The following is a 57,671-nucleotide window of genomic DNA, read 5'->3' as shown; positions in this document are numbered from 1 at the left end:
TTCAGGACACCGGTCCACAGCATCAGCACCACCACCAGAAGTGCCGCCATTGCAGGCTCAATCCACGAGGTGGCGAAAATCCACATCAGCAAGGCACAGACCACAAACACCAGCAGCAGAATTTCGTTACGGGTCAGGCGGCCCAGTTTCTCCAGCTCAGCGATAGCCCATTTCGGCACTTCATCATTAATTTTAACTTCAGGTGGATAGAGCCAGTAAGCCAGCAGCGGCATAGTCAGAATCAGCAGCACGCCCAGCGGCAGGAAGGCCAGGAACCACATACCCCATGAGATATCGAAACCGATAATGCTTTTCACCAGCGCCAGTGCCAGCAGGTTAGGTGCCAGCGCTGACAGGAACATTGAGCTGGTAATACAGGCTGCGGTGATGGCAACCCACATCAGATACGAACCGATCTTACGGGCGCTCGGGTCGTTTGGTTTAGAGCCGTAAAGCGGAGGCAGGTTAGCGATAATCGGATAGATAGTGCCGCCACTGCGCGCGGTATTTGAGGGAGTAAACGGAGCCAGAAGCAGGTCAGCGAAGGTAATGGCATAACCCAGCGTCAGGCTGCGGCGACCCAGATACTTCACCAGAATCAGGGCCAGACGACGACCAAACTGCGTCTTGTCATATCCGGCGGCGAACATAAAGGCACCGAAGATGAGCCAGACCGTTGAGTTACCGAAACCGCTGACCGCCCACTTGAAGGACTCACTGGCGACTTTGAATTTCGGGTCAGCCAGTTCCGCCGGGCTGAAGAGGACAAACTGGCTGAACAGGGCGATGGCCACGACGCCGGTCAGGCCGATAACGGCACCAGGCAGCGGTTCAAAGATCAATCCAACAATCACGCCGACAAAGATGGCGAAGAAGTGCCAGGCATAGGGTTCAAGACCGGCCGGCGTCGGCACCAGCAACAGCAACACGGCAACGATGACTGGCAGCGCCAGCATGATAGCTTTCTTTTTACCCGCCGCCGCAGGTGCGGCTTTAGGGGGTTCAGTTACAGCTGAGAGTGGTTTCATAGTATTTTATCTGCAAGTTGAGAAGAATGCGATTTGCGCCCCGGACCTTCACTGATGACTTTCTTATTAATTCTTAGTAGCGTGAATAAACCGCGATGCACTGATTTTTTTAATCTGCTGCTGGACTATAGAGCAGCATATTTAAATCCATGTAAATATGATGCGATTTTTGCAAATATAGATTTTGATCCAGATCAAAGAAATTTATCCATTATTCCCCATTTTTAACAATTATTTTTTATTTATATTTCTGGCATCGACCTTCTGACAGATTTGTGAAGCTTATCGACAAATCTCCGGAAGGTCTGAAACGAAGCGTCCATATTAACATCCTGATCATGAAGGGTAAATTATTTATGTAAATGAATGGTTGATTTTTAGTTACCCATGGTTAACAATTAATATAACTTCACTTCCCGAGTTCATCAAATAAAAACCCTGAATTCTTTAAAAGTTAAAAAAGTAAATTTATCGCTTATGAAAGCAAAGAAGAGGGTATATTAGGCGCATGACATCGGACCACTTAATTATGCGATAATTTGCGTCCGCTAAAAAATTTCCAGACTTTTAAATCTTGGAGTTTATCGCAATGAAATCTCTCACCCCCATCCTTAATCCCCTTACCCTGCCTGGCGGCGCTGTGTTGAAAAACCGACTGGTGATGGCCCCCATGACCACCTGTACCGGTTTTTATGACGGAACAGTCACCAGCGAACTGGTCGAGTATTACCGCGTACGAGCAGGCAGCATCGGAACTGTGATCGTCGAGTGCTGCTTCATTGATAACCGCGGCCCGGCGTTCCCGGGTGCCATTGCTATCGACAGCGACAACAAAATCCCCGGTCTTAAACGCATCGCAGACGCGATTAAATCGGAAGGCTCTACGGCCATTCTGCAGATCTATCACGGTGGCCGCATGGTCGAGCCGGAACTGATCGGCGGGAAAACACCGGTTGCGCCGAGCGCCATTGCCGCACCGCGCGAAGGGGCAACTAAACCCCTGGCGCTGAGCGCTGAAGAAGTCGAAACCATGATCACCAAATTTGGTGATGCGGTGAACCGTGCTATCAAAGCAGGTTTTGACGGCGTCGAAATTCATGGTGCTAACACCTATCTGATTCAGCAGTTCTATTCTCCAAATTCTAACCAGCGTGATGACAAGTGGGGCGGCAGCCGCGATAACCGCGCACGCTTCCCGCTGGAAGTGCTGGAAATCACCCACAAGATGGCGGAGCGCTTCGCCCATAACTCGTTCATCATCGGCTATCGCTTCTCGCCGGAAGAGATCGAAGTCCCTGGCATCCGCTTTGATGACACTCTCTATCTGCTGGAAAAACTGGCTGCGCGTGGACTTGACTATGTTCACTTCTCTGTCGGCCAGTTGTTGCGCCCGTCCATTGTTGATACACAGGATCCGACGCCGCTGATCGAGAAATTCGTTGCGATGCGTTCGCCTGTGCTGGCAAAAGTGCCGGTGATTGGTGTGGGCGGCGTGGTGAATAAAGCCGATGCCGAGCTGGCGCTGGAAAAAGGCTACGATCTGGTAGCGATTGGTAAAGCGTGTATCGCCTATCCTGACTGGGCTGACCGCATCATCAATAACGAACATCTCGAACTCTACATCGACAGCAACAAACGCGAAGAGCTTCAGATCCCGGAACCGCTGTGGCGCTTCTCACTGGTTGACGCGATGATCCGCGACATGAGCGAATCGGGCCGTAAATATAAAGCGGGTGTTTACCAGGAGAAAGTGGAAGCCGAAGCGCTGAAGCTGAAAATCAACGTCACACTGGATACCGACCGTATTACCGACATCTCGCTGGTGCCTGACGACACGCTGGATGTGGACTTCACCACCACCTTTGAAAGCCTGCGTAACCGCATTCTGGTGGCTAACAGTCCCCACGTTGATGCGATTACCGGCGCCACCACCCAGAGTGAAGCGCTGAAAAAAGCGGTTTCCCGTGCGCTGACTACCTCCAGCAAAGAGCATGTGATTGAAGAGGGTGGTAACCCTAATGCACCGCAGAACTACGATGTGGTGATTGTGGGCAGCGGCGGTGCCGGTCTGGCGGCCGCGATTCAGGCGCATGATGAAGGCGCACGCGTGGTTATCATCGAGAAGATGCCGACCATCGGCGGCAACACCATCAAAGCGTCTGTGGGCATGAACGCCGCTGAAACCCGTTTCCAGAAACTCAAAGGCATCGACGACAGCAAAGAGCTGTTCTATGAAGAGACGCTGAAGGGCGGTCAGTTCAAAAACAACCCGGTGCTGCTGCGCGAGTTTGTTGACCTGGCACCTGAGGCGATTGAGTGGCTGGCGATTATAGGCATTGAGCTCAACGACATCACCATTACCGGCGGGATGAGCATCGATCGAACTCACCGTCCGGCTGACCGCTCAGCAGTGGGTGGCTTCCTGATCAGCGGCCTGGTAAAAAATATCAACAGCCGCAACATCGAAGTCCTGCTGGAAACCTCGGTTGCTGAGATACTCTATGAGAATGGCGCAGTCGCGGGCGTGAAAGTAGTCGATGAATACAACGACAGCCGTATCCTGAACGCTAAAAGCGTGATTGTGGCAACCGGTGGCTTCAGTGCGAACCGTGAGCTGGTGGTGAAATACCGCCCTGAACTCGATGGCTTTGTCACCACCAACCACAAAGGTGCGACCGGTAGCGGTATTGCGATGCTGGAGAAAATTGGCGCCGGAACTGTGGATATGGGTGAAATCCAGATTCACCCGACGGTTGAACAGACGACGTCGTATCTGGTTTCTGAATCGATTCGTGGCGGCGGCGCTATACTGGTCAGTCAGGCCGGTAATCGTTTCTACAACGAAATGGAAACCCGCGACAAAGTCTCGGCGCAGATTATTGCCCTGCCAGAGAAGAGTGCCTGGATTGTGTTTGACGAACAGGTGCGTATGAGTAACAAAGCGGCTGATGAATATATCGCCAAAGGCTTTGTGGTCAGCGCGCCAACCGTGGCGGAACTGGCGGTGAAACTCAACATGAGTGAGCATCACACGCTGGAAGCGACGCTGGCACGTTACAACAACTTCGTCATCATGCAGAAAGACGAAGACTTTGGTCGCCAGACCGCGCTGCGTCATCCGCTGAGCGAAGCGCCGTTCTACGCAATTCGTGTCGCACCAGGCGTGCACCACACCATGGGCGGCGTCACCATCGACACCACCACCGCGGTGCTGGATAGTCAGAAACAGGTCATTAATGGTGCCTGGGCGTGTGGCGAGGTGGTTGGCGGCATTCATGGCGCGAACCGTATCGGCGGTAACGCCGTTGCAGATATCATCATCTTCGGTATCCTGGCCGGTGGTAACGCTGCCGCCTACGCCCGACGTTAACGGCAGTCTCCGGCATCCGCATCCTGCGGGTGCCGGTTTTTCCCTATAAAGCAGAGTCGCCTATGTTAACTGATGCGCGTGTCTATGCTTACTCGGCTGTATTAATGGGTTCGCCCATCCTGCTCAAACTCTTCGAAGACAGCCAGACGCTGGCCGGACAGGTTTTCCGCCTGATCAGACAACAGGAGAATCTCTTTACGGTAAATCGCCCGGCCTCGGAAGTCATGGCGATTAACAATGCGGCAGGAGAGCATGCGGTGGTCGTCAGTCAGCCCGTGTTTGATTTGATCGCCTGTGCGCATGCGGTGAGCTTGTTGCCTGACAGCCTGTTTAATCTGGCTATCGGTCCGCTGGTGAAGTGCTGGAAGATCGGTTTCCAGGGCCACAGCGTTCCGTCAGAAGCCGATCTTCAGGCGCGCATGACGCTGATCAATCCGCAGGACGTTATCCTTGATGTTGCCACCCGCAGCGTGATGCTGGCACGGCCGGGAATGGAGATTGACCTGGGTGCCATCGCTAAAGGCTATATCGCCGACGTAGTCCAGACCTTTTTGCGTCAGCAGCAGGTCAGTAGTGCGCTGATCAATCTGGGCGGCAACGTTCATACGGTGGGCGTGCCGCCTGAAGAGGCGGGCTGGGCAATCGGTCTGAAAAAGCCGTTTGGTGAGGCCGATGCGCTGATCGGTGTCATCGGTGTGAACAACCGCTCGGTCGTGACGTCCGGTATCTATGAACGCTATTTCGAGCTGGATGCGGTCTGTTATCACCACATCCTGGATCCAAAGACCGGGTATCCGCTGGATAACGAGCTACTGAGCGTGACCGTGATTTCCGATCGCTCGCTGGATGGCGACATCTATACGACGCTGCTGTACGGACTGGGCGTTGAAAAGGGCATTGCCTGTCTGGCCGATAAACCGGGCATCGAAGCTATCTTTGTGACTCGTGACAGGCAGATCATCTGCTCGTCACAACGTCACTTTTCGTTTCAGTTACTCGACACGGACTACAGTCTGGTTCACTGACAGTATTGTTTGAGTAAGGTGTGATACTCCGGTTGCAGGCGATAGCGGTATACCGGACGGCCCGTGACCCCATAATGAATGCTGGTGAACAGAATATTAATCTGCGCCAGCCAGATCAGGTATTTACGGCACGAAACGCGCGAGATATTCACCTCGGTCGCCAGTTCGTCGGTAGAGAACTCGGTGCCGGGATGGGCGTCAATCCACAGGCACAGAGTACGCAGCGTCTGTGGCGTTAATCCTTTCGGCAGGCGTTTCTGTTCGCTGGCACCAGGTGGGTTACCATGCAACAGCTGATCAACGTCCGACTGCTGATAGAACTGATGATTATCCATCAGCGATTTTTTCTGACGCCAGCCGGTCAGCGCTTCTTCAAAGCGGGCAAACTGGAAAGGCTTGATCAGATAATCCACGACGCCATAGTTGAGCGAAGTCTTGATCGTGGCGGCATCGGCCGCTGATGAGATAATAATCACGTCAACCGGGCGTCCGGCGCTGCGCAGCGCCGGCAGCAGGTCAAGACCGTTTTCCTGCTGCATATAGATATCCAGCAGGATCAGATCAACCTGTGGTTCAGCCTCGGCCAGCCGCTCTTTGGCCTGTTGTAAGGTTGAGGCCGTGCCGCAGCAGGTAAAGCCTGGGATCTGCCCGATATAACAGCGATTCAGCTCGGCTACCATAGCGTCATCATCGACAACTAACACATTGATCATTGGGTAATCATTCCTCTCTCCCACGGAAGTTGCACAAAAAATTGGGTGAATACACCGGGTTCCGACTCAACACTGACATTACCGCCCAGGCTTTCGGTTTGCTGCTTAACCAGAAACAGTCCGACACCGCGATCGTCACCTTTTGACGAAACGCCGCGCTCAAAAATGGCGCTGAGCTGAGAGGTGTCGATACCCGGCCCGTCATCGCTCACTTCGCAGACTAACCAGCCATTCTGATAATGCAGCATGAGGTGAATTTCCCCTTCGGTTTCCGGGTCCAGCGCCTCAAGGGCATTTTCAATTAAATTGCCCAGCACGGTAATCAGAACCGCGCTCTGCTCCTCGCTGCCGCAGTCGGGCAGAAAACTCGCCTCATCGATAATCAGCTGATGACCTTCATCGGTTACCCGGTTGATTTTGCTAAGCAGGAATCCGGCAATGATCGGCGATTTGATCTTTTGCAACAGCGAACCGATCTCCTTCTGATAGGCGTTAGCAGTTTTCAGGATGTACTCTTCCATCTGTGCATAATTTTTCATGTGCAGCAGGCCCAGAATCACATGCAGCTTATTCATAAACTCATGGGACCGCTCACGTAATGCATCGACATAGTTTACCATGCCGTCCAGACGCTGCATCAGCTGGCTGATTTCGGTCTTATCCCTGAATGTCGTTACCGCGCCGATAATGCGGTCACGACTGCGCACCGGAACGGTGTTGCTGATCAGGATGCGATTACCCAGCGTCAGCTCCTGATCGTGCCAGGCTTTGCCCGCATGCAGCGCGTCCTGCTGATGGCGATGCATGACGCTCTCCTCAGCAATCAGGTCACCGCTTAGCGGCATTCTGCGGGTGGTCTCATGCAGCAGCTGCTGAGCCGCGTGGTTGATCAGGCTGACGCGTGACTGATCATCGACCGCAATCACCCCTTCTTTAATGGAATTCAGGATCGCCTGGCGCTGTTCAAACAGGCTGGAGATTTCGTGCGGCTCCAGCCCCAGCAATATTTTCTTGAGTCGCCTGACCAGAATCAGAATACCCAGCAGCCCGACCACACCGCCAAACAGGACGGTCCAGACGATATTCCAGCGACTCTTCGCAATCTGGGCCGCCACATCATTCAGCGCAATGCCGATTGCCACCACGCCAATCTGCTGATGCTGTGCGTTATAGACCGGCGTAAACACCCGCAGTGCCTCCACCAGCACGCCATGATTGACCGCCACATTTTCCCGACCGCCGAGCGTGGGATAGATGTCATTGCCGACAAAATGTTTGCCGATCACCGCGGCATTCGGATGTGAAAAGCGAATACCGCGCATATCCGTCACCACCACAAACAGCAGGCCGTTGCGTTTGCGCGCGGCTTCAGCCACGGGCTGAATCTGACTGCTGCCGTCTGGCAACAGTAACCCGCGCTGCACTTCCGGGCTGTCTGCCAGCGTTCGCGCCACCGCCATCGCTTTATCTTTAAGATGCGACTGGGCAAAGTTGTCAATCTGAACGAAATAGAGCAGATGGACAGCGAGCAACACGGTAACGATCACCGCCGTCATCATGAGGGTGGTCAGGGTACTGAGTTTCATGGGTCGTTTCGTCACGGCATGTCGGTTCTGTGGTTGGCTTGTCATCGATGTTCAGCACGGGTGGGGGATCGGCTGGAAACATACGCTAACTCACCGCATCAGTACAGTTTTAGCAGTCTGCGCGCGGGCGACAGAGCAATAACAATATTTGGGTTAGGGGATTGTATAATTCAAAAGACACCCTTAATGTGTGGTTAAAATATGTGAGCAATTCGGTAAGCCTTTTGTAATTAAATTAAGGCTAAATTGCTATTTTTAATTTTATAACTATTTTCACATTAACTCATAAATAACATTATTTTAAACTTTAAGGACTTTTTTTAACCAGTACCGTCTGAGCTGTAGATTAAAATGATGAATTCAAAGAAAGTTATTCCCACCCTTTCCCTCGCGGCCTTGTTAGTTTCTTCAGCCCTCCACGCTGAAACTTCACCAGAGAAAACCGATGTCCTGTTAATTGGCGGCGGCATTATGAGCGCCTCAATGGGCACCATGCTGGAAGAGCTGCAGCCTGGCTGGAAACAGATCATGGTCGAAAAGCTGGATGGCGTGGCGCTGGAATCCTCTAACGGCTGGAATAACGCCGGTACTGGTCACTCTGCTAACATGGAGCTGAACTATACGCCTGAGCGTAAAGATGGCTCGATCGACGTGTCCAAAGCGCTGGAAATCAACGAAGCCTTTATGGTCTCTCGCCAGTTCTGGAGTTCACAGATCAAAGAGGGCGTGATGCACGACCCGCGTTCTTTCATCAACTCAACGCCACACATGAGCTTTGTCTGGGGCGATAATGTCGACTTCCTGACCAAACGCTATGCGGCGCTGCAGAAAACGGCGCTGTTCCAGGGGATGAAGTTCTCAACCGATCACAAACAGATCGCGCAGTGGGCACCACTGGTAATGGAAGGTCGCGATCCCCAGCAGAAAGTGGCCGCTACCTGGACGCCAGTCGGCACCGACGTTAACTATGGTGAAATTACCCGTCAGCTGATCGGCAGCCTGAAAAAGAATGATAACTTCCGTCTGGAAACCTCATCGGAAGTGACCGACTTCAAACGCAACGGCGACAATTCCTGGCACGTCACGATTAAAGATGCCAAAAACGGCAACGAACGTGCGGTTGACGCGAAATATGTCTTCATCGGTGCAGGCGGCGGCGCACTGAAGTTACTGCAGAAGACCGGCATCCCGGAAGCCGATAATTATGCAGGCTTCCCGGTCGGTGGTTCATTCCTGGTCACCGAAAACAGTGCCATCGCCGATCGTCATCTGGCGAAAGTCTACGGTCAGGCTTCAACCGGTGCACCGCCGATGTCCGTTCCGCATCTGGATACCCGTTATCTGGATGGCAAACGCGTCGTGCTGTTTGGACCGTTTGCGACTTTCTCAACCAAGTTCCTGAAAAACGGCTCGCTGTTTGATCTGCTGAGCACCACCACTACTCATAACATCGTGCCAATGACCGATGTGGGTATGGATAACTTCGATCTGGTGAAATACCTGATTGGACAGGTAATGCTGAGTGATGAAGATCGCTTCGAATCGTTGAAAGAGTACTATCCGAACGCGAAGAAAGAGGACTGGAAACTGATTCAGGCCGGTCAGCGTGTGCAGATTATCAAGAAAGATGCTGATAAAGGTGGCGTGCTGAAACTGGGCACAGAAATTGTGACCGATCAGCAGAAAACCGTGGCGGCGCTGCTGGGTGCTTCTCCTGGTGCATCAACCGCAGCGCCGATCTCTCTGAGCGTGATGCAGAAACTGTTCCCGGAAGAGTTTAAGTCACCGGAATGGCAGGCGAAGATCCACAAAATGATCCCAGGCTACGGTCAGAAACTGAATGACAACGTGCCGTTACTGCAGCAGGTCTGGAATGAGACCGCAGCGACCCTGCAGCTGACCACGCCGCCCGTGATCAACATGGAAGGCAAAACCGCAGACGCGCCAGCTGCACAGCCTCAGCAGGCTGCGCCTTCAGCGAAACACGACATGGCGCTGTAAAACAGCAGCCTGACGTAAAAAAAGCCCGCCCAGGTTTACCTGCGCGGGCTTTTTTATTGCTTCGTTTTCAGACTTACTCCGGCGTGTTACCGCGCCAGTTTCCCCACGGATTCTCCGCTGGTGTCTTATCTGCGTTGCTAGCCGCTTCTTCACGCGCTGCCGGTTGCACGTTTAACGAGGCCAGATAAAGCGCTTCGACTTCAGCCCGCGCCCACGGTGTACGGCGTAAAAACTTCAGACTCGATTTAACGCTGGGATCGCTTTTAAAGCAGTTAATGTTGATCCGTTTTGCCAGCTCTGCCCAGCCATACTGCGCGACTAAACTGTTTATCTGCATCTCCAGCGTGATGCCATGCAGAGGATCGTTTGAGGTGTGTGCGTTCATCATCTATCCGCCTGATTCATTCAATGCCGCGTATCCTGACAATCGCAAAGCGGTTGTGCAAGGACTGAAGGTGAAAAAGAGCGTGTGGAGGTGTGCAACCGCAGATTTATGTGCCTGAAGTAACGCGACGGGCAGAAGTTTGCGCAGATGAGCAGCGATTATGCTAATCATAAGCGACTGATGAGGCTTTAAAAGGATCGCCTGCCATGCCTGCTCTTGCTGATAATCTGCTCTCATCCGCCAGCCGAAAGCGTGCTCTGCTTGCCGGTTCGGTCGGTAATTTCATTGAATGGTATGAGTTCGCGGTCTATGGCTTTCTGGCTACCGTGATTGCGCAGAACTTTTTCCGGCTGGAAGGCGAGTCCGCGCTGACCGGGTTGCTGCTGACCTATGCGTCGTTCGCTATCGCCTTTTTCTTCCGTCCACTGGGTGCCATTGTTTTTGGCCGGATGGGCGATCACATCGGGCGAAAACCCACACTGATTTTTGTATTGATAATGATGACGCTGGCGACAGCCGCCATCGGTCTGGTTCCGACCTATGCCCAACTGGGTATTCTGGCGCCGCTGATCGTTACCGGTCTGCGCATTCTGCAGGGCCTGTTTGCCGGAGGCGAGTATGGCGGGGCGGTGTCGCTGATGACCGAATTTGCACCTCGCGGAAAGCGCGGTCTGTATGGCGCGTGGCAATCCTTTACCGTGGCGCTGGGATTACTGGCAGGCGCGGGCACAGTGGCATTGCTCTCAGTGCTGCTGACGCCAGAGCAGATGCTGAGCTGGGGCTGGCGCATCCCGTTCTTTATCGCACTGCCGCTGGGCGTGCTGGCACTCTGGCTGCGGGTGCAGATGGAAGAGACGCCCGCGTTTGTTCAGCAGCAGGCAGAGCCCCATGCAAAAGTAAACGCCAGCCTGGGTGACACGCTGAAAACGATTCTGCTGGGGATCTGCCGGCTGATGGTGTGGTCGGCGGCAGGTTACACCTGGCTGGTGATCATGCCGACTTATCTTCAGGCATCGCTGCACACCGGATTTAACCAGGCACTGCTGATTGCGGTGATATCGAATCTCGGCTTTGCCGCCACCATTATCCCGGCCGGGATGCTGAGCGACAGAATTGGCCGCCGCGCCGTAATGGTCTCCGCGGCGATACTGTTGCTGGTGCTCTCTCTGCCGCTGTTAAACGTTTTGCAGGCAGAGAGTACCGGACTGCTGCCCAAAGCGCTGGTGGTATTTATTGCAGGTGGCGTGGTCGGGTTGCTGGCGGGGCCAGGGCCCGCGATGCTGGCCGAGATGTTTCCGACACGCGTGCGTTACACCGGGTTGGGCCTGGCCTATTCGCTCTCCAACGCGGTCTTTTCCGGCTGCGCCGGATTGATCATTACCAGCCTGATCAAAGAGACCGGTAATCCTGATATTCCCGCCTGGTATGTGATGGCGACGGCGCTGGTCAGTATTGTTGCGTTGATGACGCTGAATAAAAATGATCATCTGCGACTGCTGGATGAGCCGCCGTCGCACTGAGTTCTGGATGGTGAATTGAGCGGTAAAAGATAATCAGGCAGCCTGTTAGCGTTAACGCCCGCGAGGGGCAGGCGTTGGTTATTCAGAACAGATTAGCGATCCTGCGATGACGATAAACTGAAAACCTGATCGCGCGAGCGGACTTTATCCGCATGGTTATCGGCAATGATAATCACAGCCGCCATAATCAGGCCCATAACAATGATGATTAATTTACGCAGCAGCATAAGCCATTACTCCTGTTGAATGAACTAACCCAGGTGAGTAGCCGTTATTGTGGCTTAATCAACGAGTTAATTTGAATATTGGTCTATTATGGCTAAAAGATAAACGTTATTTTTTGATCGTGATGCGGTTTATCCATATCAGATGAAATAAAGAAGCTGTGCGGGTTATGTATTAAACGCGCACTAAACAAAATCATTAAATTTTTCGGTTTTTGTTCCGGACACCTTCGGCGCGTGAGGCCAGCACTGCCTGTATACTCCGAACGTCACCCATGCCACAGGCTGCCTGCACCGGAATCTTCACATTGTCGGCCATCATGGGGAGAATGATAAAAATAACGATAATGCGGCGGGTATAATGCCGCCCTCATCCAATCCGTTAGTGATAATAATACCGGCGCCAGGTTTTTCGACCTGCTGTGAATGAGTAACATAGGGCGTCAGCGCACAACGAATAATTTAAATGCGGTGCTGTCTTAAGACGCTGAGTATTTAGAGATCACGCAGCTTATTAATTACCACCACCTCAACGTTCTTTTCAATAAAAATTTCAGCCGTTGGCCATCAGAAATTCATAACTGGTCCATTGATTAGCGTTGCACCAAAAGGTTGTTGGTCAGCGGCTTCGTTTCTCGAAACTGCTCACATATGCGGTCCACTGCATTGTAGTGTGACTCGACAGGGTATCCTGTCAGGCACTCAGGCCATTACTCTCGCGTACCTCGATTTTTGCACCGAATGGATCAGCCAGTAAAGGATCTGATATGGAGAGGCAGGTAACGGAACGGAGGGCAGGGATAAACAGGTCATCATGATATTGAAAGCAAAGAGAGCAGCAGAAAAAAATAAAAGGCGCCCGAAGGCGCCTCTGTGGTGTGAACTGATGTGATGAATTACACCAGCTGCTGGGCCGTCGTTTCCACCAGCGTCAGCAACACTTTGATATCTTCCAGCGTTACTGTTGGGTTAAGCAGGGTCATCTTCAGACAGGTGACGCCATCGTGCTCGGTCACGCCAACGTTGGCGCGGCCTGACTCCAGCAGGGCATCCCCGATGCGCTGGTTCAGCAGGGCGATATCCACACTGCTGAGATGCGCCAGATGCGCCGGGCGATAGCGGAACAGCACACTGGCAAGCTGTGGTTTCATCACCAGCTCCAGAGCAGGCTGCTCTTCAACGTACTGTGCCACCTGCTGCGCCAGCGTCACACCGTGGTCGATGATTTCGGCATACTGCTTCTGACCCAGCGCTTCCAGACCCATCCACAGTTTCAGTGCATCAAAACGACGGGTGGTCTGCAGCGATTTTGAGACCAGATTCGGCACGCCCTGTGCTTCATCAAACTCCGAGTTCAGGTAGGCTGCCTGATAGCGCATCAGCTCGTAGTGACGTGCTTCTTTCAGCAGAAAGGCCCCACAGCTGATGGTCTGGAAGAACTGCTTGTGGAAGTCCAGCGTAATGGAGTCGACCAGCTCAATGCCATCCAGATAGTTACGATACTTCTCTGAAAGCAGCAGCGCGCCGCCCCAGGCCGCATCGACGTGCACCCAGATGTTCTCTTGCGCCGCCAGCGCCGCGATTTCACGCAGCGGATCGATTGCACCGGCATCGGTAGTCCCCGCCGTGGCAACGATCGCCAGAATGTTTTCGCCGTTAGCTTTGGATGTGGCCAGCTTCTGACGCAGGTCATCCATGTCCATGCGGGCAAAACGATCACATTTCACCTGCGTGACGGACTGATAGCCCAGACCCAGCAGCGCCATGTTTTTCTGTACGGAGAAGTGCGCATTCTCTGAACAGAAGACTTTAATCTTCTTCAGATCGCCGGTTAAACCATCCTGCTGAACAGAATGACCCTGACGCGCAAACCAGGCGTCACGCGCCAGCATCAGACCCATCAGGTTGCTCTGGGTGCCGCCGCTGGTGAAGACGCCCGCGTCGCCAGGCTGATAACCGACCTGGGTGCGCAGCCACTCAATCAGCTTCATCTCAATCAGGGTGGCAGACGGTGCCTGATCCCATGAGTCCATGCTCTGATTGGTGGCATTGATCAGCACTTCCGCCGCCTGGCTGATGACCAGGCTCGGACAGTGCAGGTGCGCCACACACTGCGGGTGATGCACCGACAGGCTGTCTTTGAGGAAGTACTCAATGGCGCGTTCAATCGCGGCCTGGTTACCCAGGCCCTGAGGATTGAAGTCCAGCGTGATGCGCTCGCGCAGCTCTGCGACGGTTTTTCCCTGATACATCTCAGGTTGTTCCAGCCACTTAACGACGGCCGCGCTACTCTGGGCAATCGCCTGCTGGTAGGCCTCGGTACTCTGTGCTGAGGCCGCCAGAATCGGGTTTAACCGGGACATTGCATTCACTCCACTTAAACTGCTTTCACGCCAGCGGACAGCAGGGCGTTTTCAAATTTATCCAGGAACACGTCCAGTTCTGCATCTGTGATCAGCAGGGAAGGCAGCAGACGTAATACGCTGCCGTGACGTCCGCCACGCTCCAGAATCAGGCCGTTCTCAAAACATTTTTTCTGTACCAGCGCAGAAAGCTCACCATCTGCCGGGAAGCTGCCCATGTGGTCAGCAGGCTCATTGGGTTTAACCAGCTCAATACCAATCATCAGACCCAGACCACGCACGTTGCCGATAACCGGATAGCGCTGCTGCAACTCGCCCAGTTTGCCTTTCAGCCATTCGCCCTGTGCCGCGACTTTGTCAGCGATGTTATTGTCTTTCAGCAGCTTCAGCGTGGTCAGGCCGGTAGCCATCGCCAGCTGGTTGCCACGGAAGGTGCCGGTGTGGTGACCCGGAGACCAGGCGTCGAACTCTTTCTTAATACCCAGTACTGCCAGTGGCAGACCGCCGCCGACCGCTTTGGACATCACGATGATGTCTGGCTCAATTCCCGCGTGCTCGAAGGCGAAGAATTTACCGGTACGGGCAATACCCGCCTGGACTTCGTCGATGATCAGCAGAATGCCGTGCTCTTTGGTCACTTTGCGGATGCGCTGCAGCCACTCAGCCGGTGCCGGGTTAACCCCGCCTTCACCCTGAACCGCTTCAAGAATCACCGCCGCAGGTTTGCGAACGCCGCTTTCAACGTCATTGATCAGGTTTTCGAAGTAGTAAGTCAGCGCTTTCACGCCTGCTTCACCGCCAATACCCAGCGGGCAGCGATAAAGGTGCGGATAAGGCATGAACTGCACTTCCGGCATCATGCCGTCTACAGCTTCTTTCGGTGACAGGTTACCGGTGACCGACAGCGCGCCGTGGGTCATACCGTGATACGCACCCGAGAAGCTGATGATACCAGAACGACCGGTGTGTTTTTTCGCCAGTTTCAGCGCCGCTTCAACAGCATCTGCGCCGGACGGGCCGGTAAACTGCAGGCAGTATTCTTTGCCCTGACCCGGCAATACCGAGAGCAGGTACTCAGAGAACTCATCCTTTAACGGCGTAGTTAAATCGAGCGTATGTAACGGCAAGCCGCTGGTAATGACATGTTGAATGCTCTGCAGAACGTCTGGATGGTTATGACCCAACGCCAGCGTTCCGGCACCGGCAAGACAGTCGAGATACTGGTTATTCTCGACATCGGTGATCCAGACACCCTGAGCTTTCGCAATCGCGAACGGCAATTTGCGAGGATAACTTCGAACGTTTGATTCAAATTCAGCCTGACGGGCTAAATAGGTTTCGTTGGTTGCGTTTAAGTTCTGTGCATTCAAACTATCAATACGGACTTTATCCGTCATCATATCTCTCCTACAACCGGGACGGGCGTAGCGTCACAGTTGAATAAATGAATTAAATAGGTGGCTATGTGAAAATCGCGGCCAATATAGGTGTTTTTCAGGTCCGACTCAATGATTAATTTTATCGGGCGATACCGGATTCTTTACTATAGGAATCAATCAGTTGGTGGGTTTGTGACCGCATGCATTATTGCCGCTTCGGTAACGGCTTTCTAATAAATGGCGTAAAAACACCAGCTTACCTGTCTTAACATGCGCTAAGTCAATGATAATAATCTGTGTAAATAGCTGTTTCCGGCTAAAAACGCTATCAAAATGGGGGCTTCTCAGACATAAAAAGCATAAGTCAGTTTAACTGACGAAGCGGCATTAATAGCCGCTGAAAACCGCATAACAATTAAAATAATAAACCTTTCTTTAACATTTAATTAATATTTGGTGGCAGGTAAATCGTAATAACCGTGATTAACGGTATGAAGACAGGACAAATTCAACGAACTGGTTGAGGTCTGCCATGGCTTCGCGAGCTTTGGCCTCTGAAGGATTTATGGTCAGTAAATCCGCATAGCCGTTCAGCATGGCGCTGATTTGTCTGGCGGTGCGGGGTACATCATCACACCGCAGCGTGCCGTCGGCGACGCCGTCACGGATAATCCCTTCCATCAGTGCCTGCCACACTTCTGTCATCTCTTCAGCCAGTGCAGCATAAGCGTCATTGTGCGCAGCCATCTGCCAGAAAGAGGCATAGAGTTGCCAGGTGGCATCCGGTGCACTCGGCAGATGGCTTTCAAACAGGGTTTGCAGCCGCTGACTCGGTGTGAGCACAGCCAGTGTGTCGGCAAAATTTTCAGAATCAACCCGCATGAAGCGTTCCAGCGCCGCCAGGCGAAGTGTCTGCCAGTTGCTGAAGTAGTGGTAAATATGACTGCGTGAAATACCCACCGACTCGGTGAGCTCCCGGGTGGTCACTTTTTCAATCCCTCTCTCAATAAACAACACGATCGCTGCATCCAGGATTCGGGTTCTCAATGCTTCCGCTGACTCTTTCATTATTCTCTCTATCACTGCCACGTTGACTTTGAGCAACTGCTCAAATAGACTGCTTTTCGTACTTGAGCAACCGCTCAAGAGCGACGCTATCAGAAACAGAAACTATGTCTTCCCCAAAAACGATCCTGCCCGTTGCGGCTCCCCGCAGCGCTATTCTGACATTAAAAATGCTTGGCCGCCGCCATAGCCGTAAGCTATTCCTCACGCTGCTGCTGGTGGTGGCGGAAAACGTCATGTATCTGCTTTATCCGCTGCTGGCGGGCTTTGCTATCAACGCCATACTCTCCGGCAGGACCTGGCATGCAGTGCTCTATGCGGCGATGGTCTTTACCATGTGGGCCATCGGCGCAGCGCGGCGCAGTGTCGATACCCGTACTTTTGCCCGCATCTATGCTGAGCTGGCCGTACCGGTAATTGTGGCACAGCGCAGCGAAAAACAGAGTGCGTCGACGATTGCTGCACGGGTGGCGTTGTCTCGCGAATTTGTCGACTTTTTCGAGAAGCATCTGCCGGTGCTGATTACTTCGCTGGCGTCAATGACCGGTGCGGCAGTGATGCTGCTGGCTATCGAGTTCTGGACCGGCGTAGCCTGTCTGGCGATCCTGCTGTTCTTCGCCTGTTTCCTGCCGGGATTTACCCGCAAGAATGATGCGCTGTTTGGCCGTCTTAACAACCGGCTGGAGAAAGAAGTGAGCATTGTCAGCAACGCGAACGCCGCGTCACTGGGCCGCCACTATGGCGTGCTGGCCAGTCTGCGAATCCGTCTCTCGGATCGGGAAGCATGCGGCTATCTGGCCATCGGTAGCGTGGCGGCATTGCTGTTCGCGGTCACCATCGCGTTGATGTCGGGGCGTGGCGGCACCAATGCGGGTCATATCTACTCTGTGATGACCTATATGTGGATGTTTGCCATGAGCCTGGATGATGGCCCTCAGCTGCTGGAGAAATATTCACAGCTCAAAGACATTGGCCGTCGGGTGAATACCGGTACGCACTGATTTTGCCGATCTCTGGCACATAACTGAAGCAACCGCCGGACTTCCCGGCGGCTGTTGAGATAAAGCGCCAAAACCCGGCACCGCAACGACCGCGGGAGCTGGGTTAATCATCCAGTTCAGCCGGTTTAAAGGCTCTGAATGCATTATCGGACGGCATATAGCCCAGCACCTCGCGCGTCTGTGTCAGATCAAAGCGTTTAAAACGATTATCGGAAATGCCGTAGCCAATAAAGAAGGTGATGTTCTCTGCCTCGACAGCGCTAGTCAGTAATCGTACTGCATCATCCGGACTCAGCCATGCACTGTAATCCCGCGCCGTGTGCTGGCTATTATCCAGTTTCGCTTCAAACGCTCCGATTCTCAATGCCACGCAGCTCAGACCGTGCTGGCTGGCATAGAAAGCGCAAAGGGCTTCCCCATAACATTTGGTGACGCCATACAGATTTGCAGGACAGACAGCCATGCCGGGATGTATCTGAACATCTGTCGGATAGCCCTCAATGGTCTGCGCACTGCTGGCAAACACCAGACGACGACAGCGATGCTCTGCAGCTGCCTTCAGTAACCAGGTGGTGGAAAGAATGTTCGCCGGCAGCAGATCGTCGAAACTGGCCTGTGCATCAGGAATTCCGGCGAGATGGATGACGGTATCGACAGATCCTTCTGACAATACGTTCTCTGCCCCATCCGGTTGCGACAACTCCGCTGCGATAAACCGATGCGGGGCAGGGATCGCGTAGTCGGGCTCCCGCACATCCGTCAGGATAAAACGATAACGATCCTGGCTGGCTGCAAAGAAGGTCCGGCCGATGCGTCCGCTGGCACCGGTAAGAAGGATCACTCTGGTCGTCATCTGCTGATTCCTGTTAAGTAACCTGTAAAATAAAAACGCGTTAACCGGTCAGTTAAGCAGACATTCCCGACTTAAGCCTGCGTGACCTCTTCGGAGTGTGAGCGGGCACAGCGTGAATCGTTCCTGACCTGCACAGTGGAAGCGTGCCGCTGGAACAGCTTTAACTGTGCGTCAGATCGCAAAATGGGTTGCTTAGCGCGGCATGACTTTCTATAGTCAGGTCGCTTCATCCGGATGGGAACACGTTCTGCTTTCTCCCGCCGGCTCACGTCAGCTTTTCAGTTCAGGCCATTGGGAATCAATTTTGTTAAGAAAAAATCATAAAACCGACAATGCCGGTTTTGTCCGCTGGGCATTACTCGCTCTGGCACTGGGCGGCTTTGGTATCGGGACTGGTGAGTTCATCATGATGGGCCTGCTGCCCGATGTTTCACGCTCTCTGGCGATCACCGAACCGCAGGCGGGCAACGCCATTGCCAGTTACGCGCTGGGTGTGGTGGTGGGCGCACCGTTTATTGCCGTTCTGGCGGCGCGGATGGCGCGTAAAGCGCTGCTGCTGATCCTGATGGCGCTGTTCAGCGTCGGCAATGTCGCCAGCGCGATGGCCGACAGCTATCACGGCCTGCTGGTGGCGCGCTTTCTGACCGGCCTGCCGCACGGGGCTTACTTTGGCGTGGCATCGCTGGTGGCGGCTTCGCTGGTGCCGCTTGAACGGCGCGGTCGTGCGCTGGCGTCACTGATGCTGGGGCTGACGGTGGCGACCCTGATTGGCGTGCCGCTGGGCTCATGGATTGGGCAGCTATTCAGCTGGCACGTGGTGTTCACCTTTGTGGGCGCGATTGGTCTCCTGACCTGCCTGCTGATTGGTCGCTATGTGCCTTACACGCCAGGCGATGCGGATGCGCATCCGCTGCGCGAACTGGGGGCGCTGAAAAACCCACAGGTGCTGCTGACCCTACTGGTAGGCGCGGTCGGCTTTGGCGGCATGTTCGCGATCTTCAGTTATATCGCGCCAACGCTGATTAATATCGCTGGCATCTCTCCTTCGCTCATCCCATGGGCGATGGTGGCGTTTGGACTGGGAATGATCATCGGTAATCTGGTTGGAGGACGACTGGCTGATGGTTCAGTGCTCAACATTATTGGCTGGACGCTGTTATGGAACGTGCTGGTGATGCTGGCCTTCCCGGTATTGGTTCAGCATGTGGCCACCGGAATGCTGGCGACCTTCCTGATTGGCACCTGCTCGGTGCTGCTGCCGTCGTTACAGATTCGCCTGATGGATGTCGCCAATGATTCGCAAACGCTGGCGGCTGCAATGAACCATTCGGCGCTGAATATCGCCAATGCAATGGGCGCTTATCTTGGTGGCCTGACGGTGTCGCTGGGCTATGGCTGGATCTCCACGGCCTGGGTCGGCGTGGCGCTGGGTGTGGCCGGTCTGATGGTGTTTGTGATGACGGCGCGCCATGCTGCCCGTCAGCAGGTTCAGCCAGCCTGACCGAAATAGTGCAGGGCGCAGCGACAGACATGGCCGCTGCGCCGCATTTGCCCGGACCTGCAGTATTATTTTTCTCCAACACTGATGACTTCGTTTTCATTAATCTGAACGTTCAGAAATCATTATCTATCCGACAGCCCTGAAAATCTAAAAAACCTTAAAGATCAATCAGTTTTCATATGGCGCCCGGATATTGAAATTAAATTAAAACAATGTTTTTTTAAGTCGGCTCAGGCATGGTTCCTGTGTAAGCTCTGTTATCAATAATGCTTACAATCGCGATGACGGCAATAGCCTGAGCAGATAAGCCTGAATTTATAAAAAAAAACCGCCTTGTACGGGTTTTTTGCTTTTATGCCTGGCTGAATATATGCGCAATGCTTTAGCCCGCAACAGAGTTTCGCGTGGGCCATTATCAGACTGAGCCTGTTCATCTTAAGCTTGCGATCAGCCACTGCTGCAATTCTGTCAGCTCCGCCTGCTGTGTCGGGAAATCGGCAATCAGTTGACTCAGCACGTGCTCCAGTGCATCGGGCCGGTAAGTGACGTTCTGCATCCGCTGGGCCAGCGCGTCGAGCGGCGCGGGATTGAGGCTGTCGCTGAAAATCTGACAGCGGCTGATCATGCCGCGTTCGACATCGAAGTGAATCTCCACACCGCCCCAGACAAAACGCTGGTCCAGCAGGTGCGAGAAGTCAGGTGCCTGTCCGAAATTCCACTCCCAGCTACTCTGCTTTGCGAACTGCTCAGTGAATCCAGGCAGGTCTGGCAGGGCATCGGGAGAGATCATCTCCGGCTCACACTGCTCGCCGAAATGTTTAAAAAATGCGTCCGTCACCGCGGAGCAGATCGCCTGATAGCTGATACCCGGCGTTAACTCCGTCAGATTGGCGACCCTGGCGCGCACTGACGTAATCCCTTTGGCCTACAGTTTTTTCACATCAGGATTAAGGTAATCTGCCAGCCGGGAAAGATCGGCATCCATCAAAATAGTGCCGTGATGAAAACCGCGATCGGGTGTTTCACAATACGCTGCCCCGGAGATTTTGCGCAGTCCGTCAGATGTGTTCACCACTAAATCGTTACGGCCGGATGCTACCGCCGGAACGCCCAGCGCGTTCAGCGCGCGCAGGATAATAGCAGTTGAAACGCTTTTGTCGTACTCCGGTTTGCCGGCCATAAAAGTAAAACAACAGTTGCCGAGATCGTGAAAAACCGCGTCACCGCCGCTGCTGCGACGCGCAAGACGGATGCCATCTTCCGCCATGCGACGAGTGTTGCACTCTTTCCACGGATTCTGTGCACGGCCAATGACTACCGTTTCCGCATTCCGCCACAAGAACAGCACCCGCTGGGTGGCGGGCATCTGCCGGAAAATACACTCTTCAACTGCCAGGTTAAACCAGGGGTCACTGGATTCCGACAACAGTAAACGCAGCGTGGACATCATCTACTCCCATTCCTTATGCGAAGCGGCCCATAAAAACAGGGCAGAACGCAGAACTCTACCAGCACAAGCACGGACCCACATGCCTCTTCATGCCGTGATGCGGCGGTAAAAAAAGATTACATGCCGTCTGCGGCGCAATCACGGCAGATTGCTGCACAGCATTGTGCCAGTATGTTGTCTGAGTCTGCTCATTTTATTGCTTATTTTCCCCACTGAGATTAAAAACCCTATGAACGCGTCCGCTGGCATAGCGATGAAGATCACAGCTGCGTTGAGCTCCACGCTGATGCTGGCCTGTGTTAAAGGACTGGATGGGGCCATTCCGGTTGGTGAAGTGATTTTTTTCCGCTCGCTGCTGGCACTGGTCCCGCTGCTCATCTGGCTGCGCGTTCAGGGCAGCGTGCTGGATGGCATACGCACCCGTAATATTCGCGGGCATTTTGTGCGCGGGCTGGCCGGAACTGGCGGCCTCTATTTCAGCTATCTATCGCTGCTCTACATCTCACTGACCGACGCCACCGCGATTAACTATGCCGCGCCGCTGTTTACCGTGCTGCTGGCGGCTCTGCTGCTGCGTGAAAAAGTGCGGCACCATCGCTGGGTGGCGGTCTTCACCGGTTTCAGCGGCATTCTGGTGATGTTCTCCGGGCATCTTTCGCTGACGCAGTCGGCGTCATTTTCGCTCTCCGCGTCGGCGGGCATTCTGCTGGCGCTGATGGCGGCCTTCTGTACCGCCTGCGCGCTGGTCCAGATTCGGTTTCTTAACGGCAAAGAGAAGCCGGGCGCCATCGCCTTCTGGTTCGCCATCACCACAGCGTTAACGTCGCTGATCACGCTGCCGGGGGGCTGGAAAGTGCCGCACGGTAATCAGATAGCGCTACTGATAGGTTGCGGGCTGCTGGGCGGAATCACGCAGATTCTGATGACACTGAGCCTGCGGTACGCCGAAGCCTCCCTGCTGGCGCCGTTCGATTACACCACGCTGATCTGGTCTGTCGCGGTGGGATATCTGTTGCTGGGTAACCTGCCAGCGACCACCACGGTCATCGGTGCGGTTCTGGTGGTGTGCGGCGGCCTCTATTCAGTGCTGTATGAGCGCTACCGTTTTCGTAAAGCGCAGGTAGCGGATATCACGACCTGAGCAGAACAGGCATCACATTACTGAATAACGAAAGGATGATAACGTACTGTTATCAACTTGTGGTCGCGGCGAAAAAATGAACGGTTGTATCGATTACTTAATCGTGAAGTTTTCCTGATGGCAACGGTGCAGGTGAGTGCAGGTCAGCGGGTGCAGCGTAAGCTGCTGGTGCCGCGCCTCTCTCTGATGATGTTATCTGGGGCAGCTGGTCGGTAACGCTGGGGGCTGGTGATGACCCGTCAAAATATCAGATCGCTCTTACGCAGGTAACACGGCCAGATCGGAAAAACGCAAAAGCTGTTATCCATGACTGCTCGGCCCGCGCAATGATGCACCTCATCCCTGAGGTGCGCCCGTTACCGGGTTAATGCTTTGCGTTGTTTGATAACCCTCCCGGCGTTTTTGTCCCTGGACGGCGGAGCGCTTCCCTCTCCTGGCCCTATACCTGCGCGTTTAGCTAATTTGTTGGGGCGAGTTTAAAACTGCATCACTGCGCGTTAAGAAACGCCAGCAGATCCTGATTCAGCTGATCCTGATGCGTTACCGCGAAACCATGCGGCGCATTGTCATAGACTTTGAGTTCAGCACCCTCAATCATCTCCGCTGCCACTTTGCCCGTTGATTCAAACGGCACGATCTGATCGTTGCTGCCATGAATCACCAGCGTCGGCACATTGACTTTCGCTACGTCTGCGCGGAAATCGGTTTCCGCAAACGCGGTAACGCAGTCCACGGTGCTTTTCAGCGAGGCCAGCAGCGCGATGTTCAGCGTCTGCGTCATCACGCCCTCTGAAACGGTCTGTCCGGCGTTGGTGCCATAAAACGGGGTGGCGAACTCTTTGATAAACTGCGCGCGATCCTTGAGCAGACCCTCACGAATTCCCTCGAATACCGACATATCGACACCCTGCGGATAGTCTGTCGTTTTGCCAAAGATAGGCGTAACGGCACCCAGCAGCACCAGCGCCGCGACGCGATCGCTGCCGTAACTGCCGATGTAGCGCGTAACGTCGCCGCCACCCATGGAGAAACCCACCAGCGTCACATTCTGCAGGTCGAGATGGGTGATCAGGTCATTAATATCCGAGGCGAAGGTATCGTAGTCGTTACCGGTCCAGGGCTGATCGGAGCGACCAAAACCACGACGGTCAAACGCAATAACCCGATAGCCGTTATCGGCCAGGAATTTCATCTGGCTGTCCCACATATCGGCATCCAGCGGCCAGCCGTGGCTGAACAACACAGGCTTACCGGTGCCCCAGTCCTTGAAGTAGATTTGTGTGCCGTCGGTCGTTTTAAAGGTGCTCATGGTATTGCCCTCTGTATGACGTGATGGATAAAAAGTTGATAGTGCGCCAGTTACACTGGCGCCACCAGATAGCGAACTTCGGGTGAGCGCTCGCCCTGATGAAAAGCGAAAACCCGCCGCTCTGTTTTTTTATCGTTGATGGTGTCGCGCTCTTTCTGACGCAGATGCTCGACCCAGGAGCCGACCACAAACGTCTCAACGAAAATGCCGGGCTGAATTATAAAGTGACCAGTTCATGGCGCCACCGCGGCGTCTGACCCGTCGTATATCCTGCATGCAGACGGTAAAAGCGTGTGCATCATCAATAGTAATCCGGTATTCGTAATTCGTCCTGACCGGCCCGCGTTCATGACGAATATCCAGCGCAGGTGCGGTAACATACTTTGCATTAACTGAGATGGATAAACACCGGAAAATCAATGTTATAAATTTTGCTCGTTAAATAGTTACAACATTCAATTTGATATAATAGCGATTCGGAGCATTAACTCTCTGCCGCTGCCGTTCAGGACACCATAACATCCGGTTGAATTTTCGCTTACGCAGCAGCAAAACACGACAGAATGACTGCGGTAAGAAGTCATTACATTTAAAAAAGCCTTACCCGTCAGCGATTAACCTCAATAAGCGTAGCGGTATTTATGGCGTGGCCGTCAATCCTCTCTAAGCTTGGAAGGCAACCCTTTTATTTCGGGGATATTTTCCAGCCCAGTGCTATCCGCCATGTCGTCATGAGGCTCATATGAGTGAAAATTACTGCACCATTCTTTTCAATGGTGAACGGTTAGAAGGGTTAACAGATCAACCGCTGATCGATTTTCTGGATGCTCACGGAAAAAAACTACATCATGTCTGTTATCACCCGGCTTTAACGCCGCTACAAAGCTGTGATGTCTGTTGGGTAGATGCGAATGGCGAGCGGGTGCGCGGCTGCACGCTTCGTAGTGAAGAGGGTCTGACGGTCCGGAGTGAAGGCAGGGCGCTGAAAGCCGCGCAGCAGGAGGGCATGGATCGGCTGCTCAATCGTCATGAGCTTTACTGCACCGTATGCGAACACAATACCGGTGACTGTACACTGCATAACACAGTAGCCGATATGCACATCCCGATTCAGTACTATCCTCATCAGCCCAAGCCTTACGCGAAAGATCACTCCAATCCGTTTTACACCTACGACCCTGACCAGTGCATCTTATGCGGTCGCTGTGTCGAGGCGTGCCAGAATGTCGAGGTCAACGAGACGCTTTCCATTGACTACACCCAGGCGCATCCGCGCGTGTTGTGGGATGGCGGAACTAAAATCGCCGGTTCCAGTTGCGTCAGCTGTGGGCACTGCGTTACGGTCTGCCCGTGCAATGCACTGCTGGAAAAAACCATGCAGCCCGATGCGGGTCCGTTTACCGCCATGGATGAAGGGCTGAAACGTCCGCTTATCGATTTTGTGAAAACGCTGGAAAACAGTATCGGCATGGAGCCGATTACCGGCGTGTCAAAAATTGACGTGGCGCTGCGCCAGTCTGAAATCAAACGCACCAAAACGGTCTGCACATACTGTGGTGTGGGCTGTAGCTTTGAAATATGGACCCGCGATCGCCATATCCTGAAAGTACAGCCGGTCGCCGAAGCGCCAGCTAATGGCATCTCCACCTGTGTTAAAGGCAAGTTTGGCTGGGATTTCGTCAACAGCCCGGAACGCCTGACAACGCCGCTGATTCGCGAGAATGGCCGCTTCCGGCCTGCCAGCTGGGATGAGGCATTACAGCGGGTTGCTGATGGATTACGTGGCGTGGCGCACAACTATGGCGGTGACGCGATAGGCTTTATTGGCTCCAGCAAGGCGAGTAATGAAGAAGCCTATCTGACCCAGAAAATCGCCCGCTTAATCTTCGGCACAAACAATGTCGATAACTCTTCCCGCTATTGTCAGAACCCGGCCACAGAAGGGCTGTTCCGCACTGTGGGCTACGGCGGCGATGCCGGAACGATTGAGGATCTGCAGCAGACCGATTTGATTGTGCTGGTCGGCAGCAACCTCTCCGAGAACCATCCGGTTATCGCTTCGCACATCAAACAGAGCCATAAACATCAAGGCCAGAAACTGCTGGTTGTCGATCCGCGTCGTCACGAAATGGCGGAACGGGCTGACTGCTATCTGCGCATCCGGGCAGGCACCGATCTCGTCTGGGCCTCGGCGATGGCGAAATATATGTTTGATCACGGTTATGCCGATGACGCGTTTCTGGCACAGCGGGTTAATCAGGTTGAAGAGTACCGCGCCTCGCTCGATATCTTTACGCTCGACTATGCCAGCGAGATCTGTGGCCTGAGCGAAGCCGAACTCACAATGGCGGCAGAGATGATCGGCCAGGCGGGCAGCGCCTGCATATTGTGGGCGATGGGGATTACCCAGCACAGCCACGGGGCCGACACCAGCACGGCGCTGTCGAACCTGCTGCTGGTCACCGGCAACTATGGCCGGCCTGGCACCGGCGGTTACCCGATGCGCGGACATAATAACGTGCAGGGTGCCAGCGACTTCGGCTGCCTGAGCAACCTCTATCCCGGCTATGAAAAAGTCACTGATGACGCGGTGCGGGAAAAATGGGCGCGTGCATGGGGCGTCTCTCCTGATGCACTCTCTGACAAGCCCGGCGCGGATAACTTCAAAATGGTGCAGGAGGCGGGTGAAGGCAAAATTCGCGCAATGTACATCACCGGCGAAGAGACCGCGTTTGCCGATGCTGATTCAGATAATGTGCATGCCGCCTTCAGCAGGCTCGAGTTTATGGTGGTTCAGGACATCTTCATGTCACGCACGGCTGAATTTGCTGATGTGGTATTGCCCGGTGCGCCCAGCGTGGAGAAAGAGGGCACCTTTGTGAACACCGAGCGGCGCATTCAGCACTTCTCGCCTGCCATGAAACCCCTTGGCGACTGTCGTCCCGACTGGCGGATCTTTACCGATCTCGCCGCACGCCTCGGTCACCCGTGGCATTATCCGAATCCGGGCGCGATCATGGCGGAGGCGGCGGGCATTGCAGATATTTTCGCTGGTGTTAGCTATGAGCAACTGGTCGGCTGGCAGTCGCAGCTCTGGCCTGTCAATGCCGCAGGCGAAAGCACGCCGCGTCTTTACACGGAACGGTTTAATTTCCCGGATGGTAAAGCCCGGCTTCATCCGCTGAGCTGGCAGCCACCTGCTGAGCAGGAGGATGCAGAGTACAATCTGCTACTGAATAACGGCAGGATGCTGGAGCATTTCCAGTCGATGAACCAGACCGGGCAGGGTGGCCGCATGATGTCGCTGTCGCCTGATGCTTTTGTTGAGATCTCACCGGAACTGGCTGCCTCGCGCGCGCTGACCGAAGGAGAATGGGTGCGCATTACCTCAAGGCGCGGCATGATGGATGTCCCGGTTGTTATCACCGATCGTGTAGCGGGTAACGTGCTGTTTATGCCGATTCATCATGGTAAGGATGGCGTCAATGTGCTGACCGGCGAACATCACGATCCCGACGTCAACACACCGGCTTATAAAGAGCTTGCCGTAAACATGAAGCGAATCGAACGGCGGACGCAGCCCAATCCGCTGCCGCTGCACAACTTCCGCTACGGTAATCGTACCCCGCTGGATCATCTGCCGATTGAGCAAAAATGGCAGCAGGCAGGCTACCGTGAACCGCCTGAACACGCAGACAAACCGGAGAAATTTTAATGGCAGAACGGATGAAATATCAGGTCACGCCGACACGCACCGAGCCGACCGCGCGCGAAGCAATGGATGAGCTGATTGAAAATCTCCACCAGCATGGCTTTCTGCGGCTGGCGAACGATCTGGTTAAGTCAAACTGTGAGGTGGGGAAAATTCTGGTCTCAGGTCTTAATCAGCCCGGTACCCAGAACGCGCTTCAGAACCTTTCGCTGCTGATGATGACGCTGGGCAGCGTGCCACCAGAGCGGTTTAATCATCTGCTGCTGGCGGTACGTGATGCCGCGATGGCGGTCAAACCGGCGCGCGATGAGGCGCGTCAGGACAAAGCCTCGCCAGGCATTCGAGGCATTATCCGGTTACTCAATGACGAGGAACTATGGCGCGGGCTGCGGCCGATCTTCGCCGCGCTGAAGGTCTTTTCACAGCAGATTGACCGTGAAGAGCAGAAGCCGATCACCCGCTTCAGTGGCAAGCCCACCCGCGAGTAACTCAGCCTGCATTCATTCAGGATTGTGTGGGGTGTAGATCAGATGACCGGCTACACCGCCCGCGCCGCCATCTTTAGGGTGGTTGATGCCATCGGAAACCGGCACATCAGTGAAGTCAAAAGGTGAAACACCTTCTAAGCAGGCGACGTTAACCCCAAACTGATCGGGCTGCGAGCGGCTCTGGTGAAAGGTATAAATGCCGCAGACGGAGCAGAAGTAGTGGCCCACCTCTTTGCTGTTGAAGCGATACGCGGTGAGCTGTGCTTTACCCTGGGTCAGCTCGACCTTTGTTGCAAATACCACCACCGCGCCGCGCATCCTGCAAAACGAGCAGTTGCAGCGGCGCACGGTGTTAAATCCATCCTTCAGCGTTACCCGGTATGCCACCGCACCACAGTGGCATTGCGCTGTCATTTCAGTTTGCATCGCGATCTCCTGTGTCATTTAACCCGCCAGCTTTCAGCCTACGCCAAAGCCGGAGGTTTGGCAGCATCAGAGCCAGGGTTGTCACCCATTCAGGCAGTTCAAACCGTGCCTGTTTTTAAATCAGACCACAATCCGAAGCTCTCCATCGTCCCTGGCTCACACTGTGATAAGCGTGATCTCTTCAGCCGCAAAGGCATCAAGCAGAGATTTATCAAGTTTCTCTTCCACCACCAGCGTTGAAATGTCACGACATTTCGCCACGCTAAACCGCGCCACAGCGGGGATTTTATCCGCCGTCAGCCCAACGATAACCTGATTGCTCTGCGCCATGGCGACTTTCTTGAATTCACAATCCGCATAGTTAAAACCGGTCAGCCCGGCTTCAGGGCTCATGGCGCAGCCGCCGATAAACGCCTGATCAAAAAGTATCCCCTGAATCTGATTAATCGCGGTTTGCCCGACTACGCCACCGGTGCTCTTTTGTATCTGTCCACCCAACATGATCACCTCTGCGACAGGATGATTGATCAACAGCGCGGCGATATCGGGCGCATTGGTGACAACGGTCAGACTCAGTTCAGGCGGAAGCGCCTTTGCCAGCGCGAGATTGGTGGTGCCGGCATCAATAAAGATGCAGCTACTGGCTTTCACCAGACTGGCACAGCGCTGCGCGATCAGGGCTTTTGCTGCGTGATCGTGCTCTTTTCGGCTGATAAACGTGCCTGCGTCCTGCAACTGCAATACTGCGCCGCCATACACTTTTTTGCATAAGCCTTCTTTACTGATTTCATGCAGATCGCGGCGGATCGTGTGCTCAGACACCGCCATCTGTCGGGCCAGATCACCGCAGACCACACGACCATTCTGCTGCAGGATCTCACGAATCAGGGCTTGTCGCTGCTGCGGGAAAGCTGCATAATCGAGCATTTAAACTCCAGATTGTTCATAAACGAGCTATAGTGAGCATGATCGTTCAGCTACCGGCAGGGTGTCAATAGCGGCTAATCGATACGCTTACTTTGTCTCTCCAGCATTTACTTAAGGATCGTAATGGCTAATAACGTCTCATCCGCTCAGGCAACGCGCATCATCTTTTTTCTGGCCGGATTTATTACTGCAACCTGGGCCGTGATTGTGCCTTTCGCGCGTGCTAATACTGGCGTTAATGAAGCACAGCTGGGCACGTTACTGCTCTGTCTGGGCGTCGGTGCCTTGATTGCAATGCCAGTGACGGGCTGGCTCACCAGCCGCTTTGGCTGCCGCCGGGTTATTCTGGTTGCCATTGCGCTGATCGTTATCAGTACGCCATGGCTGTCGGTGCTCAGCGATCCGCTGTTGCTGGCGCTGGCATTGCTGGTTTTTGGCATCGGCATCGGGGTCACCGACTGCGCCATGAACATTCAGGCTATCCTGGTGGAAAAGCATGCTGCAAAACCGGTGATGTCCGGCTTTCATGGCATGTACAGCGTGGGCGGCATTGCGGGGGCTGGTTTTATGACACTGCTGCTGGCGATGGGGGTCAGCGCGCTGACCGGCTGCCTGCTGGCGGTGGTCGCAGTCATTGTCATGGTGCTGATTAGCGCATCGGGTTTACTGAGCTACGCTAATCCCGCTGAAGGCCCGGTGTTTGCGGTTCCGCGTGGTAGCGTACTGATTATCGGCATCATCTGCTTTGCGGTCTTCCTGACCGAAGGCACCGTGCTGGACTGGAGTGCGGTCTATCTGACCGACGTCCGGGCCATTCCGGTCTCACTGGGCGGGCTGGGTTATACCTGCTTTGCTGTGGCGATGACGGTGGCGCGCCTGACCGGCGATCGCATCATCTCGTCGCTGGGTCGTCTGCCTGTGGTGCTGGGTGGCGCACTGGTTGCCGCAGCGGGCATGGCGATGGTGACCTTTATTGACTCCTGGCCGCTGGCACTATTGGGTTATACCCTGGTCGGTGCCGGCTGCGCCAATATCGTGCCGGTGATGTTTTCTGCAGCCGGACGTCAGACGGTGATGCCGCAGGCGGTCGCCATACCGGCTATTACCACCCTTGGCTATCTGGGGATCCTGAGCGGGCCCGCCGTCATTGGCTACGTGGCGCATTACACCCATCTGGGTTTCTCATTTTCACTAATCATGGCGCTGATGCTGATTGTCGGCGCGGTTTCTCTAACCCTTAACCTGGGCCACAACACGGCGAAGGAAAACAGATGAAAATTGCCCACGTCGCACTCTGGACACATCACCTCGAGGCGCAGCAGCAATTCTGGCGCGAGTGGTTTAACGCGGAGAGCAATACGCGCTATCAAAGTCGAAACCGTCCCGGCTTCGCCTCCTTCTTTATGCAACTGGAGCAGGGCGCAACGCTTGAGTTGATGACCGTGCCCGATTTGGCAGGCGGACAGCCGGGCAGGGAGGTGACAGGCTGGGCGCATATCGCGATTAGTGTCGGTGATGTGCTGCAGGTCGATATGCTGGCCGCCAGGGCGGAAGAGGTGGGCATTCTGGTTGCGGCACCGCGCCATACGGGCGATGGCTATTATGAAGCGATTATTCGCGATCCGGATGGAAATCTGATTGAGCTGGTCGCAGAGTAATAAACAAAGCCATCAGGCTCCCAGCTGGACCCAGCGGCGTCCCGCCAGCACCGTCAGCACCACAATAGTGATGCCTGCCGCCAGATGCATAGAGAAATCGATCATATGCAGATGGGTGTCATGGCACAGCGACAGCAACATCGATGAGGTAAACGCACTGCCACAGCCGCTCAGCGCCAGACTGCGCGCGGGATAGAGTGAACGGGTGCGTTTCAGGGCGATGACGGACATCAGCATCATCGGCACGCTGGCCGACAGCATAAACAGATAGCAGTGTATCCCTTCACCAAAGCGGCTCGCGCCCGCAGGCGGGGCTTCAGGTGACATGTTGATCAGATTCAGCCCCAGCCACATTAACGTCAGCAGTAGCGGCCAGCGCAGCCTGACGGGTTTTCTGCCTGCGATACTCAGCGTAAAGGCTGCCGCCAGCGTGCTGCCCGAGATGATAAGAGAGAGCAGTACGGCGACAAATGCCAGCCATGCGCCAGGCTGACTCCAGTCAGTAAACCTGCTGTGAAACGCCCAGCTGGTGAGTGCGCCACAAGGCAGGGCAAGCGCGATCCAGCCCGCAACGCGCCAGGCGGTGGGCCAGACACGCTGCACCGGCTGGGCAGACTGGCTGAGCTGATCGATTAACTGGTCATGATTTCTCATGATGACCCCGTCCATATTTACGAAGATTGACCATTGCGCGATGCAACAGGGATTTAACGGCAGAGAGAGACTGATGGGTTTCAGCGGCTGCCTGCGCCAGGCTCTGCTCGCGCAGATGCACGGATTCGACGATCTCCCGCTGACGCAGCGGAAGGGTATCCAGATAGCCTGAGAGGATATCGGGATCGGCTGAGGCTTCTGCACTTTCAGCGGGCCGCAGTTGCAGCGCAACATCATCCTGAATCTCCTGACGACGCCCATGCTGGCGCAGCGCATCAATCGTTCGGGCAGAAGCAATAGCGGCCACCCACGGCAGTATCGGGCGCTGCGGATCGTAGGTATGCCGGACCCGATGGATTGCCAGTAGCGTATCCTGAATCACATCTTCAGCCAGCACCTCATCACCGATTTTTCTGCACACCAGTGCCCGGATGGCCGGAACCATCGCTTTAAGTAACTGGTTATAGGCTGCTTTGTCGCCCGCCTGCGCCCGGGCCATTAAGGCTGGCCAGTGCTGTGCGCGTTGATCAGTGTCTGACATCAGTCATCAGCAGATCAGCACACTGTCGCCGTGTACTGATACCGGAGCAGAAAATCGTTTCATCAATCGTTTCAGGTTTTCTTTCCTTTTTCCGTTGCCTGATCCAGTGCTGAAATCACGATGCCCGGCGTCAGCACCTGCGGGAGTACCACCGGTTTGCCGCCATCAGCCGGGTAGACCACGTAGAGAGGTAATCCACCGCGTCCGAAATCACTCAGCGCCTGTTCAACATCGGGATTGTATTTAGTTGAGTCCGCGACCATGTAAATGGTGCTGGTACGTGCCATCGCCGCTTTCACCGCCTGCGTCGACAGCGACGTGCGATCGTTAACCTGGCAGGTAATACACCAGGACGCGGTAAAGTTCACCAGGATAGGCTTACCCTGACCTTTAATTGCATCGACATTCTGGGGCGACCAGGCCACCGCGGCAGCAGCCGGTGAGGCGACTTCCGTCTCAGCCGGTGCCGTGGCAAAACTGTTCAGATTCAGTAACGGCACCACGACCAGCATCAGAAAGAATGCGGTAGCAACATGCAGTACCCCATGACGCTGTCCCATCATACGACGTTTCTGCGCCATGCCATACAGCCAGGCAGCAAAACTAAACAGTAAACAACAGACCAGGATCGCGGACAGCGCCGCCGATCCTGCCTGACGTTCCAGTACCCAGATCAGCCAGCCCACCGCTCCCAGCATCGGAAACGCCAGACCCTGTTTTAAGGTGATCATCCAGGCTCCGGGCTTTGGCAATATTCTCGCCAGAACCGGGAAGAATGATATCAGTGTAAAGGGCGCAGCAAATCCCAGCGCCAGCGATAAAAAGATCACCACACTCACCAGCGGAGGCTGGGTCAGCGCATAGCCTACCGCGCTGGCCATAAACGGTGCGCTGCAGGGAGTGGCAACGATGATGGCCAGTGCGCCGGTCAGGGCTGAACCAACCAGTCCACCGCGATCGCCGCCCACTTCGCCGACCCGCTGGATCGACAGTCCGACTTCAAACAGACCGAGCAGGTTCAGTGCTGAGCCGAGCATCACCAGAATCAGCGCGGCGATAACCAGCGGCGATTGCAGCTGAAATCCCCAGCCCACCGACGCACCGCCCGCCCTGGCCAGCAGCAATACGGCGGTCAGAGCAACCATCGTCACCACGACACCGAGCAAAAAGGCCAGGCCTTCTGCACGGGCGTGTGAGGGCGATTCATGATGGCGGATCAGGCTCAGTGCTTTCAATGAGATCACCGGAAACACGCAGGGCATGAGGTTCAGAATAATGCCGCCCAGGAAGGCGGCTGCAATCGCAGTCAGCATGATGTACCTGCTCAGATGATGAAGTTATGCCGGATTGGCCTGGCGATATTTTTTAACGGCATCCATCGCTTTCTGGATATGCGTATCAGGATTTTTATCGGTGAAGCTCAGCAGGATTTTGCCGTCCGGCGCAATCACATACGAGGTGCGGTCTGAGACTTTCTGCCCCTTCATCTCCATTGTGCTCTTATATTCTTCGGCGACTCTGGCACCCGGATCGGCGGCAACGGTAAATTTGTCACGACACTCCAGCTGCGAGAATTTAGCAATCTGATCGGTATTACCGGCGGTGACACCAATGACGGTCGCACCCTGCTTTTTGAATTCATCGGTCGCTTCAGCAAAGTCATGCGCTTCGAGTGTACAACCCGCACTGAACGCCGCCGGGAAGAAGTAAAGAACAACCGGGCCTTTCTTCAGCGCCTGCTGTAATGAGAAGGTGGTCGATTTACCCGCCAGCGCGGCGTCGAGTTTAAAATCCGGTGCTTTTTCACCGACCTGTAACGCCGCAAAAGCGGATGTTGCCGGAACACTCAGTGCCAGCAGCGTAGCGACGGCCAGGGTTTTCAGGGTGTTTTTCATTGGCGTGACTCTCTCCATTAACGAGCAGACGGGGTTGTCTGACGTCTCTTTTCTAAGGTTCGTTTAAAACGGGAAAAAGTTGCGCGGTTTTGAAATTTTTTTAACGTTTTATTTAAGAAGACGTTGATTCCGGATTTACAATTTTTATTGCATCGTCAGCTGAATCGAGTACAGCTCATGTGTCTTTGACGCGCAAAATGCGTCGTGGTTATTCTTTGTTGAACAGAATTTATGTGATTTAACCCGCAATAATGTTGTTAAAAAGCACCGGTTTTCTGGCAGGTGAGCATCGTCACGTTTCTGGTCAGCTTCAGACAGTAGATTCTATTAATGGAATGAAAAAACGATTCAGCAAAGAGGCGGATGATGAAGATTAAACTGGCGTTAACAGTACTGGCGGTTCTGGTTTCAGGTTCAGCAGCAGCGAAAACCTGGGTGCTGACGAGTGCTGAACAGGGCACGGAGCAGGGAAACTGGCAGATTTCCAGCAGTGAGCTGAAATTCCAGGGGAAGCCGTTCAGCATTGAGCAAAAAGTGCTTCATGGCGGCAAGCAGGAAGGCAGTAAAATCATCACCATCCACAGTCAGGATGGCCTGACCATCACACTCAGCCCGACACGCGGCATGAATTTGCTGCGCGTCGAGGGCTTTGGTTCTCGTATGGGATGGGATTCACCGGTGAAAGAGGTGGTTAATCCCGCTAATATCAATCTGGAAAGCCGCAACGGTCTGGGCTGGCTGGATGGTTTCAATGAAATGATGGTGCGCTGTGGCTATGAGTGGACCGGTCATCCGGTTACCGATCAGGGCCGCATTTACACGCTGCACGGTAAAGCGGGTAACACGCCGGTTTCGCAGCTGGAAGTTGAAGTGGCTGATGCGGCACCGCATGAGATCCGCATTCGTGGCCTGATTAAAGAGAGCACCTTTAAGAAGACAGATTTGCAGACCCTGACCGAGCTACGCTATGTGCCGGGCAGCAACAGTTTCAGCCTGCATGACGTGTTAACCAATCACGCTGACTATCCGCACGATTATCAGATCATCTATCACAGCAACTTCGGCCAGCCAATCCTGGAAGAGGGCGCACGTTTCCTGGCTCCGATGTCCGGCATCAGCCCGTTCAATGACTATGCAAAAGCCGGGTTGAAAGAGTGGCAGACCTACAAAGGTCCGACCAAAGACTTTGATGAGATGGTATTCAACATCAAGCCACTTTCCGACAGCAATCATCAGACTGTCGCTGCAGTGATTAACAAAGCCGGAAACAGCGGCGCATCGATTCAGTTTGATACCCGTCAACTGCCAATGCTGACCTTATGGAAAAATACCGACACCCTGAAACAGGGCTACGTGACCGGCATCGAGCCAGGCACCAGTTATGCCTATCCGGTCACCATTGAACGCGCGCAAAAGCGCGTGAAGCAACTGCAACCGGGCGCCAGCACGGCATTTGATCTGACGTACACCTTGCTGCACAGCAGCGAACAGATTAATGACGTTGAGAAACGCATCAGGACTATTCAGGGTGAAACGAAGATTGATGTGAGCGAGACGCCGATAGCGAAGGAGTGAGTGGCTTAAAACCCCGACAAATGTCGGGGTTTTTGCTATTCAGTTCAGAACGTTATGCACGATAGCCACTACGTTAAGCAGGCAATGCAGTAGCGGACCGTAGAGCCTGAAGTTGATGAAAAAGAGTAACTCTGAAATACTAACAGTTACTAACTGATAGTAACCCGGCGGGAGTAACACCATGCCAACCAGCGTAGCACTAACACCATATTTTGAAGCGTTCATTCGTGAACAGATCGAAAGTGGACGATATAACAACACCAGTGAAGTGATCCGCGCGGGTCTGAGAGCACTGGAAGAACGCGAACAACAGATCAAACTTGATGCTCTGCAAAAAGCAGTCAATGCAGGAATCGACAGCGGCGAAAGCAAAAATGCGGAAGAAGTATTTGGTCGTTTGTCGCAAAAATATCGGCGGCAGGCTGAGGGTGGTAAAGGGTAATGAAACTGGGTATATCGCCTCTGGCAGAACAGGATATCGAGGCCATTGGTGACTATATCGCGCAGGACAACCCGGTGCGTGTAGTTAGCTTCACGGAAGAACTTTATCAGCGGTGCCTGCTTATAGCAGAGTCCCCGATTATCTATAAGGAGAGGCATGAGCTGGGACAAAGCGTCAGAACCTGTGCTTACGGGCGCTATCTTATTGTGTTCAGGGTGCTGGATACAGAAGTACGTATTGAAAGGCTGCTTCATGGTTCGAGGGATATCATCACGCTGTTCTCTGAACATGAAAACCCGAAAAGTCCTCTGTGAGCGGAGTAAAGGTCTTTCCAGTAAGATATGGAATGTCTGAGCGATATAATCATGAAGATTGGTTGCGATACATACTCAGCGTTTAAGCAAAGTGTGAAAGGGGGAGTTTACCAGGCAACTGGACATGAGCTTGATAGCTTATTTAACATAAGATAGATTGTGCGCACCTTAAAAGATAGTCCAGGTTGATAATGTCACTTTTTAGCGATTTCATTTCACCCGGATTACGCTATTCAGAGAGCAAAATGCCCGGCGATGCCGGACATTTTTTTACTGCGCAACCTGCCGCAACGGAGGCAGTTCAAGACTACTGCGAAAATCTGAGCCCTGATAATCCGTATCCAGCAGTTGTCTTCGACGCAGTTCCGGCAACAGGCCGTTTAGTAATAAGTCCTGCTGATCCGGTTGCCCCAGCCCGTGCAACGAAATTACATCCAGCACCCCGGCCTGATAACGTTGTTCAATCGCATCCGCCAGCGCTGACGGCGTCCCGGCCGCAAACCAGTGCCCGGTCTCCTCCGCTTTGATAATCAGCTCGCGTAGCGTCAGTCCTTCAAGCGCATACTGGCGGAAAATAGCGGCGCGCCCCTGACGGCGTTGTACCTGCGTTACATGCGGGATCAGCGCGGCGGGCAACGGTTGATCCAGCGGATGTTCGCGCAAATCCAGCTCGCCGCCCAGCATATCGGCCACGCGCAACCTGCCTTGCTCATAGTCGATGCGTTCATGTTTTTCACGCAGACGACGCGCCACATCCTCCTCGCTCTCACCAATAATCGCATGGAATGAGTTCATGATCAGCGGGAGATTATGCTGCCGCCCAAAGCGCTGCGCCCGCTGGTGTACATCCGCCACAAACGCCTGTGCCGCCACAAAGGTGGGTTGCGACGTGTAGATCACCTCGGCATAACGCGCGCCCAGCGTCACGCCCGCGTCCGATTGCCCGGCCTGGAACTGAACCGGACGACGCTGTGGTGAAGGCGGCACATTCAGCGGGCCCGCCACCTGAAAATAATCGCCCCGGTAGTTGATCGGATGCAATCTGGCGGGATCGATGCGTATCCCGCCGCTGGCCGTGCGCTGTGCCGCTTCGCGTTCATTCGCGTCATAAAGCGCATTCATGACTTCGATGAATTCCGTGGAACGCGCATAGCGCTCCTGTGGCGCGGGTAGCAGGCTTTCACCAAAATTCTCCTCACCGACAGAAGAAGTCACGGCATTCCAGCCGGCTCGCCCGCCACTAAGATGGTCCAGAGTGCCCATCTGGCGCGCCAGATGATACGGGTGCAGCCAGCTGGTGCTGACGGTGGCGATCAAACCAATGTGTGACGTGGCATGACTCAACGCCGCTAGCGCAATGAGCGGATCCTGGCTGCCGGTGGTGCCTGACAGACCGGCAGGATCGGCCTGCAATAAATCTGCGGTAAATAACCCGGTGATTTTCTCGCGCTCCGCAATTTTCGCCAACGCAATGGCGCGTGCGATGCCCAGTCCCGGCTGGCTGTCATTGCCTGCCGAGATGACGCTACTGGCACCCACCAGCGTCTTCAGTTTTCTGCGATAGGGTTGTGACACGGTATTCTCCTTAAAGCCGCGAAAAATCAGCTTTGATTTTTTGTAAGGTGTCCGCATCGGTCAGCAGACGCAGGCCGGTCCGGGCCAGCACCTGCGCACCAGCCAGCAATGCCTGATAACCCCGTTCCGAGTTGGCTGCCTCACGAAATGGCACGGTATGGAAAATGAGATCGTCAGGGCCAATTTTCAGCCAGGGATGTGCGGTCGGCACTGCGTGGCTGATATCCCCCGCATCCGTGGAGACTTTGTTCTTTTGTGGCGACAGATCAACCTGTTCCCCGACCGCCGTCAGTTCTTCCAGCAGCACGGCATCCAGCGCCGGATTCAGGCGAAAATCGCGCGGGCCAACCTGATGATCGATTTCCACGCGGGTGCCGGTTGCCAGCGCAACGCCTTCGGCAATCGCCCGCAGGCGCGGTTCCAGCGATTCCACTTGTTCACGGCTGTCGGCACGGATGTAGTAATGCGCCGAGGCATATTCCGGGATCACATTCGCTGCCTGCCCACCGTTGGTAATAATGCCGTGCACGCGCACGCCATCTGGCAGTTGCTGACGCAGTACGCTGATGCCGTTGTACAGCAGCACCAGTGCATCAAGCGCGTTAATCCCTTCATGTGGCGCGCTGGCCGCGTGCGACGGCTTTCCGTAGAAGTGAAAATAGAGGTGATTATTCGCCAGGGTATGCTCGGTCAGGCGGGTTTTCCCGGCGGGATGCACCATCAGCGCAGCATCAACGCCCTCCAGCAGTCCAGCCTCGACAAACCGTTTTTTCACATTGCCTTTTGGGCCACCGGGTCCAGCCAGACCACCCTCTTCCGCCGGTGTGCCCAGCACCACCACACGCCCGCCCGTTTTCGCCAGCAGCTGTGACAGCGTGATAGCGGCTGCCACACTGGTAGTGCCAATCAGATTGTGGCCACAGGCATGACCGATACCGGATAGCGCATCATACTCCGCTAAAAACGCGACCGTCGGTCCCGGTTTGTCGCCACGCTTCTCGGCATAGAAGGCGGTTTCATGACCGGCAACGTTGCGCGTCACCTGAAATCCCTGCGCCAGCAGCAAACCGGTCAGTTGTTCGCTGGCGAAGTACTCACTGTTGCCGGTTTCCGGGCGCTGAAAGATCGCTTGCGCGGTTGCCACATAGGTTGCGGCGTGGTGTTCAAGGTTGCTTTCCAGTGCCTGATGCCAGGCGGTGATATTTGTCATGTCAGGCCACCTGTTGAGGACGTTGTTGCGCAAATTGATTTTCCGGCGTGGTGAGTCCGAGATTTTCGCGCAACGTCGCACCGGCATATTCGCTGCGATAGATACCGCGCTGTTGCAGCAGCGGGATAACCTGTTCGACGAAATCATCAAAGGCCGTTGGCGTACCCCCGCGCACGATAAATCCATCGGCCGCTCCGGCGAGGAACCACTGCGCTAACCCATCGGCTACCTGCTGTGCGGTGCCGAGGAAGCTGGGGCGCGGCGTGGCTTCTTCCAGGGCTGCCTGACGTAGCGTCAGGCCACGGGCGTGCGCATTGCGTTTAATGGTGTCGGTGGTGCTGCGAAAGCTGTTCTCGCCAAGGTCGCCGATCTCCGGGAACGGTTCATCTAGCGGGTACTGGCTGAAGTCATGATGCTCAAAGTAGCGCCCAAGATATTCCAGCGCTTTTTCGATGGTCACCAGTTCGGCGGTCTGCTGGTAACGACGCTCGGCATCCTCCGCGGTCGCGCCGATGATGACGCTGATCCCCTGGAAGATGCGAATATCATCGGCTTCGCGCCCCTGTGCCACCAGGCGACGGCGCACGTCTTCACGGAAGTCACGGGCCTGCTCCAGCGTCTCCTGGCGTGTGTAGATGGCATCCGCCGCTTCAGCGGCAAAGGCTTTACCGGCTTCAGAGGCTCCGGCCTGGAACACAATCGGCCTGCCCTGCGGTGAACGCCCGACATTGAGCGGTCCCTGGACGGAGAAATAGGTGCCCTGGTGATTAAGGGTATGCAGTTTGTCAGGATCGAAAAACTGACCGCTGGTTTTATCCCTGACAAAGGCATCCTCTTCCCAGGAATCCCACAGGCCTTTGACCACCTGTAAATACTCACTGGCAACACGATAACGTTCGTCATGTTCGGGATGGGTGGCGCGCGAGAAGTTCCTGGCTGAGCCTTCCAGCGGCGAAGTCACCACATTCCAGCCCACACGACCGCCGCTCAGATGGTCAAGGCTGGCAAACTGGCGCGCCACGGTAAACGGTTCGCTGTAGGAGGTGGAGAGCGTCGCTACCAGGCCGATATTCTTCGTCACCAGCGACAGCGCTGACAACAGGGTGATGGGTTCAAATCGATTGAGAAAATGTGGGAGCGACTGGGGCGTGATATATAAACCATCGGCGACAAACAGAAAGTCAATTTTTGCCTGTTCCGCTTTGCGCGCCAGATCCAGCACATACCCGACATTAATACTGGCATCCGCCACCGCATCCGGGTGACGCCACGCCGACATGTTGCCGGATGCGCCCTGAATGATGGCTCCCAGCCGCAGCTGGCGTTGTGTCTGACTCATTCCATGCTCCTCAATAGGCGATTGCGGGCTGCCAGTCCGGCAGGACCGGCAACGCCTTTAACAGTTTTTGCGTCCAGGGATGTTGCGGCGCGGCAAAGACTTCGCCGATCGCGCCACTTTCCACCACCGCCCCCTGCTGCATCACCAGCACGCGGTCAGCGAGGTGCTGGATGACCCCCAGATCATGAGAAATAAACAGCAGCGCGGTGCCGTGTTCGGCCTGCATATCCGCCAGCAAATCCAGTACCTGCGCCTGTACCGACACATCGAGCGCACTGACCGGTTCATCCGCCACCAGTAACGCCGGGTTAGACGCAAACGCGCGGGCAATTGCCACACGCTGCCGCTGACCACCGGATAACTGCTGTGGATAACGTTGCAGGAATCGGTCACCAAGCTGTACTTCGTCCAGTAACTGGCGCACTCGCTGGCGACGGGCATCACCGAAAATACCCACGCTGTCGAGGCTTTCTCCGATGATTCTTTCCACCGTGTAACGCGGGTCGAACGAGCTGAAAGGATCCTGCGCAATCAGTTGCAGACGGGCGCGGCGCGCACGGCGTGCTGATTCGCTGATGCCATGCCAGCGGCTGCCTTCCAGCAGCAGCGTGCCACTGTCTGGCTCGGTCAGCCCCATGACGACTTTCACCAGCGAGGTTTTGCCTGAACCGGACTCGCCGACCACGCCGAGGGTTTCCCCGGCGTGCAGACTAAAGTTGATATCTCTTAAAACCTGACGGTCGCCATAGCTTTTATTCAGGCCGCGGGCCTCGAGCAGAGGCCTGGCGCCCGTCCGGGTGCGCGCGGGTAGCGGTGTCGGCTCGGTAGCGCTGAGTCGTAAGCCACACGTGGCTGGCGTAGGCACAGCGCGCAGCAAGCGCTGAGTCCACGGGTGACGTGGACGATGCAGCAGCGCGGCGCAGGCGCCCTGTTCCACTACTTCACCATCACGCATCACCAGCACTCTGTCCGCCAGCTCGGCAACCACCGCCAGATCGTGACTGATCAGCAGCAGGCCATGTCCTTCACGTTGCCGCTGAGCAAGCAACTGGAGAATCTGACGTTGTACCGTCATATCCAGCGCCGTCGTCGGCTCATCCGCGATTAACAACGCCGGACTGCCGGCTAGCGCAGTGGCGATTAGCGCACGCTGGCGCTGACCACCAGAAAGCTGATGCGGATAGCGCGTGAGACGGCTTTCCGCATCAGCGATCCCTGCCGCACGCAGCAGTTCAATGCTTTTCTCCTGAAGCCTGGCGCTGTCACGATACCCGGCGGCGGTGAGAGCATCGGCTAATTGCTGACCAATACGGCGCAGCGGATCAAGAGAGACCAGCGCATCCTGCAACACATAACCGATACGGCGGCCTCGCAGGGCACGCCAGTCACGGCGGCTGGCGTTACGCATGTCACGTCCGTCGATCACAAAACGATCTGCGCTGAGCTGCGCCTCTTCGGGTAATAATCCGAGCAGACTGCGTGCCGTCAGGGTTTTGCCTGAACCAGACTCCCCCACCAGCGCCACGGACTCGCCCGGCCACACCTGCAAACTCAGGTTTTTCACTACCTGATGATGGCCAAAGCGAATGGTCAGGTTCTGGATATCAATCACCGGCTGGCTCATGAGGCTCTCCTTTCAAAACGCGCCTGCCAGTAGCGCCCCAGCGTATTCACGGCAATCACCGTCAGCGTAATAAATACGCCTGGCCAGACAGCAATCCACCAGGCGTTACGCAGATAGTTGCGCCCCTCCGCCAGCATCAGGCCCCATTCCGCCGTCGGTGGCTGCGGGCCCATGCCAAGGAAGCTGAGACCTGCGGTGCCAATAATCGCGGTGCCCAGCCCCAGTGTCGCCAGCGCAGGCACCTGCGCGATGGCATGCGGCAGGATATGACGAACGGTCAGCGTAAAGCGCGACAGCCCAAAGGTTCGCGCCTGCTCCACATAGCCGGAGGTCATCACGCTGTAAGTCTGCGTGCGTACCACGCGCGCAAAGCGCGGCACCGACGCCACACCGAGCGCAATGATCAGGTTGTTGGTGCCGGGGCCGGTAAACGCAATCAGCATCAGCGCCAGCAGCAGGTCGGGAAAGGCTGAAATAACGTCAACTGCACGACTCAGCAGTTCGTCTAAAACGCCACGTGCCAGTGCGGCAGTCAGGCCCAGCAGCGTACCGAAGATCACCGCCAGCGCCATCGCCGCTAGGCTGATCAGCAACGAATAGCGGCTGCCGTAGATCACACGCGTCAGCAGATCGCGCCCCAGTTGATCGGTGCCGAGCCAGTGCTGCGCCGACGGCGGTAGCTGCGCATTAACCGGATCGGCTAAAATGGGATCGCTGTGCGTCAGCCAGTGCGGTGCCACGACTGCCAGAGCCACCAACAGCAGAAACAGAATGGCGCTCCAGACGGATGCCGGTAGCGCAACAGAAAAACGTTGCAGGATGGCTTGCATTATTTGCTCTCCCCACGTAAACGCGGATCAATCCACAGCGCCAGAATGTCCACCAGCGTACTCATCACCACGTAAATCAGAGCCGAGAGGATGGCAACCGCCAGCACTACCGGTAGATCCTTCGCCAGCACCGCATCAACCGTCAGCTTGCCGAGACCGGGACGGCCAAACACCTGTTCAGTGATCACCGCCCCGCTCAGCAATCCGCCAACCAGCCAGCCGGTTAATGTCACCGCTGGCAGTGCGGCATGGCGCAACGCATGACGCAGGCGAATGGTGGTTTCACCCACCCCCCAGGCGCGTAGCGTCAGGGTAAATGGCGACTCCAGCGCGCGTTCGAGTTCTCGGCGCAGCACCTGCGCGATGACCGCACCCTGGGCGAGGCCGAGAGACAGCGCCGGCAGCACCAGCGAAGAGAGATGACGGTCGCCCGCCACCGGGAACCAGCGCAGCGTAAAGCTGAAGATAAACAGCAGCACGATGCCCATCCAGAACGAGGGGGTGGAGGCCAGCAACAGCTCCAGCCCATTGGCGATCCGGCGGCCCCAGCGACGATGCGCAGTGGCTACAGCGATTGTCACGGCAAACACCGCACTGACCAGCAGTGCGGCGAGGGTGAGTTTCAGGGTCGGCCACAGCTGTGTAGCGAGCAGTTGACTCACTTCGGTGTTAAGGATGTAGGAGCGTCCAAAATCACCGTGCAACGCCCGCCACAGATAGTGCAGATACTGCCACCACAGCGGTTCATTCAGTCCCCATTCAGCGCGGATCGCCGCCTCAATCGCCGGTGTGCGTATCTGCTCGCCAATCAGCAGGCTGACAATGTCACCCGGCGCCAGATGCATCCCAAGAAACGCCAGGGTGACGGCTACCCACAACACCAGCACACCGCCGAGCAGACGCCCGACAATGCGGCGCGCCAGGTCACTGCGCCACAGGGATGGCCGCGGTATTCTGGGGTTACGGGTCATGATGCTTTCCAGACTCATCTGCGCCTCCGCGTATTAATGTTCGCTCAACCAGACGTCATAGACGTTTTCGGGCATCTGTTTAAAACTGCGGAACCCGACACCGTGCACATAACTGGCCGCAGCAATCTGATCTTCCGGCTCATACAACGGCACCGCCAACGCCTGTTGCGGCAGGGCATATTGCTGGAGCTGGCTGTAGAATTTACGGCGCTGATCGATATCAAGCGTGGCGGCAGCCTGGTCGAGCCAGCCATTAATTTCCGGGCTGTTAACGCGGCTGTAGTTAATCGGTCCACCGGCTTTCACCGGGCGGTAGTGGTTTTCGATATCGATGCCGTCGGTTTCCGTATTGGAGTTGGCGATCGAACCGAACTTGCCGGTATTCCGCACCTCAACGTAGGTGCCGGAGTCGACATAACGCAGTTTCAGCTCTACACCAAGCCGTTGACGCGCCTGAGCCTGAATCGCCTGCAACAGTACATCACGCTGGTCACGCACCGTTGCCTGGGCCTGGATTACCTCGATAGTCAGACGCTGACCGTCTTTGGTGCGAAAGCCGTCGGCATCGCGTGTCTTCCAGCCCGCCTCATCGAGCAAGGCATTGGCCGCTGTCGGGTTGTTACCGTATTTACCTTCCAGATCGTTGTTGTAGAGCGGATCGATCGGTGAGGTGATCCCCCAGGCACGGGTCCGCTCGCCGCGATAAACCGATTTAAGGATGGGATCGATATCCAGCCCCTGGAGTAATGCCTGACGCACCTTTACATCCTGCGTCGGGCCATATTCCACGTTGAGGAACAGTGAATAAGGCGTGCCCGTATTCAGGGCATGCTGGTAGGTGAAATCGCGGTTGTCCTTAAACTCCCCGGCATCGTTACCGGATATCCCCTCTATCACATCCACCTGGCCGGACAGTAGTGCGCCGGTGCGTACTGACGATTCCGGCAGGAAACGGTAGGTGACACGGTCCAGCCAGGCCGCTCCCTGATGATGCGCGGTGGCAGGCGCCCAGTTGTAGTCGGGGTTTCTGACGAAGGTAACCTGTTGGCCCTTTTCGTAGCTTTCGAGGATAAATGGCCCGGTTCCCGCAATCTCTTTGCCACCCGCTTTGAGCTGCGACGAGTGCCAACTGGCAGGTGCGAGAATTTGTAATCTGGCCGCAAAGGCGAGGAATGGTGAATACTCCTGCTTCAGGGTGATGGCTACGGTATGGTCGTCCGGCGTGCTGATGGTGTCGATACGTGAGCCGACCGCGCACAGGCTACTACCTGCACAATATGCGGCGTCCTGCAAATGTCGGAAGTTTTCTGCCACCGCATTAGCATCCAATTTTTCGCCGTTGGAGAAGCTCACGTCGCGACGCAGGTTGAAACGGTAGCGCTTACCGTCCTGGCTGGCTTCATAACTTTCTGCCAGCCAGGGTACAAAACTGCCATCATTACGCCGCGCCAGCAGCGATTCCCAGACGTTACGCAGCACTACCTCGGCTTTTGACTGGCCATTGAGCTGGGGGTTAAAGGGTACGGGTTCGGTTTCTACACCGTAAGTCAGGCTTCCGCCGCTTCGTGGCTGCTCAGCAGCAAAAGTATAAGAGGCGCTTCCCAGCAGGCAGGTAAGACTCAGCGCGACAGTCAATGCATTCGCTTTCATAATTTCCCTGGTCGTTGCAGATGTTTAATGTGAGGTGAGTAAACTGGCATTAAATTCCTTTTTCAGAAAAACCAATGCTTCACCTAATGGATTGGTGCGATGATAAAAAGGTTCATAGCCGCGACGCTGATAGAGTTCACTTAGCCAGGGATGTTTAATCGCCGTAGCCAAATAAACGCCAGGGGCTTTTAACGTGTCTTTGAGCAATATTTCTTCTGCCCAGTTAATAATTTCTCGCCCATAGCCCTGGCCTTTAAAATCCGGGTCGACAGCAAACCAGTGAATGAAAGGCAATGATGAGGGTGCATTGTCATCCTGCTGCCACGTAAAGCGTACCGTTAGCGTCGCCACGGCGCGTTTCCACTTGCGCAGCACCAGCACCGTTTCCTGCTCAATGGTGCGGCGCACCTGATCGACATTGCCTCGGGAAATGGTGAAATGCACATCCAGCGCCACCAGCGAAGCATAGGCACGCTGTAATAAAGCAAAAATTTCTTCCGCATCGTCAGGTGTTGCTACCAGAATGGACTGACTCATTATTTCTAATTCCCCCGTCAAATCATTAGGGAATTATCAAAACCTGCCAGTACAAAGTAAAATGAAAATAATGAGAATCGTTTTGTTAAATACAGAAATTATTCATAACGGCGCAGTATAAAAATAAAACATTAGATAATGATAAAAATGACTATCATTTTATCAGGGATTGAAAGGGGTTACTGACCGTAAACGGGGGCAGCAAGCTTCATGCGTGCCCAGGTCAGCCTGCTTCAGAGAAAAGACAATCTGTTCGTCGGTGAATGAAGACTTTTCACCGGCACAATCTCCGTCTGGAGAAATGAATATCATGCCGGAATTCTGTTTCTGAATGGAGCAGGAGTTCGGGCCAGGATTATGATGAAGACTGAACGTTTCGCGTGATTTACTGAAGCATCAATGATGACGTATCCTGGTGCGGCGTTTTTGACCTGAGCCGTTGGTTGACAGGCCCGAATTCAGAAGATAGTTGATAACTTATCCGGTATTGAGCAGATATCAGGAATATTAGAGGGGTAAACTATATCGTCAGTATTTCTCAGTTCATTCAGATGCCACCAGCGATAATTGGCAATGACTGTTTTTTCATTATCAGTCCATCCACTGGTACTGATATCGTCATCACCTGTTTTAATTAAATAAAATTGCTCATGCGCCAGAACGACCTCACCGTTGGGTAGCGTCATTTCAAAAGTTCTCTCTGTTACCGGCTGTCCCACAGCATCAACGTTGATACCTGTTTCTTCCCTGAGTTCTCTGAGGGCTGCCTGCTCAAAATTTTCTCCTGATTCCACGCCTCCACCGGGCGTTGCCCAGTATACTCTGCCTGCCAGCGCATCACTTTCATGCCTGAACATGAATAATAAAACCTGATTAAGAGAGTTCATGATCAGTAGACGTGCAGATTTACGGGTACGCACTGGACAATTCCTTTTTCACATAAGATGTAAGTCAGTGTAACTGATTCAGCGTGTAACAATAAAATAGAATTGAAGTTAAATTAGTGCTGCTTTCAGATTTCGGTTCCGAACCTCTTAAACCTTTCCATCCCTTACCTCGCTTTAGTATTAAGCAAAATTTAACGCCGTATCAATAATTCGCACAGTCCCTTAATAACATAAGATTTTACTCTGGAAGAACGCGGTTTATTCGCTGGCAGGAAAACAGGCCACATGTTATTAAATTTTAAATGTCGTGCTTAATTTTCATCTGTCGGGAAATAAAATATGAAAAAGAGTTTATCGCTTGCGCTACTGTTTTCGCTTATCGCGTTCACCCAGGGTGCCCTGGCCCAGCAGACACTGCGCTTTGGCGTTGATCCGACGTTCCCGCCGTTTGAATCCAAAGCGGCTGATGGGTCGTTACAGGGCTTTGATATTGATATTGGCAACGCCATCTGTGCGCAGGCAAAGGTGAAGTGCCAGTGGGTGCAGATGGGTTTTGACAGCAGCATCCCTGCCCTTCAGGCGAAGAAGTTTGACGCCATCCTGTCGGCAATGTCGATGACCGACAAACGTCGTCAGCAGGTGGCATTCAGCGATATGTTGTACAACACGCCGAGTGCCTTACTGGCGCCAGCGGCCAGCAAGCTGACGACCGACGTTGCTTCATTGCGCGGTAAGACGATTGGTGTAGCTCAGGGCACCATCCAGGAAACTTACGCCAAAACCAAATGGGAGTCGCAGGGCGTCAAAATCGTCTCTTATCCTAATCAGATGGAAGTCTACCCGGATCTGGTCGCCGGACGTCTCGATGGCAGCCTGGCGAATGCGGTCTCTGCTGAACAGGGATTTCTCACCACATCGGAAGGCAAGCCGTACGCCATTAAAGGAACACTGGTGGATAAAGTCATCTTTGGTGACGGTGTCGGTATCGCGTTACGCAAAGGCGATGAGGCAAATCTGAAGATGATCAACGCGGCGCTGGCAGAGATCCACAAAAACGGCACCTATGATCAGCTGACCAAAAAATACTTCAAATTCAACGTTTATCCGTGATGCGTATCGCGCGCCGCATCGCAGGAGGCTGAACATGGCATTACCCGATTACCGCGCTCAGCGCGCACGCTTTCTTGCCGCTGCGCAGAATAAAGGCCTAGAAATCACCTCTTACCCGCACCCACTCTCTGGACCCCAGGGAGAAACGCTTTTTACGGATGTGGCACGCGCAGGATCAGCCAGCGCATCGCGCCTGATGCTGGTTGTCTCAGGCACGCACGGCGTCGAAGGCTATTATGGTTCAGATTGTCAGATCGCCTGGCTTGATGCGCTGGATGAAAAAGCATTACCTGCTGACACCGCGCTGCTGCTGGTTCACCTCCTCAATCCGTGGGGAGCAGCCCATTTACGGCGCGTAAACGAAGACAACATCGACCTCAATCGTAACTTTATCGACTTCAGCCAGCCCATTCCGGCTAACCCGGATTATGCGCAATGGCACGGAATCTATCATGGCGACCGTGTCGGTGCGGATCGGCAGCTGGCTGAGGCGCTGGAGAGTCAGGGCTGGCAGGCAGTTAAACGCGTGGTGGAAGCCGGACAATATACGCTTGCGGATGGGTTCTTCTTCGGCGGACACCAGCCCTGCTGGTCTTACCTTACGATGAAGACGATCATCAATCAGCATCTCTCGGTTGCAAAAACCATCCTCAGCTTTGATCTGCATACTGGCGCTGGCGCGTGGGGGCATCCGATGCTGCTGTCCATTGCAGAGCAGCGTTATGCTGCTCATGAGTGGGGCAAAACTATTTATGGTCAGTGGCTGACCGTATTGTTGACCGGAACCGGACGTGACAGCGTAACCGGTGTGACCGCCACCGCAACGGGATATCTGTCGCAATATCTACTGAGTTCTCTTCCTGACACACTGATATTGCCGTTGGTGGTGGAATGCGGAACCTACGAGGGAGAGGATATGCACAGGCGGGTGCGTGAAGATCACTGGCTTCATCTCTGTGGCGATCCGGCCAGTGCGCATGGCCAGATGCAAAAGCAGCAGCTGGTCGAGGGGTTCTGGCCTGACGATGCGGACTGGCGTGCGTTAGTGACTTTCCGCACACAGCAAATCTTTCAGCGCGGCTGGCGTGCCCTGACAGACACGCCCTGATTTTATAGTCTGCCGTAAAAGGTCAACCGCGCGGTTTCTGACAACGCGATGTCAGGCTGCGTGTTGTAAGCCAGCACAGCCAGCATCCGGGTGACCTCGCCTTCGGTCGGGGTCACGCGATGCAGGGAATTACGACCGCGAAACAGTACCAGATCGCCGGCATCGATCTCCAGCGCGTCAACCGGCTGGCGCGCGTCCAGTACTGCGTCAACACCGTCGAAGTTCATCTCACCGGCATCGGCATCCCGCAAATCCTTCACATATTCAAACACCCCGCCCGCCAGCGGTTTCTGGACCAGTAAGGTGATAGCAAAGGAGGAGTTGTCGAAGTGCCAGCCCAGCTCCTGGCCGTGAGGCGCATAGTGCAGGTTAATCGACGAAAGCGGATCGGCATAAGGATAGAGCGCTTCCTCTCCCAGCACATCGCACAGGAAACGTTTAAACAGGTCATCGTTATAAAGCTGGCGCAGCGGCGAGTCGTCAGCGATAACATCATCTGTAATGCATCCTTTGGTGCTGAGCACATCCCGGTTACGCGGGTGATCCGCGCTGAACGCCTCATCCGGCTTCATCAGATAGACATTGTGTTTGCTGCGGGTGTGATAGGCCAGATGACGCCGGGCATTGCCCTCTTCAATAATCGCCTCCAGAGCATGAGGTTGTAAAAACTGACGCAGTACCAGCGCGCCGGAGTGGTTTAATTGCTCACGACAGCGCTGACGCCAGCCCTGATCGGCCAGCGGATGAAGATCGAGACGAACGAGGGATCCATACATAGCAACATTTCTCATGATGGGCAGGTGTGATATTACTCTACCTGTCGCCTGCCACGCTGCGTAACGATAAAAACTTACTGCCCTGCTAAGGAAGAGTTAATGCCAGCCCTATTGCCAAGGTTGCCCAAAATCAGTGTCATACAGTCCTTTAAAGTGGCCGCCGAACTGGGTAGCCTGGCAAAAGCCGCCGCCCAGCTGGCTTTAACCCCGGCAGCGGTCAGCCAGCAAATTCGCCAGCTGGAGGAGCAACTCGGCAGCACGCTGTTTCTGCGCACGCAGAGCGGCGTGATGCTGACCGAAACCGGCAAAGAGTATCTGCGCTATGTCACCGAAGCTTTTGATATTTTGCATCTCGGCCAGCAAAATATCCGCCATGCGGCCAGCGCCCCAAAACTCACGATTTACGCGCTACCGGCGCTGGCGTCGAAATGGCTGCTGCCCGAACTGACATACTGGCGCGATCGTTGTCCTGATATCGATCTCTCGTTACACGGCACCCATTCACCGGTCGATTTCACGGCGATGGCCGCCGATTTCGTAATCTGCTTTGGTGATGACCGTTACCCGCAGCTGGATAAGATCAGATTGTTTCAGGATAAGGTGTTGCCGGTGGCCAGTCCGTCTCTGCTTCGACATTTCACGCCGGAAACGATCTTAAGTCAGGCGCCGCTGATCCACCTCGACTGGGGTAATGAAGGACGATTCCTGCCGGACTGGCAAAGCTGGTTTCAGGCAAAAGGCATGGATGAACCGCTGCCACAACCCGCATTCAGCTTTAACCTGACCTCACTGGCGATTGATGCGGCCGTTGCGGGTGCCGGACTGCTGCTGGGACAACAACGCCTTATCGCGCCGGAACTGGCGCGTGGCGATCTGGTGGTGGTGGATGATCTTTGCCTGCCGCTGAGCAAACCCTATTTCCTGGCATGGCCGCAACGCACGCTGAGTCAGCCTGGCAGTGAAGCGATGATCGGCTGGCTAAAAGAACTGGGCGCGCGGTGCTGATACCCGGCTGCTGTGATGCATGTTGCCTGCGCCCGCCAGCATGTAGCCGCTGACGGGCGCAGCGGCATTCAGCATGCCCTTATCTGGCTGGCCGGTTGTGATCATCGTTACGCATTATCTTCAACGATTACCGCCACGCGTTGCCCTGAACGCACTGCGCTGCCTGGCTGGACGCTGACCTGCTGAATAATGCCGCTGCACGGAGCCAGAAGTGGGATCTCCATCTTCATCGACTCCAGCACGACAAGAACATCCCCTTCCCGCACCCGGCTGCCCACGGTCGCCTGCACCTGCCAGAGATTGCCGGAGACCGGACTTTCAACCCCCTGCTCGCCCGGCTGAAGCGGTGCGTCGCCGCCTACTTCCGCTACATTTTCCTGACTGTCGAAATGGGTCTGGCCGCTGGCTATCCAGCGGTCACGTTCAGCATTGAACGCGGTTTGCTGATGCTCACGAAATTCGCCGATACCCTTCGCTTCGCGTGCGAGGAAGTCCTGATACTCTGCCAGCTTCAGCGTGCTATGCTCAATGCGCAGCGGATAGCGACCGAGTGGAAAGTCGCGACGAATCTGCAGCAGTTCTTCCGCGGAAACCGGGTAAAAACGGATCTGATCGAAAAAGCGCAGCAGCCAGGGCTTACCACCAAAATCGGCTACTCCGTGATATCGGTTCCACATCTGCAGCGTGCGGCCGACAAACTGATAGCCGCCAGGCCCCTCCATGCCATAAACACACAGATAAGCGCCGCCGATGCCAACTGAGTTTTCCGCCGTCCAGGTGCGGGCTGGGTTATATTTTGTCGTCACCAGCCGATGACGCGGATCCAGCGGCGTGGCAACTGGCGCGCCAAGATAAACATCGCCCAGTCCCATGACCAGATAGCTGGCCTCAAACACGGTGTTCCAGACGGCCTGCTCATCCGGCAGATCGTTTATCCGCCGGATAAACTCAAGGTTGCTCGGGCACCAGGGCGCGTCCGGGCGCACGGTGGTTATATACTTTTCGATCGCCTTCTGACAGGCGGGATCGTCCCAGGAGAGCGGCAGATGGACCACACGCGTCGGCACCTGAAGGTCGTCACTCATGCAGACCCTCTCCCACGCACCACGCACCCACGCCAGCAGCACATCTGGTGTCAGCGTCTCCGGCTGGAAGTGGATTTGCAGCGAGCGGATGCCCGGCGTGATATCAATAATGCCGTTGCGGGATTGCGCTTCCAGCGCCTGCATCAGGGCGTGAATGCGAAAGCGCAGCACCAGATCCAGCTCCGGCTCGCCTGCCTCCAGCAGCAGATGCGTATCGCCAGAAAGCCGCGCCACCAGACGTTTATCCGCTTCGCCGCAGGTCATTATTATCGGCGACATCAGCGGCGCAGGTTCCCAGTGAATCGCCTGTGGCTGTAGCGTGTTCAGCTCTTTGCGACGTCCCTCTGCCAGTCGCCGTGCCGTCGGGATATCCACCGGAATAAACTGCACTTTGTCACCGGCTTTGAGCTGTCCCAGTTGCCAGAGATCCGCTTCGATAACCGTCGCCGGGCAGACGAACCCGCCGAGACTCGGGCCATCCGGTCCCAGGATGACCGGCATATCACCGGTAAAGTCGACCGCGCCAATGGCGTAAGGATTGTCATGAATATTCGAGGGGTGCAGTCCCGCTTCGCCGCCGCTGTCGCGGGTCCAGATCGGCTTTGGACCAATCAGGCGCACGCCTGTGCGGCTGGAGTTAAAGTGCACCTCCCATTCTGTGGCAAAGAATGTCGCCATATAGTCAGGCGCGAAGAACTCCAGCGCACCGTGGGGGCCGTAAATCACGCGCAGCGTGCGAACCGGCGCGAGATCGGTGCGCAGCGCAATGGGCAAATCTTTTCCGGCTGTGTTCGTAGTCCGCGGCGCGAGATGCAGCACATCACCGCTGCGCAGTGCGCGTCCTGCATGTCCACCAAACTGACCGAGGGTAAAGGTGCTTTTGCTGCCTAAATAGTCCGGCACCTGTATCCCGCCGCTCAGGCAGAGATAGCTTCTGACGCCCGCACCACACATCGCGCCCAGCTTCAGCGTTGATCCCGCCGGGAGGGTAAACACAGCGTCCATCGCCTGTTCAACGCCATCCAGCGTGATACTGAGCGGCGCACCGCAGACCACCGCCTGAATCGCCGTGTTAAATTTCAGGGTGGGCCCGTTCAGGGTGATTTCCAGCGCGGCGTCACTCTCATCATTGCCCAGCAGACGGTTACCTGAGCGCAGAGCGCGATCGTCCATCGGCCCCGACGGCGGCACACCGACCGCCCAGTATCCCAGTCGTCCGGGATAGTCCTGCACGCTGGTCTGGGTGCCGGCACTCAGTACCTCAACGGTTGCTGCCTGATAGCTGAGCTGCTCCAGGCAGCGGGTCCAGGGTTCACCCGTCGTAAAGGGCGCAAAGGCTAAAATCTGCTGGAGATAGCGGCGGTTGGTTTCAACGCCATAAAAACGGGTTTTCGCCAGCGCCTGTGCAAGTGCGACGATGGCCTCATCGCGCGTAGCGCTGAAGGCAATCACTTTTGCCAGCATCGGGTCAAAGAATGGCGGGACTTCGCATCCGGCCTCCACCCAGCGGTCGATGCGCAGGTTTTTACCGTCTGCTGCCGGGAAATGGACTTCAGTTAACAGTCCAGGTGAGGGCTGGAACTGTCGTCCCGGATCTTCTGCATAGATGCGCGCCTGCACGGCATGGCCCCGCGGATCCAGCGTGGTGGCTAACGTGCTTAGCGGCGGAAGATCGCCTGCCGCCAGCTCAATCATCCATTTCACCAGATCCACGCCCCAGACCTGCTCGGTTACGCCATGTTCAACCTGCAGGCGGGTATTCACCTCAAGGAAATAGAACTGCTGCGCCGCGCTGTCGTAAACAAACTCAACCGTTCCGGCGCTGCGATAGTTCACCGCTTTGCCCAGTGCGATAGCCGCCGAACAGAGCGCTTCGGCCATGCCAGCCGGCAGATTCGGCGCAGGCGTCTCTTCGATCACTTTCTGATTACGTCGCTGAATCGAGCAGTCGCGGACGCCCAGTGCGATAACGTCGCCCTTCCCGTCACCGAAAATCTGCACCTCAAGATGACGGGCATGTTCGATATATTTTTCGAGAAATACACCGGCGTCACTGAAGTTGTTCTGGCCGAGGCGCTGTACGGTTTCAAACGCGTCTGACAGTTCATTCGCATCACCGCAGACGCGCATGCCAATGCCGCCACCGCCCGCCGTGCTTTTCAGCATAACCGGATAGCCGACACGCTCTGCGGTGCGGCGGGCTTCGCTGACATCTGCCAGCAGTTCACTGCCTTCCAGCAACGGCACGCCTTCGGCCTTCGCCAGCGCACGGGCCGTATGTTTCAGGCCAAAGGTCCGTAACTGCTGCGGCGTGGGACCGACAAAAATCAAGCCGGCGGCCTCGCACGCCTCGGCAAAGGCGGCGTTTTCCGAAAGAAAACCGTAGCCAGGATGGATCGCTTTTGCCCCGCTCTGCTGCGCAGCAGCGATGATTTTTTCCGTCACCAGATAGGTTTGTGCGGCCGGCCCTTCACCCAAACTCAGCGCCACATCCGCTTCCCGGATATGTAAGCTGCTCAGGTCGGCTTCGGAGTAAACGGCGACGCCTTTCACCTGCATGGCACGCAGTGTACGAAGGATGCGGCAGGCGATCGCGCCGCGATTAGCAATCAGTAAGGTATCAAACATAGGCAACTCTCAGGGATGCGGGTCGTCCCGCAACATTCGATATTCCCTGGGGCCGTCCCCGGGGCTGACCGGCACTAGAAAGGTAGCCAGATAAGTTCAAAGGGCTGGCTCAGTTCCACACCAGCATTTCTGCGGGCGTCGGGTTCCAGCCATTACAGGGGTTATTCAGCTGCGGACAGTTGGAGATCAGCACCATTACGTTGCATTCGGCCATCAGGTCGACATATTTGCCGGGCGCAGATAAGCCGTCTTCGAAGGTCAGACCGCCTTCAGGCGTGACCGGAACGTTCATAAAAAAGTTAATGTTGGCGCCGATATCCCGCTTATGAAGACGGCCATCATGCAGGCAGGCGCACAGGAAGTTATCCCGACAGCTGTGCATGTAGCGCTTATCGTAGGCATAGCGCACGGTGTTGCTCTCCTGGGAACAGGCACCGCCCAGAGTATCGTGGCGACCACAGGTATCGGCGACGATCATCAGCAACGGATTGCCGAGGTTCGAATAGAGCACGCTGCCGGTGGTCAGATAGACCTTGCCCTGACGACGCAGCGTGCGCTGAGGATCGTAGCGTTCACGCGGATTATCAGTGTTGTAAAACAGGGTATCTATCGCCTGATTGCCTTCAAGGTCGAGCAGGCGCAGCGTTTGCCCTTTTTTGACTTCGAATAGCCACGGCTCGCCTGCCGGGATCACGTGGCGAGAGACGGCATCTTCAGGACGACGATCAGAGTGGAAAACGGTCATCGAAGCCTCCTTACAGGGCAAAAAGTTGAGTGTTGTGTAATGCACGCTGGTTTTCACCGCGATTAACGATCGCCTCGCTGACGGCCTGCAAATCGTCGGCCTGATACCAGCTCAGCTGGACCGGACGGGGATGATAGTCAGTGGCCGGATCCTGCGGATGTGGCAGCGCGGTCAGCACCATCAGCACATTCATGGGCGCATAAAGCTCAACGTAATCGCCCGCCTGGCTATTGCCTGCGCTGAACCCGAAGCGCCCCTGCTCATCAACCGTTATTTTGCTGAAAAAGTTGACGACCATCAGCAGATCTTCCAGACCCAGATCCCATTTGCCCATCTCAACCAGCAGATTATCCACGCCGTTGCGATAGAAGCCGTTACGCAGCTCCTGATAGCGACCGGCACCGTACTTCTCCTGTGTTTCCGCCGCGTTGAGCACGCCGCCAAATGGATCGTGCCAGCCGCAGCTATCGGCAACAATCGCGGCCATCACGCGGCCCATATCGGAGTAGAAACAGTGGCCGGTGGTCAGGCGAGCAGTATGCTGACCTTTCAGGGTATCCGGCAGATTGAGCCGTTCACTTTTCTCGTGCGGATTGAGCATCATCATGCTGACGTTCGCGCCGCCCCCGATGTCGGTCAGGCGCAGGATCTGCCCTTTACGCAGAATCAGCGAGGTATGCGCGCCACCGGGCAGCAGCTCTTCGCGCAGGCTCGGGGCTGAATGAAAAAGTTCTGTCATTGAGCGGTCTCCTTTAAAGGGTAAATATTGTTTTTGTTGCCGGTCGCCAGCTGAGACAGCCGCGTTTCATTAAGCGGGATGTCGTAGGTGATACGCGCGCCCCACGCATTGGGAGCCTGCGGGTCATTGCGCACCTTGTCGAACACCAGCAGCCGGGTACCCAGGTTGAAGCCTTCGGCAAGGTCGTGCGTGACCATAAAGACCGTCATCCGGGTTTCGCTCCACAGCTGGAGCAGCAGCGCATGCATATCTTTGCGGATGCCGGGGTCCAGCGCGCCAAACGGCTCATCCAGCAGCAGCACGCGTGGCTGCATCACAAACGCCTGCGCAATCGCCAGCCGCTGCTGCATTCCGCCGGAAAGCTGCGCCGGATATTTATTGAGTGAGTGGCTCAGCCCGACCTTTTCCAGCATCTGTTTAGCCTGTTCGCGTGCCTGGCGTTTTCGGGCACCAAATAACCGGCCGATAAAGGGTGATTCCGGAAGTTCGAGGCCAATGGCGACGTTATCCAGCACGTTGAGATGAGGGAAAACCGAATAGCGCTGAAACACCACGCCACGGCTGCGGTCCGGCTCTCCGGGCAGTTGCTCACCGTCCAGCGTGATTGATCCCCGCGTCGGCTTTTCCTGACCGAGCAGCAGGCGTAAAAATGTCGATTTACCGCAGCCGGACGCGCCTACCAGCGAACAGATTTCGCCCTCTTTCACCTGCAGATTGATGCGCTCCAGCACCACGTGGTCGCCATACTCCTGCCAGATATTTTTGATATCGATAAAACTCATTCCCGGCCTCCTTCCGCCCAGGGGAAACAGGCTTTGTGCAACTGGCGCAGCGCGAGATCCATCAGCCACGCCAGCAGCGTGATCCAGATGACATAAGGAATGATCACATCCATCGCCATATAGCGGCGCACCAGGAAAATGCGGTAACCCAGTCCGGCGGTTGCGGAAATGGCTTCGGCGGAGATCAGAAAGAGCCATGCCGATCCCAGCAGCAGACGCAGCGACGTAATCAGCCGCGATAACAGCTGCGGCAGCACGACCCGCAGCACCACCGTCCAGCTGTTCGCCCCCAGGGTTTGCGCTTTGATAAACAGCTCTGCGGGGATCTCCTGCGCCCGATGCTCCAGATCGCGTGCCAGCATTGGTGTGATGCCGATAACGATTAGCATCACTTTTGACAGCTCATCCAACCCGAAGACGATAAACAGCATTGGCAGCAGCGCCAGCGGCGGGATCATCGACACCACGGTCATGAAAGGTGACAGCGCCGCGCGGGTCATCGGAAAGACGCCTGCAGCAATGCC

Annotated in this window: 50 protein-coding genes and 2 pseudogenes (2 of these 52 running past the window's edge); 17 read left to right on the top strand and 35 right to left on the bottom strand. The window is 55.2% G+C overall.

Annotated elements, in window-relative coordinates; genetic code table 11:
* A protein-coding gene (locus tag QSK07_RS13615) for an anion permease (RefSeq protein WP_098050161.1) crosses the window boundary here: on the bottom strand, positions 1–1,028 show its 5' portion. The gene continues 481 nt to the left of window position 1, outside the view; 1,028 of the gene's 1,509 nt are visible here — the first part of the coding sequence; the start codon lies at positions 1,026–1,028; its stop codon lies beyond the left edge, outside the window.
* A 589-nt stretch (positions 1,029–1,617) separates the two neighbouring features.
* Between QSK07_RS13615 and QSK07_RS13610 the strand changes: the two genes are divergently transcribed.
* Entirely contained in the window at positions 1,618–4,398 is a 2,781-nt protein-coding gene (locus QSK07_RS13610; protein WP_285721533.1) for a flavocytochrome c, read from the top strand.
* A 62-nt stretch (positions 4,399–4,460) separates the two neighbouring features.
* Complete coding sequence (locus tag QSK07_RS13605) at positions 4,461–5,423, top strand: FAD:protein FMN transferase (RefSeq protein WP_285721534.1); 963 nt, start codon at positions 4,461–4,463, stop codon at positions 5,421–5,423.
* Here QSK07_RS13605 and dcuR read toward each other — a convergent pair.
* Together dcuR and QSK07_RS13595 are read right to left on the bottom strand one after the other, a co-directional pair.
* Positions 5,417–6,136 (bottom strand): two-component system response regulator DcuR, encoded by a 720-nt coding sequence (gene dcuR, locus QSK07_RS13600; RefSeq protein WP_285721535.1) that lies wholly within the window; start codon positions 6,134–6,136, stop codon positions 5,417–5,419. The genes QSK07_RS13605 and dcuR overlap by 7 nt on opposite strands.
* A complete protein-coding gene (locus QSK07_RS13595) occupies positions 6,133–7,767 on the bottom strand; it encodes a sensor histidine kinase (protein ID WP_502921712.1) in 1,635 nt (544 codons plus the stop codon). The genes dcuR and QSK07_RS13595 overlap by 4 nt, the downstream gene beginning before the upstream one ends.
* A gap of 306 nt (positions 7,768–8,073) precedes the next feature.
* On the opposite strand from QSK07_RS13595, the gene mqo reads away from it, so the two are divergent.
* Positions 8,074–9,723, top strand: a complete 1,650-nt coding sequence (gene mqo / locus QSK07_RS13590) for a malate dehydrogenase (quinone) (RefSeq protein WP_285721537.1) — start codon at positions 8,074–8,076, stop codon at positions 9,721–9,723.
* 73 nt (positions 9,724–9,796) lie between these two features.
* Here the strand turns inward: mqo and QSK07_RS13585 are convergent, their stop codons facing one another.
* A complete protein-coding gene (locus QSK07_RS13585; protein WP_275222121.1) occupies positions 9,797–10,108 on the bottom strand; it encodes a VF530 family protein in 312 nt (103 codons plus the stop codon).
* Between the two features lie 206 nt (positions 10,109–10,314).
* On the opposite strand from QSK07_RS13585, the gene QSK07_RS13580 reads away from it, so the two are divergent.
* Positions 10,315–11,628, top strand: a complete 1,314-nt coding sequence (locus QSK07_RS13580; protein WP_285721538.1) for an MFS transporter — start codon at positions 10,315–10,317, stop codon at positions 11,626–11,628.
* A gap of 92 nt (positions 11,629–11,720) precedes the next feature.
* Here the strand turns inward: QSK07_RS13580 and QSK07_RS13575 are convergent, their stop codons facing one another.
* The 5 genes from QSK07_RS13575 to QSK07_RS13560 all read right to left on the bottom strand — a co-directional run bounded on the left by QSK07_RS13575 (position 11,721) and on the right by QSK07_RS13560 (position 16,662).
* Positions 11,721–11,855 carry a hypothetical protein gene (locus QSK07_RS13575; protein WP_275221774.1) on the bottom strand — a complete coding sequence of 45 codons (135 nt, stop codon included), beginning with the start codon at positions 11,853–11,855 and terminating at the stop codon, positions 11,721–11,723.
* Between the two features lie 196 nt (positions 11,856–12,051).
* Entirely contained in the window at positions 12,052–12,183 is a 132-nt protein-coding gene (locus QSK07_RS22850; protein ID WP_352230965.1) for a hypothetical protein, read from the bottom strand.
* A 565-nt stretch (positions 12,184–12,748) separates the two neighbouring features.
* Positions 12,749–14,215, bottom strand: a complete 1,467-nt coding sequence (locus QSK07_RS13570) for a pyridoxal phosphate-dependent decarboxylase family protein (RefSeq protein ID WP_285721539.1) — start codon at positions 14,213–14,215, stop codon at positions 12,749–12,751.
* A gap of 14 nt (positions 14,216–14,229) precedes the next feature.
* Positions 14,230–15,615 carry a diaminobutyrate--2-oxoglutarate transaminase gene (locus QSK07_RS13565; RefSeq protein ID WP_275221776.1) on the bottom strand — a complete coding sequence of 462 codons (1,386 nt, stop codon included), beginning with the start codon at positions 15,613–15,615 and terminating at the stop codon, positions 14,230–14,232.
* Positions 15,616–16,077: 462 nt separating this feature from the next.
* Complete coding sequence (locus QSK07_RS13560) at positions 16,078–16,662, bottom strand: TetR/AcrR family transcriptional regulator (protein WP_098050153.1); 585 nt, start codon at positions 16,660–16,662, stop codon at positions 16,078–16,080.
* Between the two features lie 104 nt (positions 16,663–16,766).
* On the opposite strand from QSK07_RS13560, the gene QSK07_RS13555 reads away from it, so the two are divergent.
* Positions 16,767–17,660 (top strand): ABC transporter six-transmembrane domain-containing protein, encoded by an 894-nt coding sequence (locus tag QSK07_RS13555; protein ID WP_285721540.1) that lies wholly within the window; start codon positions 16,767–16,769, stop codon positions 17,658–17,660.
* Positions 17,661–17,763: 103 nt separating this feature from the next.
* Here QSK07_RS13555 and QSK07_RS13550 read toward each other — a convergent pair whose 3' ends face one another.
* The gene (locus QSK07_RS13550; RefSeq protein WP_285721541.1) at positions 17,764–18,513 is read right to left on the bottom strand and encodes an NAD-dependent epimerase/dehydratase family protein; all 750 of its coding nucleotides are present in this window, start codon (positions 18,511–18,513) and stop codon (positions 17,764–17,766) included.
* 304 nt (positions 18,514–18,817) lie between these two features.
* Here QSK07_RS13550 and QSK07_RS13545 point away from each other — a divergent pair, with 304 nt between their 5' ends.
* A complete protein-coding gene (locus QSK07_RS13545; protein WP_098050150.1) occupies positions 18,818–20,014 on the top strand; it encodes an MFS transporter in 1,197 nt (398 codons plus the stop codon).
* Positions 20,015–20,444: 430 nt separating this feature from the next.
* On the opposite strand, the pseudogene lplA reads toward QSK07_RS13545, so the two are convergent.
* Positions 20,445–21,461 (bottom strand): annotated as a pseudogene (gene lplA / locus QSK07_RS13540) (lipoate--protein ligase).
* Positions 21,462–21,693: 232 nt separating this feature from the next.
* Between lplA and QSK07_RS13535 the strand changes: the two are divergent.
* The gene (locus tag QSK07_RS13535) at positions 21,694–22,605 is read left to right on the top strand and encodes a DMT family transporter (RefSeq protein ID WP_285721542.1); all 912 of its coding nucleotides are present in this window, start codon (positions 21,694–21,696) and stop codon (positions 22,603–22,605) included.
* 487 nt (positions 22,606–23,092) lie between these two features.
* Here QSK07_RS13535 and QSK07_RS13530 read toward each other — a convergent pair whose 3' ends face one another.
* Together QSK07_RS13530 and QSK07_RS13525 are read right to left on the bottom strand one after the other, a co-directional pair.
* The gene (locus tag QSK07_RS13530; protein ID WP_285721543.1) at positions 23,093–23,914 is read right to left on the bottom strand and encodes an alpha/beta fold hydrolase; all 822 of its coding nucleotides are present in this window, start codon (positions 23,912–23,914) and stop codon (positions 23,093–23,095) included.
* Between the two features lie 50 nt (positions 23,915–23,964).
* A pseudogene (locus QSK07_RS13525) lies at positions 23,965–24,292 on the bottom strand (MFS transporter); the annotation flags it as partial.
* A 364-nt stretch (positions 24,293–24,656) separates the two neighbouring features.
* On the opposite strand from QSK07_RS13525, the gene fdhF reads away from it, so the two are divergent.
* The gene (fdhF, locus tag QSK07_RS13520; protein WP_285721544.1) at positions 24,657–27,629 is read left to right on the top strand and encodes a formate dehydrogenase subunit alpha; all 2,973 of its coding nucleotides are present in this window, start codon (positions 24,657–24,659) and stop codon (positions 27,627–27,629) included.
* Positions 27,629–28,114: a helical membrane plugin domain-containing protein gene (locus tag QSK07_RS13515; RefSeq protein ID WP_285721545.1), complete on the top strand. Its 486-nt coding sequence runs from the start codon at positions 27,629–27,631 to the stop codon at positions 28,112–28,114. Before fdhF ends, QSK07_RS13515 begins: the two co-directional genes overlap by 1 nt.
* Before the next feature lie 12 nt (positions 28,115–28,126).
* Here the strand turns inward: QSK07_RS13515 and QSK07_RS13510 are convergent, their stop codons facing one another.
* Positions 28,127–28,540, bottom strand: coding sequence for a GFA family protein (locus QSK07_RS13510; protein ID WP_098050144.1), 414 nt, complete (start codon positions 28,538–28,540; stop codon positions 28,127–28,129).
* 156 nt (positions 28,541–28,696) lie between these two features.
* Positions 28,697–29,467: a DeoR/GlpR family DNA-binding transcription regulator gene (locus tag QSK07_RS13505; RefSeq protein ID WP_285721546.1), complete on the bottom strand. Its 771-nt coding sequence runs from the start codon at positions 29,465–29,467 to the stop codon at positions 28,697–28,699.
* Between the two features lie 123 nt (positions 29,468–29,590).
* Here QSK07_RS13505 and QSK07_RS13500 point away from each other — a divergent pair, with 123 nt between their 5' ends.
* Both QSK07_RS13500 and QSK07_RS13495 read left to right on the top strand, forming a co-directional pair.
* Positions 29,591–30,742: an MFS transporter gene (locus tag QSK07_RS13500; protein ID WP_285721547.1), complete on the top strand. Its 1,152-nt coding sequence runs from the start codon at positions 29,591–29,593 to the stop codon at positions 30,740–30,742.
* On the top strand, positions 30,739–31,125 hold the full coding sequence (locus tag QSK07_RS13495; RefSeq protein ID WP_285721548.1) for a VOC family protein: 387 nt from the start codon (positions 30,739–30,741) through the stop codon (positions 31,123–31,125). The genes QSK07_RS13500 and QSK07_RS13495 overlap by 4 nt, the downstream gene beginning before the upstream one ends.
* Before the next feature lie 12 nt (positions 31,126–31,137).
* Here QSK07_RS13495 and QSK07_RS13490 read toward each other — a convergent pair whose 3' ends face one another.
* The 4 genes from QSK07_RS13490 to QSK07_RS13475 all read right to left on the bottom strand — a co-directional run bounded on the left by QSK07_RS13490 (position 31,138) and on the right by QSK07_RS13475 (position 34,215).
* Positions 31,138–31,779, bottom strand: a complete 642-nt coding sequence (locus tag QSK07_RS13490) for an NrsF family protein (protein WP_285721549.1) — start codon at positions 31,777–31,779, stop codon at positions 31,138–31,140.
* Entirely contained in the window at positions 31,766–32,320 is a 555-nt protein-coding gene (locus tag QSK07_RS13485; RefSeq protein ID WP_285721550.1) for a sigma-70 family RNA polymerase sigma factor, read from the bottom strand. Before QSK07_RS13485 ends, QSK07_RS13490 begins: the two co-directional genes overlap by 14 nt.
* A 71-nt stretch (positions 32,321–32,391) precedes the next feature.
* A complete protein-coding gene (locus QSK07_RS13480; RefSeq protein ID WP_285721551.1) occupies positions 32,392–33,633 on the bottom strand; it encodes a protein-disulfide reductase DsbD family protein in 1,242 nt (413 codons plus the stop codon).
* A 24-nt stretch (positions 33,634–33,657) separates the two neighbouring features.
* A complete protein-coding gene (locus QSK07_RS13475) occupies positions 33,658–34,215 on the bottom strand; it encodes a peroxiredoxin (RefSeq protein ID WP_285721552.1) in 558 nt (185 codons plus the stop codon).
* Positions 34,216–34,581: 366 nt separating this feature from the next.
* Here QSK07_RS13475 and QSK07_RS13470 point away from each other — a divergent pair, with 366 nt between their 5' ends.
* The 3 genes from QSK07_RS13470 to QSK07_RS13460 all read left to right on the top strand — a co-directional run bounded on the left by QSK07_RS13470 (position 34,582) and on the right by QSK07_RS13460 (position 36,546).
* Positions 34,582–35,790, top strand: a complete 1,209-nt coding sequence (locus QSK07_RS13470) for an aldose 1-epimerase family protein (protein ID WP_285721754.1) — start codon at positions 34,582–34,584, stop codon at positions 35,788–35,790.
* 181 nt (positions 35,791–35,971) lie between these two features.
* Entirely contained in the window at positions 35,972–36,232 is a 261-nt protein-coding gene (locus tag QSK07_RS13465; protein WP_285721553.1) for a type II toxin-antitoxin system ParD family antitoxin, read from the top strand.
* Positions 36,232–36,546 (top strand): type II toxin-antitoxin system RelE/ParE family toxin, encoded by a 315-nt coding sequence (locus tag QSK07_RS13460; RefSeq protein WP_285721554.1) that lies wholly within the window; start codon positions 36,232–36,234, stop codon positions 36,544–36,546. The genes QSK07_RS13465 and QSK07_RS13460 overlap by 1 nt, the downstream gene beginning before the upstream one ends.
* 270 nt (positions 36,547–36,816) lie before the next feature.
* Here the strand turns inward: QSK07_RS13460 and QSK07_RS13455 are convergent, their stop codons facing one another.
* The 9 genes from QSK07_RS13455 to QSK07_RS13415 all read right to left on the bottom strand — a co-directional run bounded on the left by QSK07_RS13455 (position 36,817) and on the right by QSK07_RS13415 (position 47,202).
* Positions 36,817–38,121, bottom strand: coding sequence for an NtaA/DmoA family FMN-dependent monooxygenase (locus tag QSK07_RS13455; RefSeq protein ID WP_285721555.1), 1,305 nt, complete (start codon positions 38,119–38,121; stop codon positions 36,817–36,819).
* A gap of 10 nt (positions 38,122–38,131) precedes the next feature.
* The gene (locus tag QSK07_RS13450; RefSeq protein WP_285721556.1) at positions 38,132–39,331 is read right to left on the bottom strand and encodes a M20 family metallopeptidase; all 1,200 of its coding nucleotides are present in this window, start codon (positions 39,329–39,331) and stop codon (positions 38,132–38,134) included.
* Position 39,332: 1 nt separating this feature from the next.
* Positions 39,333–40,670, bottom strand: coding sequence for an LLM class flavin-dependent oxidoreductase (locus QSK07_RS13445; RefSeq protein WP_285721557.1), 1,338 nt, complete (start codon positions 40,668–40,670; stop codon positions 39,333–39,335).
* A gap of 10 nt (positions 40,671–40,680) precedes the next feature.
* Complete coding sequence (locus tag QSK07_RS13440; RefSeq protein WP_285721558.1) at positions 40,681–42,294, bottom strand: dipeptide ABC transporter ATP-binding protein; 1,614 nt, start codon at positions 42,292–42,294, stop codon at positions 40,681–40,683.
* Positions 42,291–43,124, bottom strand: coding sequence for an ABC transporter permease (locus QSK07_RS13435; RefSeq protein ID WP_285721559.1), 834 nt, complete (start codon positions 43,122–43,124; stop codon positions 42,291–42,293). The genes QSK07_RS13440 and QSK07_RS13435 overlap by 4 nt, the downstream gene beginning before the upstream one ends.
* Positions 43,124–44,113, bottom strand: a complete 990-nt coding sequence (locus tag QSK07_RS13430; RefSeq protein WP_285721560.1) for an ABC transporter permease — start codon at positions 44,111–44,113, stop codon at positions 43,124–43,126. The genes QSK07_RS13435 and QSK07_RS13430 overlap by 1 nt, the downstream gene beginning before the upstream one ends.
* A gap of 15 nt (positions 44,114–44,128) precedes the next feature.
* Positions 44,129–45,745 carry an ABC transporter substrate-binding protein gene (locus tag QSK07_RS13425; protein ID WP_285721561.1) on the bottom strand — a complete coding sequence of 539 codons (1,617 nt, stop codon included), beginning with the start codon at positions 45,743–45,745 and terminating at the stop codon, positions 44,129–44,131.
* Between the two features lie 24 nt (positions 45,746–45,769).
* Positions 45,770–46,282, bottom strand: coding sequence for a GNAT family N-acetyltransferase (locus QSK07_RS13420; protein ID WP_061060799.1), 513 nt, complete (start codon positions 46,280–46,282; stop codon positions 45,770–45,772).
* A 458-nt stretch (positions 46,283–46,740) separates the two neighbouring features.
* On the bottom strand, positions 46,741–47,202 hold the full coding sequence (locus QSK07_RS13415; protein WP_275221833.1) for an NUDIX hydrolase: 462 nt from the start codon (positions 47,200–47,202) through the stop codon (positions 46,741–46,743).
* Between the two features lie 306 nt (positions 47,203–47,508).
* Here QSK07_RS13415 and QSK07_RS13410 point away from each other — a divergent pair, with 306 nt between their 5' ends.
* Positions 47,509–48,279, top strand: coding sequence for an ABC transporter substrate-binding protein (locus tag QSK07_RS13410; RefSeq protein ID WP_285721562.1), 771 nt, complete (start codon positions 47,509–47,511; stop codon positions 48,277–48,279).
* 34 nt (positions 48,280–48,313) lie between these two features.
* Positions 48,314–49,387, top strand: coding sequence for a DUF2817 domain-containing protein (locus QSK07_RS13405; RefSeq protein ID WP_285721563.1), 1,074 nt, complete (start codon positions 48,314–48,316; stop codon positions 49,385–49,387).
* 2 nt (positions 49,388–49,389) lie between these two features.
* On the opposite strand, the gene QSK07_RS13400 is transcribed toward QSK07_RS13405, so the two are convergent.
* Entirely contained in the window at positions 49,390–50,163 is a 774-nt protein-coding gene (locus tag QSK07_RS13400) for a HalD/BesD family halogenase (RefSeq protein WP_275221836.1), read from the bottom strand.
* A gap of 99 nt (positions 50,164–50,262) precedes the next feature.
* On the opposite strand from QSK07_RS13400, the gene QSK07_RS13395 reads away from it, so the two are divergent.
* Positions 50,263–51,168 (top strand): LysR substrate-binding domain-containing protein, encoded by a 906-nt coding sequence (locus tag QSK07_RS13395; protein WP_285721564.1) that lies wholly within the window; start codon positions 50,263–50,265, stop codon positions 51,166–51,168.
* On the opposite strand, the gene QSK07_RS13390 is transcribed toward QSK07_RS13395, so the two are convergent.
* From QSK07_RS13390 to QSK07_RS13365, 6 genes are all read right to left on the bottom strand, one after another.
* On the bottom strand, positions 51,142–51,273 hold the full coding sequence (locus QSK07_RS13390) for a hypothetical protein (protein ID WP_285721565.1): 132 nt from the start codon (positions 51,271–51,273) through the stop codon (positions 51,142–51,144). The genes QSK07_RS13395 and QSK07_RS13390 overlap by 27 nt on opposite strands.
* A 2-nt stretch (positions 51,274–51,275) precedes the next feature.
* Positions 51,276–54,881: an urea carboxylase gene (gene uca, locus QSK07_RS13385; protein ID WP_285721566.1), complete on the bottom strand. Its 3,606-nt coding sequence runs from the start codon at positions 54,879–54,881 to the stop codon at positions 51,276–51,278.
* Between the two features lie 109 nt (positions 54,882–54,990).
* On the bottom strand, positions 54,991–55,626 hold the full coding sequence (locus QSK07_RS13380; RefSeq protein WP_285721567.1) for an urea amidolyase associated protein UAAP2: 636 nt from the start codon (positions 55,624–55,626) through the stop codon (positions 54,991–54,993).
* A 10-nt stretch (positions 55,627–55,636) separates the two neighbouring features.
* The gene (locus QSK07_RS13375; RefSeq protein WP_285721568.1) at positions 55,637–56,365 is read right to left on the bottom strand and encodes an urea amidolyase associated protein UAAP1; all 729 of its coding nucleotides are present in this window, start codon (positions 56,363–56,365) and stop codon (positions 55,637–55,639) included.
* Positions 56,362–57,147 (bottom strand): ABC transporter ATP-binding protein, encoded by a 786-nt coding sequence (locus tag QSK07_RS13370; protein ID WP_285721569.1) that lies wholly within the window; start codon positions 57,145–57,147, stop codon positions 56,362–56,364. The genes QSK07_RS13375 and QSK07_RS13370 overlap by 4 nt, the downstream gene beginning before the upstream one ends.
* On the bottom strand, positions 57,144–57,671 hold the 3' portion of the coding sequence (locus QSK07_RS13365; protein ID WP_098050117.1) for an ABC transporter permease. 288 nt of this gene lie beyond the right edge of the window; only the last 528 of its 816 coding nucleotides appear in the window; the start codon falls outside the window, past its right edge; it ends in the stop codon at positions 57,144–57,146. Before QSK07_RS13365 ends, QSK07_RS13370 begins: the two co-directional genes overlap by 4 nt.

This window comes from Pantoea sp. QMID4 (genome assembly GCF_030270445.1).
GTDB lineage: Bacteria > Pseudomonadota > Gammaproteobacteria > Enterobacterales > Enterobacteriaceae > Pantoea > Pantoea vagans.
This window is presented reverse-complemented; position numbering and strand designations above follow the sequence as displayed.

Coding starts and splice junctions, on each gene's coding strand:
- QSK07_RS13580 (WP_285721538.1), top strand. CDS start 10,315: ATGCCTGCTCTTGCTGATAATCTGCTCTCATCCGCCAGCCGAAAGCGT.
- uca (WP_285721566.1), bottom strand. CDS start 54,881: ATGTTTGATACCTTACTGATTGCTAATCGCGGCGCGATCGCCTGCCGC.
- QSK07_RS13465 (WP_285721553.1), top strand. CDS start 35,972: ATGCCAACCAGCGTAGCACTAACACCATATTTTGAAGCGTTCATTCGT.
- QSK07_RS13380 (WP_285721567.1), bottom strand. CDS start 55,626: ATGACCGTTTTCCACTCTGATCGTCGTCCTGAAGATGCCGTCTCTCGC.
- QSK07_RS13370 (WP_285721569.1), bottom strand. CDS start 57,147: ATGAGTTTTATCGATATCAAAAATATCTGGCAGGAGTATGGCGACCAC.
- QSK07_RS13425 (WP_285721561.1), bottom strand. CDS start 45,745: ATGAAAGCGAATGCATTGACTGTCGCGCTGAGTCTTACCTGCCTGCTG.
- QSK07_RS13610 (WP_285721533.1), top strand. CDS start 1,618: ATGAAATCTCTCACCCCCATCCTTAATCCCCTTACCCTGCCTGGCGGC.
- QSK07_RS13595 (WP_502921712.1), bottom strand. CDS start 7,767: ATGACAAGCCAACCACAGAACCGACATGCCGTGACGAAACGACCCATG.
- QSK07_RS13395 (WP_285721564.1), top strand. CDS start 50,263: ATGCCAGCCCTATTGCCAAGGTTGCCCAAAATCAGTGTCATACAGTCC.
- QSK07_RS13505 (WP_285721546.1), bottom strand. CDS start 29,467: ATGCTCGATTATGCAGCTTTCCCGCAGCAGCGACAAGCCCTGATTCGT.
- QSK07_RS13400 (WP_275221836.1), bottom strand. CDS start 50,163: ATGTATGGATCCCTCGTTCGTCTCGATCTTCATCCGCTGGCCGATCAG.
- QSK07_RS13430 (WP_285721560.1), bottom strand. CDS start 44,113: ATGAGTCTGGAAAGCATCATGACCCGTAACCCCAGAATACCGCGGCCA.
- QSK07_RS13460 (WP_285721554.1), top strand. CDS start 36,232: ATGAAACTGGGTATATCGCCTCTGGCAGAACAGGATATCGAGGCCATT.
- QSK07_RS13605 (WP_285721534.1), top strand. CDS start 4,461: ATGTTAACTGATGCGCGTGTCTATGCTTACTCGGCTGTATTAATGGGT.
- fdhF (WP_285721544.1), top strand. CDS start 24,657: ATGAGTGAAAATTACTGCACCATTCTTTTCAATGGTGAACGGTTAGAA.
- QSK07_RS13420 (WP_061060799.1), bottom strand. CDS start 46,282: ATGAGTCAGTCCATTCTGGTAGCAACACCTGACGATGCGGAAGAAATT.
- QSK07_RS13490 (WP_285721549.1), bottom strand. CDS start 31,779: ATGAGAAATCATGACCAGTTAATCGATCAGCTCAGCCAGTCTGCCCAG.
- QSK07_RS13450 (WP_285721556.1), bottom strand. CDS start 39,331: ATGACAAATATCACCGCCTGGCATCAGGCACTGGAAAGCAACCTTGAA.
- QSK07_RS13480 (WP_285721551.1), bottom strand. CDS start 33,633: ATGCTGACTGCGATTGCAGCCGCCTTCCTGGGCGGCATTATTCTGAAC.
- QSK07_RS13390 (WP_285721565.1), bottom strand. CDS start 51,273: ATGATCACAACCGGCCAGCCAGATAAGGGCATGCTGAATGCCGCTGCG.
- QSK07_RS13375 (WP_285721568.1), bottom strand. CDS start 56,365: ATGACAGAACTTTTTCATTCAGCCCCGAGCCTGCGCGAAGAGCTGCTG.
- QSK07_RS13410 (WP_285721562.1), top strand. CDS start 47,509: ATGAAAAAGAGTTTATCGCTTGCGCTACTGTTTTCGCTTATCGCGTTC.
- QSK07_RS13515 (WP_285721545.1), top strand. CDS start 27,629: ATGGCAGAACGGATGAAATATCAGGTCACGCCGACACGCACCGAGCCG.
- QSK07_RS13565 (WP_275221776.1), bottom strand. CDS start 15,615: ATGATGACGGATAAAGTCCGTATTGATAGTTTGAATGCACAGAACTTA.
- QSK07_RS13495 (WP_285721548.1), top strand. CDS start 30,739: ATGAAAATTGCCCACGTCGCACTCTGGACACATCACCTCGAGGCGCAG.
- QSK07_RS13405 (WP_285721563.1), top strand. CDS start 48,314: ATGGCATTACCCGATTACCGCGCTCAGCGCGCACGCTTTCTTGCCGCT.
- QSK07_RS13575 (WP_275221774.1), bottom strand. CDS start 11,855: ATGCTGCTGCGTAAATTAATCATCATTGTTATGGGCCTGATTATGGCG.
- QSK07_RS13550 (WP_285721541.1), bottom strand. CDS start 18,513: ATGACGACCAGAGTGATCCTTCTTACCGGTGCCAGCGGACGCATCGGC.
- QSK07_RS13485 (WP_285721550.1), bottom strand. CDS start 32,320: ATGTCAGACACTGATCAACGCGCACAGCACTGGCCAGCCTTAATGGCC.
- QSK07_RS13510 (WP_098050144.1), bottom strand. CDS start 28,540: ATGCAAACTGAAATGACAGCGCAATGCCACTGTGGTGCGGTGGCATAC.
- QSK07_RS13445 (WP_285721557.1), bottom strand. CDS start 40,670: ATGAGTCAGACACAACGCCAGCTGCGGCTGGGAGCCATCATTCAGGGC.
- QSK07_RS13570 (WP_285721539.1), bottom strand. CDS start 14,215: ATGTCCCGGTTAAACCCGATTCTGGCGGCCTCAGCACAGAGTACCGAG.
- QSK07_RS13440 (WP_285721558.1), bottom strand. CDS start 42,294: ATGAGCCAGCCGGTGATTGATATCCAGAACCTGACCATTCGCTTTGGC.
- QSK07_RS13470 (WP_285721754.1), top strand. CDS start 34,582: ATGAAGATTAAACTGGCGTTAACAGTACTGGCGGTTCTGGTTTCAGGT.
- QSK07_RS13560 (WP_098050153.1), bottom strand. CDS start 16,662: ATGAAAGAGTCAGCGGAAGCATTGAGAACCCGAATCCTGGATGCAGCG.
- dcuR (WP_285721535.1), bottom strand. CDS start 6,136: ATGATCAATGTGTTAGTTGTCGATGATGACGCTATGGTAGCCGAGCTG.
- QSK07_RS13435 (WP_285721559.1), bottom strand. CDS start 43,124: ATGCAAGCCATCCTGCAACGTTTTTCTGTTGCGCTACCGGCATCCGTC.
- QSK07_RS13535 (WP_285721542.1), top strand. CDS start 21,694: ATGAACGCGTCCGCTGGCATAGCGATGAAGATCACAGCTGCGTTGAGC.
- QSK07_RS13500 (WP_285721547.1), top strand. CDS start 29,591: ATGGCTAATAACGTCTCATCCGCTCAGGCAACGCGCATCATCTTTTTT.
- QSK07_RS13530 (WP_285721543.1), bottom strand. CDS start 23,914: ATGAGCACCTTTAAAACGACCGACGGCACACAAATCTACTTCAAGGAC.
- QSK07_RS13585 (WP_275222121.1), bottom strand. CDS start 10,108: ATGAACGCACACACCTCAAACGATCCTCTGCATGGCATCACGCTGGAG.
- mqo (WP_285721537.1), top strand. CDS start 8,074: ATGATGAATTCAAAGAAAGTTATTCCCACCCTTTCCCTCGCGGCCTTG.
- QSK07_RS13555 (WP_285721540.1), top strand. CDS start 16,767: ATGTCTTCCCCAAAAACGATCCTGCCCGTTGCGGCTCCCCGCAGCGCT.
- QSK07_RS13475 (WP_285721552.1), bottom strand. CDS start 34,215: ATGAAAAACACCCTGAAAACCCTGGCCGTCGCTACGCTGCTGGCACTG.